At 32.4% G+C, this 57,671-nt stretch carries 58 protein-coding genes and 3 tRNA genes (2 of these 61 cut by a window edge); 29 read left to right on the top strand and 32 right to left on the bottom strand.

Annotated elements, in window-relative coordinates; all coding sequences use genetic code 11:
* On the bottom strand, positions 1 to 1,290 hold the 5' portion of the coding sequence (gene thiC, locus HYY52_02050) for a phosphomethylpyrimidine synthase ThiC (GenBank protein MBI2995476.1). It extends 66 nt beyond the left edge of the window; the window shows 1,290 of its 1,356 coding nt (coding positions 1–1,290); its start codon is at positions 1,288 to 1,290; the stop codon falls past the left edge of the window.
* 14 nt (positions 1,291 to 1,304) lie between these two features.
* Positions 1,305 to 2,138: a thiazole synthase gene (locus HYY52_02045; protein ID MBI2995475.1), complete on the bottom strand. Its 834-nt coding sequence runs from the start codon at positions 2,136 to 2,138 to the stop codon at positions 1,305 to 1,307.
* Positions 2,139 to 2,288: 150 nt separating this feature from the next.
* On the opposite strand from HYY52_02045, the gene HYY52_02040 reads away from it, so the two are divergent.
* A complete protein-coding gene (locus HYY52_02040; protein MBI2995474.1) occupies positions 2,289 to 3,113 on the top strand; it encodes a hypothetical protein in 825 nt (274 codons plus the stop codon).
* A 13-nt stretch (positions 3,114 to 3,126) separates the two neighbouring features.
* Here the strand turns inward: HYY52_02040 and HYY52_02035 are convergent, their stop codons facing one another.
* Both HYY52_02035 and trpD read right to left on the bottom strand, forming a co-directional pair.
* Positions 3,127 to 3,642, bottom strand: a complete 516-nt coding sequence (locus tag HYY52_02035) for a hypothetical protein (GenBank protein MBI2995473.1) — start codon at positions 3,640 to 3,642, stop codon at positions 3,127 to 3,129.
* Positions 3,643 to 3,680: 38 nt separating this feature from the next.
* Positions 3,681 to 4,715 (bottom strand): anthranilate phosphoribosyltransferase, encoded by a 1,035-nt coding sequence (gene trpD, locus HYY52_02030; protein ID MBI2995472.1) that lies wholly within the window; start codon positions 4,713 to 4,715, stop codon positions 3,681 to 3,683.
* Between trpD and HYY52_02025 the strand changes: the two genes are divergently transcribed.
* Entirely contained in the window at positions 4,714 to 5,301 is a 588-nt protein-coding gene (locus HYY52_02025; GenBank protein ID MBI2995471.1) for a non-canonical purine NTP pyrophosphatase, read from the top strand. The genes trpD and HYY52_02025 overlap by 2 nt on opposite strands.
* Positions 5,302 to 5,405: 104 nt before the next feature.
* A complete protein-coding gene (locus HYY52_02020; protein MBI2995470.1) occupies positions 5,406 to 5,891 on the top strand; it encodes a hypothetical protein in 486 nt (161 codons plus the stop codon).
* Here HYY52_02020 and HYY52_02015 read toward each other — a convergent pair.
* The 13 genes from HYY52_02015 to HYY52_01955 all read right to left on the bottom strand — a co-directional run bounded on the left by HYY52_02015 (position 5,871) and on the right by HYY52_01955 (position 19,856).
* Positions 5,871 to 6,335 (bottom strand): transcriptional repressor, encoded by a 465-nt coding sequence (locus HYY52_02015; protein MBI2995469.1) that lies wholly within the window; start codon positions 6,333 to 6,335, stop codon positions 5,871 to 5,873. The genes HYY52_02020 and HYY52_02015 overlap by 21 nt on opposite strands.
* Positions 6,336 to 6,408: 73 nt before the next feature.
* Positions 6,409 to 6,481, bottom strand: a tRNA-Thr gene (locus HYY52_02010).
* Position 6,482: 1 nt separating this feature from the next.
* A tRNA-Tyr gene (locus tag HYY52_02005) sits at positions 6,483 to 6,565 on the bottom strand.
* A 66-nt stretch (positions 6,566 to 6,631) separates the two neighbouring features.
* A tRNA-Leu gene (locus tag HYY52_02000) sits at positions 6,632 to 6,715 on the bottom strand.
* Between the two features lie 59 nt (positions 6,716 to 6,774).
* Positions 6,775 to 8,388, bottom strand: coding sequence for a Ppx/GppA family phosphatase (locus HYY52_01995; protein ID MBI2995468.1), 1,614 nt, complete (start codon positions 8,386 to 8,388; stop codon positions 6,775 to 6,777).
* Positions 8,372 to 9,229, bottom strand: a complete 858-nt coding sequence (locus HYY52_01990) for a thiamine-monophosphate kinase (protein ID MBI2995467.1) — start codon at positions 9,227 to 9,229, stop codon at positions 8,372 to 8,374. Before HYY52_01990 ends, HYY52_01995 begins: the two co-directional genes overlap by 17 nt.
* Complete coding sequence (gene polA, locus HYY52_01985) at positions 9,226 to 12,033, bottom strand: DNA polymerase I (GenBank protein ID MBI2995466.1); 2,808 nt, start codon at positions 12,031 to 12,033, stop codon at positions 9,226 to 9,228. Before polA ends, HYY52_01990 begins: the two co-directional genes overlap by 4 nt.
* A gap of 28 nt (positions 12,034 to 12,061) precedes the next feature.
* Complete coding sequence (locus tag HYY52_01980) at positions 12,062 to 13,057, bottom strand: hypothetical protein (protein MBI2995465.1); 996 nt, start codon at positions 13,055 to 13,057, stop codon at positions 12,062 to 12,064.
* Positions 13,058 to 13,139: 82 nt separating this feature from the next.
* Entirely contained in the window at positions 13,140 to 14,954 is a 1,815-nt protein-coding gene (gene ilvB, locus HYY52_01975) for a biosynthetic-type acetolactate synthase large subunit (GenBank protein ID MBI2995464.1), read from the bottom strand.
* Positions 14,955 to 15,171: 217 nt separating this feature from the next.
* Complete coding sequence (locus HYY52_01970; GenBank protein ID MBI2995463.1) at positions 15,172 to 17,937, bottom strand: ATP-binding protein; 2,766 nt, start codon at positions 17,935 to 17,937, stop codon at positions 15,172 to 15,174.
* Positions 17,934 to 18,212 carry a hypothetical protein gene (locus HYY52_01965; GenBank protein ID MBI2995462.1) on the bottom strand — a complete coding sequence of 93 codons (279 nt, stop codon included), beginning with the start codon at positions 18,210 to 18,212 and terminating at the stop codon, positions 17,934 to 17,936. Before HYY52_01965 ends, HYY52_01970 begins: the two co-directional genes overlap by 4 nt.
* Positions 18,178 to 18,855, bottom strand: coding sequence for a hypothetical protein (locus HYY52_01960; protein MBI2995461.1), 678 nt, complete (start codon positions 18,853 to 18,855; stop codon positions 18,178 to 18,180). Before HYY52_01960 ends, HYY52_01965 begins: the two co-directional genes overlap by 35 nt.
* An 8-nt stretch (positions 18,856 to 18,863) precedes the next feature.
* Positions 18,864 to 19,856, bottom strand: coding sequence for a hypothetical protein (locus HYY52_01955; protein ID MBI2995460.1), 993 nt, complete (start codon positions 19,854 to 19,856; stop codon positions 18,864 to 18,866).
* Between the two features lie 266 nt (positions 19,857 to 20,122).
* Here HYY52_01955 and HYY52_01950 point away from each other — a divergent pair, with 266 nt between their 5' ends.
* Positions 20,123 to 22,876, top strand: coding sequence for an AAA family ATPase (locus HYY52_01950; protein ID MBI2995459.1), 2,754 nt, complete (start codon positions 20,123 to 20,125; stop codon positions 22,874 to 22,876).
* Between the two features lie 80 nt (positions 22,877 to 22,956).
* Here the strand turns inward: HYY52_01950 and HYY52_01945 are convergent, their stop codons facing one another.
* The gene (locus HYY52_01945) at positions 22,957 to 24,168 is read right to left on the bottom strand and encodes a nucleotide sugar dehydrogenase (GenBank protein ID MBI2995458.1); all 1,212 of its coding nucleotides are present in this window, start codon (positions 24,166 to 24,168) and stop codon (positions 22,957 to 22,959) included.
* A 220-nt stretch (positions 24,169 to 24,388) separates the two neighbouring features.
* Between HYY52_01945 and HYY52_01940 the strand changes: the two genes are divergently transcribed.
* Positions 24,389 to 25,867: a hypothetical protein gene (locus tag HYY52_01940; protein ID MBI2995457.1), complete on the top strand. Its 1,479-nt coding sequence runs from the start codon at positions 24,389 to 24,391 to the stop codon at positions 25,865 to 25,867.
* Between the two features lie 83 nt (positions 25,868 to 25,950).
* Positions 25,951 to 26,139 (top strand): hypothetical protein, encoded by a 189-nt coding sequence (locus HYY52_01935; protein MBI2995456.1) that lies wholly within the window; start codon positions 25,951 to 25,953, stop codon positions 26,137 to 26,139.
* On the opposite strand, the gene HYY52_01930 is transcribed toward HYY52_01935, so the two are convergent.
* The 3 genes from HYY52_01930 to pstB form a co-directional block, all read right to left on the bottom strand.
* Positions 26,136 to 26,351 (bottom strand): hypothetical protein, encoded by a 216-nt coding sequence (locus tag HYY52_01930; GenBank protein MBI2995455.1) that lies wholly within the window; start codon positions 26,349 to 26,351, stop codon positions 26,136 to 26,138. The two genes, HYY52_01935 and HYY52_01930, sit on opposite strands and share 4 nt — an antisense overlap.
* A gap of 122 nt (positions 26,352 to 26,473) precedes the next feature.
* Positions 26,474 to 26,950, bottom strand: a complete 477-nt coding sequence (rfaE2, locus tag HYY52_01925) for a D-glycero-beta-D-manno-heptose 1-phosphate adenylyltransferase (protein ID MBI2995454.1) — start codon at positions 26,948 to 26,950, stop codon at positions 26,474 to 26,476.
* Positions 26,950 to 27,756: a phosphate ABC transporter ATP-binding protein gene (gene pstB / locus HYY52_01920; protein ID MBI2995453.1), complete on the bottom strand. Its 807-nt coding sequence runs from the start codon at positions 27,754 to 27,756 to the stop codon at positions 26,950 to 26,952. The genes rfaE2 and pstB overlap by 1 nt, the downstream gene beginning before the upstream one ends.
* Positions 27,757 to 27,770: 14 nt before the next feature.
* Here pstB and HYY52_01915 point away from each other — a divergent pair, with 14 nt between their 5' ends.
* Complete coding sequence (locus HYY52_01915) at positions 27,771 to 29,072, top strand: hypothetical protein (GenBank protein ID MBI2995452.1); 1,302 nt, start codon at positions 27,771 to 27,773, stop codon at positions 29,070 to 29,072.
* Position 29,073: 1 nt separating this feature from the next.
* On the opposite strand, the gene HYY52_01910 is transcribed toward HYY52_01915, so the two are convergent.
* Positions 29,074 to 30,180 (bottom strand): histidinol-phosphate transaminase, encoded by a 1,107-nt coding sequence (locus tag HYY52_01910; GenBank protein ID MBI2995451.1) that lies wholly within the window; start codon positions 30,178 to 30,180, stop codon positions 29,074 to 29,076.
* An 8-nt stretch (positions 30,181 to 30,188) separates the two neighbouring features.
* Here HYY52_01910 and HYY52_01905 point away from each other — a divergent pair, with 8 nt between their 5' ends.
* A complete protein-coding gene (locus HYY52_01905; GenBank protein MBI2995450.1) occupies positions 30,189 to 30,755 on the top strand; it encodes a DedA family protein in 567 nt (188 codons plus the stop codon).
* Here the strand turns inward: HYY52_01905 and HYY52_01900 are convergent.
* From HYY52_01900 to HYY52_01890, 3 genes are all read right to left on the bottom strand, one after another.
* Positions 30,748 to 30,969 carry a hypothetical protein gene (locus tag HYY52_01900; GenBank protein ID MBI2995449.1) on the bottom strand — a complete coding sequence of 74 codons (222 nt, stop codon included), beginning with the start codon at positions 30,967 to 30,969 and terminating at the stop codon, positions 30,748 to 30,750. The genes HYY52_01905 and HYY52_01900 overlap by 8 nt on opposite strands.
* Before the next feature lie 23 nt (positions 30,970 to 30,992).
* The gene (locus HYY52_01895; GenBank protein MBI2995448.1) at positions 30,993 to 31,193 is read right to left on the bottom strand and encodes a hypothetical protein; all 201 of its coding nucleotides are present in this window, start codon (positions 31,191 to 31,193) and stop codon (positions 30,993 to 30,995) included.
* Positions 31,194 to 31,300: 107 nt separating this feature from the next.
* On the bottom strand, positions 31,301 to 32,266 hold the full coding sequence (locus tag HYY52_01890; GenBank protein ID MBI2995447.1) for a GNAT family N-acetyltransferase: 966 nt from the start codon (positions 32,264 to 32,266) through the stop codon (positions 31,301 to 31,303).
* Positions 32,267 to 32,391: 125 nt separating this feature from the next.
* Between HYY52_01890 and glnA the strand changes: the two genes are divergently transcribed.
* The gene (gene glnA / locus HYY52_01885) at positions 32,392 to 33,735 is read left to right on the top strand and encodes a type I glutamate--ammonia ligase (protein ID MBI2995446.1); all 1,344 of its coding nucleotides are present in this window, start codon (positions 32,392 to 32,394) and stop codon (positions 33,733 to 33,735) included.
* On the opposite strand, the gene HYY52_01880 is transcribed toward glnA, so the two are convergent.
* Positions 33,732 to 34,493 (bottom strand): hypothetical protein, encoded by a 762-nt coding sequence (locus HYY52_01880; protein ID MBI2995445.1) that lies wholly within the window; start codon positions 34,491 to 34,493, stop codon positions 33,732 to 33,734. The two genes, glnA and HYY52_01880, sit on opposite strands and share 4 nt — an antisense overlap.
* 86 nt (positions 34,494 to 34,579) lie before the next feature.
* On the opposite strand from HYY52_01880, the gene HYY52_01875 reads away from it, so the two are divergent.
* The gene (locus HYY52_01875) at positions 34,580 to 35,737 is read left to right on the top strand and encodes a hypothetical protein (GenBank protein ID MBI2995444.1); all 1,158 of its coding nucleotides are present in this window, start codon (positions 34,580 to 34,582) and stop codon (positions 35,735 to 35,737) included.
* Positions 35,738 to 35,763: 26 nt separating this feature from the next.
* Positions 35,764 to 36,192 carry an ATP synthase F1 subunit epsilon gene (atpC, locus tag HYY52_01870; GenBank protein MBI2995443.1) on the top strand — a complete coding sequence of 143 codons (429 nt, stop codon included), beginning with the start codon at positions 35,764 to 35,766 and terminating at the stop codon, positions 36,190 to 36,192.
* Here the strand turns inward: atpC and rsmG are convergent.
* Positions 36,182 to 36,814, bottom strand: coding sequence for a 16S rRNA (guanine(527)-N(7))-methyltransferase RsmG (gene rsmG / locus HYY52_01865; protein MBI2995442.1), 633 nt, complete (start codon positions 36,812 to 36,814; stop codon positions 36,182 to 36,184). The two genes, atpC and rsmG, sit on opposite strands and share 11 nt — an antisense overlap.
* Between rsmG and acs the strand changes: the two genes are divergently transcribed.
* Complete coding sequence (gene acs / locus HYY52_01860) at positions 36,813 to 38,840, top strand: acetate--CoA ligase (GenBank protein ID MBI2995441.1); 2,028 nt, start codon at positions 36,813 to 36,815, stop codon at positions 38,838 to 38,840. The two genes, rsmG and acs, sit on opposite strands and share 2 nt — an antisense overlap.
* Before the next feature lie 4 nt (positions 38,841 to 38,844).
* Here the strand turns inward: acs and HYY52_01855 are convergent, their stop codons facing one another.
* Entirely contained in the window at positions 38,845 to 40,122 is a 1,278-nt protein-coding gene (locus HYY52_01855) for a site-specific DNA-methyltransferase (GenBank protein MBI2995440.1), read from the bottom strand.
* Positions 40,123 to 40,343: 221 nt separating this feature from the next.
* Between HYY52_01855 and HYY52_01850 the strand changes: the two genes are divergently transcribed.
* From HYY52_01850 to HYY52_01800, 11 genes are all read left to right on the top strand, one after another.
* On the top strand, positions 40,344 to 41,723 hold the full coding sequence (locus HYY52_01850) for a cbb3-type cytochrome c oxidase subunit I (GenBank protein ID MBI2995439.1): 1,380 nt from the start codon (positions 40,344 to 40,346) through the stop codon (positions 41,721 to 41,723).
* Between the two features lie 64 nt (positions 41,724 to 41,787).
* Positions 41,788 to 42,717: a cbb3-type cytochrome c oxidase subunit II gene (locus tag HYY52_01845; protein MBI2995438.1), complete on the top strand. Its 930-nt coding sequence runs from the start codon at positions 41,788 to 41,790 to the stop codon at positions 42,715 to 42,717.
* Positions 42,718 to 42,735: 18 nt separating this feature from the next.
* A complete protein-coding gene (gene ccoS / locus HYY52_01840) occupies positions 42,736 to 42,933 on the top strand; it encodes a cbb3-type cytochrome oxidase assembly protein CcoS (protein MBI2995437.1) in 198 nt (65 codons plus the stop codon).
* On the top strand, positions 42,926 to 43,093 hold the full coding sequence (locus tag HYY52_01835; GenBank protein ID MBI2995436.1) for a hypothetical protein: 168 nt from the start codon (positions 42,926 to 42,928) through the stop codon (positions 43,091 to 43,093). The genes ccoS and HYY52_01835 overlap by 8 nt, the downstream gene beginning before the upstream one ends.
* Before the next feature lie 48 nt (positions 43,094 to 43,141).
* Positions 43,142 to 43,912 carry a c-type cytochrome gene (locus HYY52_01830; GenBank protein ID MBI2995435.1) on the top strand — a complete coding sequence of 257 codons (771 nt, stop codon included), beginning with the start codon at positions 43,142 to 43,144 and terminating at the stop codon, positions 43,910 to 43,912.
* Between the two features lie 6 nt (positions 43,913 to 43,918).
* On the top strand, positions 43,919 to 44,485 hold the full coding sequence (locus HYY52_01825; protein MBI2995434.1) for a ubiquinol-cytochrome c reductase iron-sulfur subunit: 567 nt from the start codon (positions 43,919 to 43,921) through the stop codon (positions 44,483 to 44,485).
* 34 nt (positions 44,486 to 44,519) lie between these two features.
* The gene (locus HYY52_01820) at positions 44,520 to 45,848 is read left to right on the top strand and encodes a cytochrome b N-terminal domain-containing protein (GenBank protein ID MBI2995433.1); all 1,329 of its coding nucleotides are present in this window, start codon (positions 44,520 to 44,522) and stop codon (positions 45,846 to 45,848) included.
* On the top strand, positions 45,845 to 46,054 hold the full coding sequence (locus HYY52_01815; GenBank protein MBI2995432.1) for a hypothetical protein: 210 nt from the start codon (positions 45,845 to 45,847) through the stop codon (positions 46,052 to 46,054). The genes HYY52_01820 and HYY52_01815 overlap by 4 nt, the downstream gene beginning before the upstream one ends.
* Positions 46,036 to 47,154, top strand: a complete 1,119-nt coding sequence (locus tag HYY52_01810; protein MBI2995431.1) for a cytochrome b N-terminal domain-containing protein — start codon at positions 46,036 to 46,038, stop codon at positions 47,152 to 47,154. The genes HYY52_01815 and HYY52_01810 overlap by 19 nt, the downstream gene beginning before the upstream one ends.
* Positions 47,147 to 47,536: a hydrogenase iron-sulfur subunit gene (locus HYY52_01805; GenBank protein ID MBI2995430.1), complete on the top strand. Its 390-nt coding sequence runs from the start codon at positions 47,147 to 47,149 to the stop codon at positions 47,534 to 47,536. The genes HYY52_01810 and HYY52_01805 overlap by 8 nt, the downstream gene beginning before the upstream one ends.
* A 7-nt stretch (positions 47,537 to 47,543) precedes the next feature.
* Entirely contained in the window at positions 47,544 to 47,690 is a 147-nt protein-coding gene (locus HYY52_01800; GenBank protein ID MBI2995429.1) for a hypothetical protein, read from the top strand.
* Between the two features lie 2 nt (positions 47,691 to 47,692).
* Here HYY52_01800 and HYY52_01795 read toward each other — a convergent pair whose 3' ends face one another.
* The 4 genes from HYY52_01795 to HYY52_01780 all read right to left on the bottom strand — a co-directional run bounded on the left by HYY52_01795 (position 47,693) and on the right by HYY52_01780 (position 51,505).
* Positions 47,693 to 48,211, bottom strand: a complete 519-nt coding sequence (locus HYY52_01795; GenBank protein MBI2995428.1) for an ORF6N domain-containing protein — start codon at positions 48,209 to 48,211, stop codon at positions 47,693 to 47,695.
* A 107-nt stretch (positions 48,212 to 48,318) separates the two neighbouring features.
* Entirely contained in the window at positions 48,319 to 49,344 is a 1,026-nt protein-coding gene (locus HYY52_01790) for a transporter (protein MBI2995427.1), read from the bottom strand.
* A complete protein-coding gene (locus tag HYY52_01785) occupies positions 49,344 to 49,772 on the bottom strand; it encodes an adenylylsulfate reductase (protein MBI2995426.1) in 429 nt (142 codons plus the stop codon). Before HYY52_01785 ends, HYY52_01790 begins: the two co-directional genes overlap by 1 nt.
* Entirely contained in the window at positions 49,772 to 51,505 is a 1,734-nt protein-coding gene (locus HYY52_01780) for an adenylyl-sulfate reductase subunit alpha (GenBank protein ID MBI2995425.1), read from the bottom strand. The genes HYY52_01785 and HYY52_01780 overlap by 1 nt, the downstream gene beginning before the upstream one ends.
* Positions 51,506 to 51,574: 69 nt before the next feature.
* Between HYY52_01780 and HYY52_01775 the strand changes: the two genes are divergently transcribed.
* From HYY52_01775 to clpB, 6 genes are all read left to right on the top strand, one after another.
* The gene (locus HYY52_01775) at positions 51,575 to 53,272 is read left to right on the top strand and encodes a hypothetical protein (protein MBI2995424.1); all 1,698 of its coding nucleotides are present in this window, start codon (positions 51,575 to 51,577) and stop codon (positions 53,270 to 53,272) included.
* A 91-nt stretch (positions 53,273 to 53,363) separates the two neighbouring features.
* Positions 53,364 to 54,839, top strand: coding sequence for a hypothetical protein (locus HYY52_01770; GenBank protein MBI2995423.1), 1,476 nt, complete (start codon positions 53,364 to 53,366; stop codon positions 54,837 to 54,839).
* A 151-nt stretch (positions 54,840 to 54,990) separates the two neighbouring features.
* A complete protein-coding gene (locus HYY52_01765) occupies positions 54,991 to 56,280 on the top strand; it encodes an ATP-binding protein (GenBank protein ID MBI2995422.1) in 1,290 nt (429 codons plus the stop codon).
* A gap of 158 nt (positions 56,281 to 56,438) precedes the next feature.
* Complete coding sequence (locus HYY52_01760) at positions 56,439 to 56,822, top strand: HEPN domain-containing protein (GenBank protein MBI2995421.1); 384 nt, start codon at positions 56,439 to 56,441, stop codon at positions 56,820 to 56,822.
* Positions 56,801 to 57,133, top strand: a complete 333-nt coding sequence (locus HYY52_01755) for a nucleotidyltransferase domain-containing protein (protein MBI2995420.1) — start codon at positions 56,801 to 56,803, stop codon at positions 57,131 to 57,133. The genes HYY52_01760 and HYY52_01755 overlap by 22 nt, the downstream gene beginning before the upstream one ends.
* Positions 57,120 to 57,671: the beginning of an ATP-dependent chaperone ClpB gene (gene clpB, locus HYY52_01750; protein ID MBI2995419.1), read on the top strand. It continues 2,097 nt past the right edge of the window; only the first 552 of its 2,649 coding nucleotides appear in the window; the start codon lies at positions 57,120 to 57,122; the stop codon falls past the right edge of the window. Before HYY52_01755 ends, clpB begins: the two co-directional genes overlap by 14 nt.

Here is a 57,671-nt window from a genome sequence, read left to right as displayed (position 1 = left end):
TGAGCAAAATTTTGGACCACACATAGAACAAAATTCTGCAGACTTAAAGAATTCACTTGGAAGTGTTTCATCATGATATTCTCTAGCACGATCTGGATCTAAAGATAGTTCAAATTGTTTTTTCCAATCAAATGCATAACGAGCTTTTGAAAGTTCATTATCTCTGTTGATTGCATTTCTTCTATGCCGTGCAATATCTGCTGCATGAGCTGCAATTTTATATGCAATAATTCCTTCTCTTACATCATTAGGGTTTGGCAATCCTAAATGTTCTTTGGGAGTTACATAACATAACATTGCTGCTCCTGACCATCCTGCAAGTGCTGCTCCAATTGCTGATGTAATGTGATCATAGCCTGGCCCTATATCAGTAACCAAAGGACCAAGAACATAAAATGGTGCTTCATGACACATCTCCATTTGTATTTTTACATTCATGTCAATTTGATTCATTGGTACATGTCCTGGACCTTCTATCATTACCTGGACATCTTGTTCCCATGCTTTAAGTGTTAATTCACCTAAAGTTTTTAGCTCTGCAAATTGTGCATTGTCACTTGCATCATGAATACAACCAGGTCTCAGCCCATCACCAAGCGAAATAGTAACATCATACTTTTTACAAATTTCTAAAACCTTGTCATAGTGCGTATAGAGTGGATTTTGTTTCCCATTTTTTATCATCCACTCTGCCATAATAGCTCCACCACGACTAACTATTCCTGTTATTCTTCCTGAAACAAGTGGCAAATATTCTTGTAAAACCCCACAGTGAAGTGTCATGTAATCTACACCTTGTTTTGCTTGAAGTTCAATCACATTGAAAATATCATAGGCAGTTAAATCACCAACATCTTTTACTTTTTGAACAGCTTGATAAATAGGAACTGTACCAATAGGGATTGAACTCTTATTAATAATTTCACACCTAATCTCATCTAGGTTTCCACCTGTTGAAAGATCCATTGCAGTGTCAGCACCATATTTTATAGACATTTCAAGTTTTTTAAGTTCTTCTTCTATATTTGAAGTTACTGCTGAATTACCAATATTTGCATTGATTTTGCATTTAGAATTTATTCCTATGCACATTGGCACAAGATTTATATGATTTATATTTGCTGGAATTATCATTCTTCCACGAGCTACTTCAGATCTAACAAACTCAGCTTCAAGATCTTCAACCTTAGCTACATATTCCATTTCTTCGGTAGCAATCCCATTTTTTGCATAATGCATTTGAGTTTTATTTAGATCGTTTTTTCTTTTTTCTACCCAGTTTGCTCGCATTTTTCTTCTCCTTTTTATCCTTTCGCCGTTTCACTAGTTCGCCGATACACCGGTATGATCCCTTCAATAGGACTACTAGCACTAGCATATTCTTTAACGGGTATGCGTCCTGCAAGATATGCTTTTCGTCCAGCTTCTACACCAAGTTTAAAAGCTTCTGCCATTTGAGATGGATCACAAGCACATGCAATTCCTGTATTAATAAGAACTGCATCTGCGCCCATTTCCATAACTTCACTAGCTTCAGATGGTACTCCAATTCCAGCATCAACAATCACAGGAACTTTTGACTCTTTAATAATAATTTCAATATTTGCCTTTGTTTTAATTCCTTGACCTGTACCAATTGGGGAGCCAAGCGGCATAACAGTAGCACAGCCAATTTCTTCTAACTTTTTAGCTAGCACTGGATCTGCATTTATATAAGGAAGAACAACAAAGCCTTCTTCTATAAGTTCTTTTGCTGCTTCTAAAGTAGCAATTGGATCTGGTAAAAGATATTTTGGATCTGGAATTACTTCAAGTTTTACCCAATTATTTATACCCATTGCTCTTCCAAGCCTTGCAATTCTTATTGCTTCTTCTTTTGTTTGGCATCCAGCAGTGTTTGGTAAAATCAAATATTTTTTTGTATCAATTTCATCAAGCAATCCAACATGTCCTTGTGCATTTAAATCTATTCTTCTTATAGCTACAGTAATAATTTCAGCACCAGACTTTTCATGTGCTAGTTTCATTGTATTAAAATCAGAAAATTTTCCAGTACCTACTAATAGCCTTGACTTAAAAGTTTTTTTAGCTATTACAAGCTCATCTTTTTTAACTTGTGGATCTAAAACTGTTTTCAAAGAAATACCCTCTTACAGCACAAAAAATACTAGCATAAATAGGGATAACCCAAAAAAATGGACATAATTATTTGGCATAACAATAATACATATACTACTTTTTTACTTTTTCTTAATACTTCTAACAAACAATAATAGGTGGGAAAACTTATGTTTATTTTAAATCCTGGAAACATCAGAAGAATAATGCCACAAGCACCAAGACCTGCTCCTCTTCGCCCTGGCCAAGCCTTACCTCAAGCAGGACAACCAGTTGTATCACCTCAAGTAATAAGAGGAGATAGTTTTTCCCCTTTTCTATTTAATAACCCATTATTTGGCCCAAACCCATATTATAGATTCGGTAACCAAGCGGGAAATCAGTTCGGTAATCAGTTTGGTCAGTTTGGTCAGTTTGGTGATCCTTATTTAAGTCCTTATAGTAACAGCGTTAATCAATTTGGTAATCCCTTTGGCAGCTATGGTTACGATGGTTATGGTGGTTACGGTGGTTATGGTGGTTATGGTGGTTACGGTGGTTATGGTGGTTATGGTGGTTATGGTGGTGGCTATGGTGGTTACGGTGGTTACGGTGGTGGCTATGGTGGTTATGGTGGTTATGGTGGTTATGGTGGTTATGGTGGCTTAAATCCTTTTGGTGGTTATGGTGGTTATGGTGGTTATGGTGGCTTAAATCCTTTTGGTGGTTACGGTGGTTATGGTGGTTATGGTGGCTTAAATCCTTTTGGTGGTTACGGTGGTTATGGTGGTTTCAACCCTCAATTAGCTCATATGTTGTCATCTACTGCTTTTATGCAACAGGCACAGCCAAGTGCTAGATCACCTTCATCATTTCCTTACTATCAATCAATGTCTACACCTGACGGGAGACTACAGTATGCAGTTGTCAATGGAAAGCCTGTAGGATTTCCAATAAATTATCCAATTCCAAATGCAAATCTACTTTCATTTGGGTCAGGACAAAATTTCTTTTAGCTAAAACATCTAATTAGTAATTATCAAGCAAAGGTGGAGTAAGAGTCCCATCACCTGAATCCATAATATAAGAAACTTCTTCACCTCTTGGAATTGCTACATTAATTGGTTGGCCTGGAACTGGTGGAGAAACAGGAGATGATACAACCTGACTAGTAACCTCAGGAGGAGGTGGAGACATTACTGGTGTAAGCGGATTTGTAATATATAAACCTCGACTTAATGCTGCTAAGTTTGCTTTGTTTACTAAGACATCAGCCTTATTTTGCAAACGTTCTGCTTTTGCTCTGAGTTTTGAAGCTTTTAAAGATAGTCTTGTTGCCTTTCTCATATTTTCAATTGCATTTTCCTGCATTCTTATAGTCTTGTAATTTACTTTTGCATGTAGTAATTTTTCTTGAGCTTCTGCATATCTATCAATTATCTCAGCACTTAACGACTTTGGCTCTTCTGAACGTACTGACTTAGTTAACAAACACAATGAAATTAAAACTAATAAAAACAATAAACTAAACTTGAAATATCGCATATAAACTTCCTCTTCTAATTTTTTAAACCAGCTAAAACTTACGTTTCTCTTATACAGTTTGTGAAATTTTGGAAATGTTCCCAGACTTTCCCAGATTGTAAATGTTGTAATGCAATCCTATAACCATCACTAAAAGATGAGGCTTTCTTACTTAAATATAAAGCTGCTCCTGTATTAATTGCTACAAATTTAGCCTTATTCATTATTTTTTCCTTAAAATAATTTCCTTTTAAAATATTAAAAAAGACACTTACACCCTCATCTGAATTTTTAATAATTAAATCATCCACTTGCATTATAGATTCATTTAAATCCTTAGCTTCAAGTATTTCTTTTTTTATTTCACCATTTTTAACTAACCAAATATAATTTGTTCCACACAATGAAAACTCATCTAAGTACATATTTTCATTTATTTTAGAACATACAACAAGTACTTCTTTTTTTTCTTGCAAACTTAACGCACTGGACATTAATTCTCCCCATTCAATCTTTGAAACACCTAAAAGGTGAAATGATGTTTTATATGGATTTGTCAGAGGACCTAATAAATTTACAAAGCAAGAAATTTTATTTTTTTTACAAACTCTTTTTACATCACTAAATAACTCTCTTAATATTTTTGAGCTGACAAACATTAAATTATATTTTCTAAAACACTCTTCATTATATTTAGAATCTAAATTTATTTCGATTTTATTTAAGATATCCACACTTCCAAGAACACTAGTAGTACTTCTTCCAGAATGCTTAATTACTTTTATCCCACAAGAAGATGCAACAATTGCAGCTAAGGTAGATACATTAAACGTATTTAACATATCTCCACCAGTTCCACAAATATCAATTGCTTCAGTATCAAGCTCAATTTGTTTTGAAAAAGAAAATAAAATATTTGCTAATTTAATTAGTTCAGAAGGTGTTTCTTTTTTTTGTCTCCACAAGATTGCAAGTTTTTTAATATCTTCATCATTCAGCAATCTTTCTTTAAAATTATGCACAATAATATTAAGATCTTTTTCATTTAGATCTTTTTTTGATTCAAGTTTACTTAAAACATTTTTAAAATCCATGAAAAAATCCAAATACATTTACTTTGCTTCTTCAAATAAGGATAAACTAAATGAAATTAAAAACATATGGCCTTTAAAAAAGATTAGCATCAAACCAACACCAAGAGATTTTTTAGTTAATGAAAATGGAAAATCATTTGTAGAAAATGCATATAAAAAAGCTAAATCGTTATCAAAAAAGTTAAAATGCATTGCATTTTCTGATGACTCAGGAATAGAAGTGTTTGTCTTAAACAAAAAGCCAGGGGTAAAATCCTCAAGATTTTTTAGAAATGGTAAAGGGATGTATGAAATTATTCAAAAACTAAAAAATAAAAAAAATAAGAAATGTTGCTTTACTTGTGCCATAGTAGCTACTGACATGAATGGAAAAATTATTTTTAAAACAAAAAAATCTTGGTTCGGAAGGATTGCAGAAAAACCAATTGGGGAAAATGGTTTTGGTTATGATCCGATTTTTATTGTTCCCGGCTTAAACAAAACCTCTGCTCAAATAAGTCCAAACTTAAAAAACAAGCTTAGTCACAGAGCCATGGCTGTTAAGGCTTTTGCAAAGTGGTTACAAAGAGCTTACAAATCTAATTAAGGCGTTATATTAAAATATTTCTTATTTACAAGCTTTAACCCCTTTGATACGATAGTGTTAATTGATTAGTTAGATAATAATTTACATTTGAAGGAGAATATTTCATGAGCATAGTAGTTAGTAGTACCACAAGTTTTAAACAAAAAGCTATAGAGCCTGCAGGATTGATCTCAAGAGGTATCGCAGGAGCAAGCGAAATAGTAGAAAAAGCAACTTTTTTAAGAGCTAAAGGAAATGTAGAACTTGCAAGGACTATTTTAAAACGTGCAGCTGCAGAATATATAAAACATGGTCCAGATTTTGCAGCTAGCGCTAGTTGTGCAAGTGCACTTTATAGAACACATAACAACGATCTGGAAAAAGCTACTGCTGCAAGAGACATACTTAGTTCTGTGGGGCCGACTTTTAATTATCGTGGTGAGATAGTAAATACTGAAGTATTAATTGGAATTGCAGGTAGCAGAAAAGATCATCCGGATAAAATATACATGCAAACAATTTTAGAACCTATTAGACTTGCAAGACCAAAGGAAGAAGGACTTAGAAATAAGATTCGAGAAAAAGCACGATCACGATCTATGAGTCTTTAATTCATCATCATGCTCTCCACAACAAACTGCATAGATTTTAAATTGAATATCAACTACTTCTACACCTTTTTCCTGTGCAATCCTATAGCCTACTTCATTTACTAAGTCATCTTCAAATTCCATTGTCTTATTACAGTTTAAGCAAATAATATGATGATGAGGCCTTTTATCTTTGTTTAGTTCATAATGCTTATGACCTTCTGCAAAGTCAAGTTCTCTTAAATACCCAAACTGAGAAAGTAATTTTAAAGTTCTATATGTAGTAGCTAAACTAATATTGTCATGTTTTTTACTAAGAGTGTTAAAAAGATCTTCTGCACTTAAATGAGTTCCATCTGGAAGATCCATAAAGATCTGTAAAATTTTTTCTCTTTGAGTCGTTACACGAAGACCCTTACTTCTTAAGTTTTGGAAAACATTGTCTCTTGTAGTATCAAATGTCATGCCTATATTATAAGGCTTATAAATTAAGGACTTTTTTCTTACCACTTACCTCTTATCACTTATCACTTAAATTAGCCCCCCACCGGGATTGAACCGGCGACCTCGTCCTTACCAAGGACGTGCTCTACCAACTGAGCTAGAGGGGCATGGGCGGCGCTGGGGTCGAACCAGCGAAGACTTACGTCAGCAGATTTACAGTCTGCCCCCTTTGGCCACTCGGGCAGCCGCCCGTACTAGAGGATCAGAGTAGAACATTAATTTTTAATCCTTCCTTTCTGATTCTCTGATCTCTGATTTGCCGAAGGTGGGAGTTGAACCCACAAGGGCTTTCGCCCGCTACGACCTGAACGTAGTGTGTTTGCCAATTTCACCACTTCGGCAAATTGTAAACCCATCATCATTAAACAATTAATTTTTTTAAATCTGTGTTTGTAATCATCTAAGATTTATTACTCACAAGTTGCTTCCCCATCTTTTGTAAAACAAAATCAATGTCAACCCCAAACTCTTTTTTAAATTCTCTACTTTTACCAATTGCTGACCAAATTTCAAGTGCACAATCATATCCTCTTTTACCACTTACTATTTTACATTTTAACTTTTTTTTAGTGGAATTAGGATTAATATCAATATCTTTTATAGCACACCTATGTCCTTTATCTAGTCCCTCAGCTATCCTTAAGAAGGAACTTAGCTCTTTTACAAGCTTTTTATGATCTCTTGGCAGATTCTGAAAGTTTGGGTGGCTATCTTTAGGGTTGCTTTGTCTATGGTACCTAGCTATATTAGCTATAAGTTCTACTTCTTCATCATTAAATCCTAATAATCCACTATTTCTTATGAGGTAATAAGAGTGCTTATGATGATCGTTTTGTGTTACTAGTGCACCTATGTCATGAAGCGTTGCAGCGGCTTCTAAAAGTTCTTTTTCTTTAGCTCCATAATTGTGGAGCATACTTTTAGTTTTATCAAATATTATTGAACTTAACTTTCTAACTTGGAGGGCATGATTTTCTTGAAAGTGATACTTGTTAGCAAGTTCTATTACACTTCTTTCCCTAATAGTTTTTTGATATTGTAATCGGTCTTTAATTATTCCTTTTTGAAGCAACTTGTCTACAATAAGCCCTTCTCTTAAAGCTCTATCACAATAAAAAATTTCTTTTACGTTTAAATTTTTCATTATTGCTTTTAAAATAATTGCACCAGCTAGTATTATTTCAGCCCTGTTTTTGCTTATGTCAAAAGCATCTGCACGTTTTTCTTTAGGAGTTTGAATCATCTTTTCTAAAATTGAACATAATGATTCATAAGTTATTTTGTATTGGTTTAAGTTTGGTATATTTTCAGAGTCAGCAAAGTTATGTATTCGATAATCAATATTTGCAATTGTTTGAACAGTTCCGGACGTTCCTACTAAAAAGTCAAATCCACCAGCTTGTTCGATTTGTTGAACTTTAGTTAATATCAAGCCTTCAATAGATTTTTCAACACACTCAACTTTTTCTAAAATGTTAGATTCATCTTTTAAATCTCTTTCAGTAAGTCTTACTGCACCTGATTTTATACTTGATAAGTGGTAAATAAACTCTTCGTCTCCTACTATAAATTCTGTGCTTCCTCCTCCAATATCAACTATTCCAATTTTTCTTCCTTTCAGTTCTAATGATGATAAAACTCCTAGATAAATAAGCCTAGCTTCTTCAATTCCTGAGATAGGATGGGCATCAATATCCAATTCATTTCTAATTTTTAACAACCACTCTTTGCCATTTCTAGCTTCTCTAACTGCACTTGTTGCACTTGCAAAAATTTCTGTAACATGATGTCCTTCTGCAAGTTTTTTAAATCTTTTAAGAGTTTCAAATCCTCTTTTCATATCATTTTCTGTTAGTTCATGATTAGGTTCATGAAATGTACCAAACCTAACTGTTTCTCTAAGTCTGTCTAATACTTTAAATGACTGTGACTCTGGATTAATTTCAGCAACAATAATATGAAAGGAGTTTGAACCAATATCTATAGCTGCAATTCGTTCATTTGAAGTGTTCATAGGTTCTCTTCCTGTCAAGTTTAACAAGCTTATTGTTTTTTTGCTTTAAAAATGCACCGGAGACGCCACATCGTGGCGTCTCTACTTCTCCAATTATTTTAATTTCTTTTATTTTTTTTAATTTCCTGCAATCTTCCTTACTAGCTGTACCTACTAATTGGTAGTCCTCGCCACTATACAAAATTTTTTTTGAAATTGGGATTTTATCTTCATCAATTATAATCTTTACCTTGCTTTCATTTGATATTTGAATTAAACAATCTGCAAGGCCGTCACTTGAGTCCATTAGTGCACATCTTTTTGTAAGCTTTATAATTTTTTGTCCTAATTTTATTTGTGGTATTGGTTTTTTTGCTGCATAGCCAAATGTTCCTGTGACGAAAACAAGATCACCTGGTTTTGCGTTTGATCGTTTTCCCGTAGAGACGCCCCAATGAGGCGTCTCTACAGTTTTTCCAATTAATGTAATCGTAATATTTATTTCTTTTGATCTTGCAAGATTACCACCTATAATTTGTGTTTTATATTTTTTTGCACAAGATAGGATTCCTTTATATAATTTTTTTATCCACAGCAATGGAGGAGCAGGTAGTGATAGTGAAACCAAGGCGTAAAGAGGTTTTCCACCCATTGCAGCAATATCACTTAAATTTACTGCTAGCGCTTTCCATCCAATTTCCTCCGGGGTATAAGTTTTAGTTGTAAAATGCGTGTTCTCTACAAGCGTATCTGTGGTTACTATTAAATCTTTTTCTATAATTGCTGCGTCGTCAAATAAAAATTTTTTTGAGTTTGGAACAATTGCTCTAATTACTTTTAATATTTCTTGTTCTGTTGTCACTCTAATTCACACCAATCTTTTCCCCAGCTCATATTTACTACAAGTGGAACTTTAAGTGGTTGATTTAATTCCATTGCTTCTTTTACAACTTTTTCAATTTTTTCTTTTTCTTCTGGATAAACATCTAAAACAAGTTCGTCATGTACTTGAAGTATAAGTTTTGATTTATATTCTTTTTCTTTAAGTTCCTTATAAACTTTTATCATTGCAAGTTTCATAATATCTGCTGCAGTTCCCTGCAAAGGTGCATTACAAGCTGCTCTTTCATCTTCTCTTTGAAGAGCTTTGTTTTTTACGTTTAAGTTTTTGAAATATCTTCTTCTTCCATACATTGTTTCAACATAACTTTTTTTCTTGGCATGTTTTAAAAGGTTTTCAAAAAATGGTTTTACTTTTTTAAAGGTTTGAAAATATTTATCTATAAAATCTTGTGCTTCTTTTTGACTTATAGCTAACTGTCTTGCAGTTGCAAATGCACCTTGTTGATAAATTAATGCAAAGTTTAAAGTTTTACCATGTGATCGCGCCTCAGGAGTAACTTTGTCTTCGCTTACATCATAAATTTCCATTGCAGTTCTTTTATGTATATCTTCTCCAGCTTTAAATGCTTTTATTAAAACTGGATCTTCTGACATGTGTGCAAGTATTCTAAGTTCAATTTGTGAATAATCAGCACTTAGTATTAATCCATGGTCAAAACTTGAAACAAATGCTTTTCTAATCTTTCTGCCAAGCTCTGATCTTATAGGAATATTTTGTAGATTTGGATTGCTTGAACTTAATCTTCCTGTAGTTGTAATTGTTTGATTAAAATCACAATGAATGTTTCCAGTCTTTTTATCTATTTGTTCTGGCAGTGAATCAGTATAAGTAGAGATTAATTTTGTTAATTGTCTGTATTCAAGAATGTTTTCTACAATTTTTGTTTTATCGTGATGAGCTAATGCTTCAAGTGTTCTTGCATCTGTAGAATATTGACCAGTTTTAGTAATTTTTCCTTCGTGTTCAAGTTTAAGTTTGTCAAAAAGAATTTTTCCAAGTTGTTGAGGGGAATTAATGTTAAAAGGTTCACCTGCTGCTTTAAAAATTTTTTCTTCTAGTTCGCAGGCTTTTTTTGTAATTTCATTTGAAAGTTCTTTTAAAAATTTGGTATCAATTCTTACCCCATCTAATTCCATATTAGCTAAAACAGGAATTAACGGGTTTTCAATTCCTTCAAGTACACTTGTTAAAGATTTTTCTAAGTTAGCTTTATAATATTTAGCCAGCTCAAGTGTAAATGTTGCATCTGCAATTGCATAAGGTGCAACTCTATCTATATCAATGTCTGCCATGGATAATTGTTTCTTCCCACTTCCAATTAATTCATCAATTTTTGTCATTCTAAAGCCTAAAATCCTTGCTGTTTGATCCTTTAATCCATGCTTTTCATCAGGGTTTGAGACATAGCTAGCTAGCATTGTGTCATAAATATTTTCATTAAGATCTATTCCATACCTTTTTAAAATCTCATATTCAAACTTACAATTTTGTGCAATTTTAAGTTTCTTGGGATTTTCTAAAATTGGTTTTAATTCTTTTAAAACTTGTTCTGATTTTAACTGCTTGCCAGAATTGTGTCCTATTGGTATGTAACAAGCACTTATATCTTCTGATTTTTCAAGATCTGGTTTTTCTTTTTTAAAACATGCAAGGCTTATACCAACAATTTCACATGTCATTGAATCAATTGAATTAGTTTCCAGATCAATGCAAATATAATTTTTGTTACTTAATTCATTAATGAATTTATCTAGATCTTCTTCTGTATCAGTTATATTTGTCTTTAAGGATGGGGTTTTAAGTTTTTCTATAGGATCTTCTAATTTCAATTGTTGTGAACCTTGGTCTTTTATTTCAAATGGTTTACCTTCATTAAAAGGAGCAAGGACATTAGGTAATCTTTTTACAAAGCTATTAAATTCAAGTTTTTGTAAAAATCTTGTTAGTTTATTTGTGTCTGGTATATTTAAATGAGTATCTTTTAAATTAATGTCTATTGGTACACTGGTATGAATTGTTGCTAATTTTTTTGAAAGGAGAGCACTTTTTTCACCTTTTATTATTTTCTCTTGAAGTCCTTTTTGTTCTACTTTAGTTACATTTTTAAAAATGTTGTCAAGTGTTCCATATTCAGCTAAAAGCTTTGCAGCTGTTTTTTCACCTATTCCTTCTACACCAGGAATATTGTCTGATGAGTCACCACAAAGGCTTTTAAAATCTATTACTTGTTCAGGCCATATTCCCCAATAATCAAAAACTTCTTGCCTGCCATATTCTTTTAATTCACCTTTAGAGGGGACAAGAACTTTTATTTTGTCATTAATTAATTGAAAAGCATCACGATCTCCTGTAAGGATTAAAACGTTTTGCCCGCTGGCACTAGCTTTTTTTGCAAGTGTTCCAATAACATCGTCTGCTTCATATCCAGGGAGTTCATAAATTGGAATTTCAAAACTCTCAAGTCCTTCTCTAATATAAGGCCATTGAGTAGACAATTCTTCTGGCATTTCTTCAGGTCTATTTGCTTTATACTCTTCATATGCTTTATGCCTAAACGTTGGTTCCTTACAGTCATATGCTGCTGCAATTGCTTTTGGTTTTGTTTTATCAAGAAGATCAAAAAGTGCTTTTAAAAAACCATATGTTGCCCAAGTAGGAATACCTCCTAAGGTTCGCATGTTTGTACGCTCCATTGCAAAAAACATTCTAAAAGCTAGGTTAGGTGCATCGATGAGAATTATAGTGTTGTTTTCACTTAGCATTTAAAATAATTTTACAATAATTAGTTGATTAGTTTGGATTTACTTTCATTCCTTCGTCATACAGGCTTAACTTTTTATTTTCTGAATGTGTTTCCAGAATTCCTAGAGTATAAAACACACTTGCACCTCTATCGAAAAAGTAAGAGAGGAAATTTAATCCTTGTACTTTCTCTGCAATAAATGGAACTCGTTTTAATTCATCTGCAAATGCTGCACTTACCCACACTAATCCTGATTGAACAAAGCGTGAGTTTAAGTTTAATCCTCTTTTCTTACCTTCACTAAAGGAACCATCAGAAGTAATTTTTTTGTTTTCATCTGTAATAAGAGAAAAATCACAACTTATTCCACCAATATTCCTTATTAAAGCTCCAAGAGGCTGAAAAACAAAAGCTATAATGGCACCAGTAGTCTGTAAAATTGAAGCTAGAGTTAGTCCATGTGTTAATTTACTAATATTTTGGGGTTTTTCTATAAGCTCTTTAACTATTTTAGGAATTTCTTTTAAAAATTCTTCAAGACTTTTCAGCCAACCTCTTTCCATAAAGTTGCCACCAATAATTTCTTTTTTCCCATTTTCATCACTAACTCTTTCTCTTTGGTCTATAATTCTAAAAAATTGTCCTAACCCTTGTGAAATTCCCCTGAATAACCATAAATTAAATCCACTGCTAAATATTGCAATTGGGATTTCTAAGATATTTCCAAAAAAGGGAACCAAATTTTTCTTTTCCCAAAGATCAATTCCTCCAACAAGCCCTTGTGTTCCTGTAGCAAACTTTGTCCAAATCCCGCTAATTTTTTCTAGCCAATCTTGAAGTGATTCTAAAAATGTCCAGTTACTATTTATAAAAGTTATTAGATTAATTAAAGATGCACCACCATTACCAATATAGTTAATTGTAGTTTTATTATTATCAAGAAATGATCTTGCATTCCTTTGAATATTTCCAAAATTATTCCAAGGTAAGTACCTTCTAGTACTAAGAGCTCTTGTTTCTTGTAGATAAGTTGCACCAGCCATTTATGATATTTTCCTAAAATAAAATTATATTTATTGTATTTATTAACAACCGTTATTATATATTGTAAGGACATGCCATGGTTTATCTCTTAATCTTCTTTTCAAGTTCAGCTTTATTAACTGGCATTGCAGGTAATGTATTTGAGCTTATTCCCATCATTTCATTACTCGAGGAGCCAGGTGGTACCATTGGCCAGACATTTGCTTCATAATGGAGTTTGAAATCCAGCAATAGGGGTTTACCACGGCAGGGCGTACCATGGTACGCCCCTACTGCTTCTTTAATGGCACTCTCTACATCATTTGGATCTTCAATTCTTATTCCTTTTACTCCAAATGCTTCAGCTAGTTTTACGTAATCTGGACTTCCTATACCTAAGTCAATATAGCTGTAACGTTTGTCAAAGAAAAGTTCTTGCCATTGTCTTACCATACCAAGATTGCTGTTATTAAATAAAACAATTATTACTGGAAGATCACTAGCTATCATTGTTCCTAATTCTTGAAAGTTCATTTGGAAACCACCATCTCCAGTTATAGAAATCACTGGCGTGTCAAGTCCTAACTCTTTTGCTGCTGCTTTTGCTCCAAGTGCTGCAGGGAAACCATATCCCATTGAACCAAGTCCGCTTGAACTACACCAGTGTCTTGGTTTATTTATTTCAAGATATTGAGCTGCCCACATTTGATGTTGACCAACATCTACTGTATAAATTGCATCCTTAAAATATTTATTTAAGGTTAAAAGAATTTGCTGTGGTGAAATTTGATTTTTATCTTTTGGGATATCCAAAGGATATTGTTTTTTCCATTCTTCAATTTGTGAAATCCACTCTGTAGTATCACATTTTTTACCATTAATTTTTTCATTTAAGTCAGTTAAAACATTTTTTGCATCACCTACAATTGGGATATCAATTACATCTCTCATGACTCTGTTTTTCCCAATTTCAGCAGGATCAATGTCTATGTGGATAACATTTGCACCAGGTGCAAATGTTTCTACTTTTCCAGTAACACGATCATCAAAACGAACACCAACAGCAATTAATAAGTCACATTCATGAATTGCATAATTTGCATAAGCAGTTCCATGCATTCCAAGCATTCCATAGTTTAAAAAGTGATTATCTGGGAAGGCACCTTTCCCCATGATAGTATAAGTCACTGGTATAGAGCATGTTTCAGCTAGTTTAAGTATTTCTTCTGATGCATTACTTCCAATTACACCCCCTCCAATATATAAAACAGGCTTTTTAGATTCTAGAATTAATTTTGCTGCAGTATGAATTTGCCTAGCATTTCCTTTTATAGTTGGTTTGTAACCTGGTAAAGTAAATTTATTTTCCATTCCTTCAAAATAATCAAAGGAGGTTTTTAAAACATCTCTTGGCAAGTCAATTAAAACAGGGCCAGGTCTTCCAGTTGAAGAAATTAAAAAAGCTTTTCTAATTGTTTTTGGAATTTGATTTGGTGTAAGAACAAGATAACTATGTTTTACTACTGGCATTGTAATGCCAGTAATATCTGCTTCTTGAAAAAAATCTTTTCCAATTGCTCCTGTAGAAACTTGTCCAGTTAAAGCAATTACTGGGATTGAGTCCATGTGAGAGCTGCATAAGCCAGTAACTATATTTGTTGCTCCAGGACCACTTGTAGCAAGAACAATTCCTGGCTTGCCAGAAATTCTTGCATAACCATCGGCCATAAAAGCTGCACATTGTTCATGGCGAACAAGTATATGATTTACGTCATTCCTTTTATATAGCTCATCATAAAGTCCAAGAACAGCACCTCCTGGATAACCAAAAATTGTTTTTACACCTTCTTTTACTAAACAATTTAAAAGTGCTTCTGAACCTCTTAATTTTATTTTGTGCCCTTTTTCTTCTGACATAATTGTAGGAACTAATTATATCAGTGTTTAGAAGTTTTGAAGTGTTAAAGTTAATCCCACATTCCGCACATCTCCGTGAAAGGTAAAAAATATTAAATAAAAGGAGTAAAGCTACTGGCCAAAATAAAGGTTTTATGAGAATAGTTATGTAGTGAAAGTAACAACAAAGATATTAGACCATCATGGAATAGTAGCTGCAATAATCTTATTTCACCCATTACTTAAACCAAGACCACAAGTCTTTTAGTCTTTTAACTACGATGCCCATCCCTCCTTTTTGAGGAATTATTTGTCTTCTGTCATAGTTTCTAAAAAGTTCAAGCAAAGAAGTTTGTGTTAACGGAGTAGGTACACTTTTTAAAATCTTAGCTATTGATTTAGTAGGAATATCTTCAGCTGCAAGAGCTAACTCAGAAAGATCTAATTTGCCATCAATAGAAAGTTTAAGTATGTTAATTGTACCTGCTATTAAGTTTTGTAGTTGCTTAATTTCATTAGTGTCTAGTTTTAACTTTCTCAGCTCACTTTTAATAGCTTGAGAAGGAAACGGGTGCTCTGGAATTTCTGAAATTGTATTTATTATTTGCAGTGGTCTTAGTCCTTTTGCAAGATCTCCGACAGCTTCAAAATCTATATCACCAGTGATTTCCCCTTTCTGAGTTAAATGCTTTAAGTAACCTTTTGTAAATCCATAGCCTACTAATTTCTTATGAAATAAATAACATGGTTCAAAGAAACCAAATACATCCGGGTGGACAAACTCTTTTAAAAGCTTGTCAAGCTTCCTTGAGCAACCCTTTTCATCTATAGGGAATTCATTCACGTTATCTAGGATTGGGAAGTTAGTTGTTGCAATTAATATTGGATGTAGATTAGCTTGTTGTAATTTTTGAAATAAAACTAAAAATCTACTTGCTCTAACTTGATTACCGGGGTTTGCCATCTTGTTAATTTCATCAACTAATACAACACATCTGCCATGCCTTGCAAGTTTTTCAATGTACTGATCAAGGGTGTACTTCCTTTCAGCACTTTCTACTATTAAGAGCTGTTCTTCCTCAGTTTCCGTAATCATTCCATCGGATAATAGTTCATAAGGTAACGCTAATTCATTAGCAAGAACTTCGCCGAAATGTGATTTACCAGTACCTGGGGCACCTGAAAACAAAAGGCCTTTTGAAAATCTATTGCTATTTATAGAACTTAATGCTATTCCCAAAGCTCTTTCTTTTAAATCAACCATTCCAAAGTAGTCCTTAAATGATGGTGCCATCTCTCTATAGACAAGTAAAGCTTTGCCTTGAGCAGTTGTTGCTGGTGGGCTTGCAACTATTTCTCCGCTCATTTCTGATGAGTAAATAAGTGACTTTAAAGTATCTTTTAGCTTAAGTCTATTTGAATCATCAAGGGCTTTATGAAGTAGAAACCTTCCACCACCACTTAGCTCTAACCCATTTTTTCTTAAGTCATCAATTAAGTTTAAAACCGCAAGCTTGCAAAAATTTTCGGATGTTCCCAAAAGTTCAAAAAGATCACCTGCTGCTAAATTAAATTCTGTATAATCGCCCCACTTTATCTCCTCTGACTTAGTTTTAGTTAAGGACCACTCAATAGCATCATTTATCTTGCTTGAGGCTTTGTTAAATACTTCCACTGCATGAGAATCTGAGGCATTCTCCTTTTTTTCAGAAAGTTTTCTTTTCAACCTAAAGTAATCTACCATAGGTTTTTTAGTAGATTCACTTCTTCTTAATAACATCCAATAAAAAACAGGTGAAACATTCTCCCACAATCCTATATCTTCTCCGCTATCATCTTTAAATTTGTGCTTAGCAGCGACTTGTACCAAATTAAATAAATCAAGTTGGGCAATCCTATTTTTTAACCTTACATATTCTTCAAGCACATGACCTTCTATGATACTTTCATCTCCTATTCCTTTTAGTAAAGGAGCAATAACACCAAAAGAATTGTTTAATATCATAGCTTCATCTTCACTAAGAGGTCTCTTATCGATAAACTCTTCAACACATCTTGCAGAATATCTAAAACACTCAGCTCTATCTGTAGGAGTTAGCTCTGGAACTTCTGAAAAGTTTTTAAAATATCTGCCTGCTTTATTTTCTGCTTCTGTCAAGTCTCTTAGTCCGGCTAAAAGAGTAGCTCTTACTTCTAGGTTAGGATCTGATAAAACAAGTTCTATTAGTCTGGAGAAATCGTTATTATTGTAGAGTTTAGTCAAAATACATTTTGGATCTGCCAAAGCTATTGCTCCAGCCATAATAATCCGTGAAAGATCATCTTTCTCTTTTTCTAGAACACTTGCTAAATGACAAGGGTACCAAAAATATCTCTTACCAAGCCTGTAAGTCTTAAGAGCAGCATAAGCTCCTTGCCGCCGAACTAACAAATATGGTGATTCTAATAATGAACCAATTTCTCTATTTATATCACTTAGTGCGCCGCCCATCCACTCCAGAAATCTTACAAAAACTTTTGCAGCGATCTCTCGGGTTTCAATAGTTGGAGAGACATTGAAGGCACCCATCGTATAAGAGCTATCACATGCAATTTTCAAAATAGAATTCTTGAGCCAATTTTTGACAATCTGAGCATCTCTTCCAAAGTTCCGCAGTTTTTTACATTCTTCATCACTAATGGGTTTTTCTTTGTCTAATTCAAGTAACAGATTATTAAGTATTGAAGCTAATGATGAGTTCCTTCCAAAAACAGCGGAGTTATGATTATTCAGGCGCTGCATATAGTACCCTATGTTGCTAGCTGCTAAAGGTTCAAGACCAAGATTTAGCTTGGCTCTTTGGATTAATAAAATTTGATTCCTTAATGATGGCTCTTTGGGAGCATCAACAACATCATTAGAGTTTTTGAGGGTATCAGAGTTTTGAGATTTTTTAATCTCGCTGCCAAGTGGAGAACTGAAAATCTTTAATTGATGAGGGTTGGGTGCTTTTTCAATTCTCATTTTTCTTGCTCCACCAGTTTCTCAGTTTTACAAACCTCTTTGACTGCAAATACAGGCTCATGCTTAATATCTGACATTATAAACAACTTATGCTCTTTATTGGAAACTAATATCTTAACCAATCTTTCTTTGCTTTGTAAATTAGACTGACTAATAAGCTTTTTTCTCTTTTCTGAGAGCTGCAAGAGCTGCTTAGCAAGCTTTTCTTCATCTGCCCATTTTAATTTATTGAATTCTTTCTTACATATCTTTTTCTTGACTAAAAATTGTAGCATGCTCAATGCCAGACATTACAAATAAATTAGGTTGGGCATTTTCATTTAGTATTCCAACTAACTTAGTTTTACTTAAAGAGTTTGATTCATCTATTAGTTTCCTTCTTTTTTCTGAAAGATTAAGAATTTGTTCACCAAGTAAATGTTCATTATTCCACTTGAGCTTATCAAACTCTTTTCTTAATCTTTTTGGACTTACCTCAAAAGTCTTGGCTACTGCATTAACATTCAGATCAAAAAATGCTTCAAGCTGTTCATCTCTCATTTGTTCTATATCGCTATCTGCCATAAAATCTAAATAGTCCATAACTAAAATTGAAAGTGCAGCAAGCAGTTTTTCAATTGAAGCTGACTCAGCAACATTTGCGGTAAATGGAGGTTCAATTGGATCTTCGGCTCTAATTTCAAAGTGCTCTATTAAACTATCTAAAAACACGTTCTCAGCACAAGAATATTTTTTGTGTCCTTCAACAAGAAATAACCAATTTTTTGCGGTTGGTCTAGTAACTTGTTGTGTCTCAGTTTCAACAACATCTTGATTAATTTGTAAATTGTGTTTTGTAATAAAGATAGCCTTTGAACACCTTCCTCTTAAAAGCCCACTTGATGGCAGTACTGTGATTTTTGGGATAGCTAACTTCATTAAAGCAATTAACTTTTATTCGAATCTCTCTTTTTTTCCTCTATCCTTTCATTTACACTTTCTGCAAAATCTTTAACTTCTTGGTCATTGCTATTAACCAGACTATTGCACCTATTAATAACTTCTGTATTGTCTCTTTCTATAAGATTCCGCAAGAGAGTTGCTGCCATATGACGAATCCCCTGATCATCATTTGGGTCTGTAAGTACATCAAACAATAAATTAACATGACTTTCTTCAGGCAAGGCCATTAATGCTTCTGATCTAATGTCTGGATCGTCACTTTTGTCCTTTGCACATTCAGCTAATGCTTTCATTGCTTTCTGATCTTTTTGTTCATATAAAGCTTTTTTCAAAATGTCTCTTGCTTTCAATCTAAGTTCCTTATTAACATCTTTATCTTTCAAACGAGTAATTGCATCATTGATTTCTTTTTCTAGTTCAGAAATAATATTGAGACAGCACTCGGCTTCCTTACGTAACCCTTCATCATCATTCCCAGTCTTTAACTTTTCAAATAGAGCTTTAAGTTTATCTCTTTCTTTCATGTGCTCGCCAATTAATTTTCTTCTAAGTTCATCTCTATTAGTTTCATCTTCTTTTGATATTTTTTTCAAAGAATTTGTAATAGGTGTTTCAAAGAAAAACTTTTCATGTACTTCTTCTGATTTCTTTTCCGTTTTGGCAGTTTGGCAAAGTCTTGCAAGATATACCCCAAACCCGCTGCTTGCAATTCCAACTATTCCCAAGATTCCACCAAGCCATTTACAAAGTCTGCTATCCTTTTTGATACCTACAAAGCCTATTAATGCACTAGCTATTGTTCCTACAGCTGTCCAAACAGCAAAATGAGGTAGGCATTGAATGATACCACGATCTTCTTTTCTTGCCCAATCTTTGATATCATCTGTGGTAACTTGTTTACCTTGCTGAGGCTTGAAGCCAACTGGCCTAAATGGAAAGCTCACTACTTTTGTTACATCATTTACTGGTGGTGGCATTGTTTATCTACAATATTAATTTACTTAAATAGAAATGTTAAATTATCTAATTTGATACTAAACGACTTAGGTTAAGAAGCCAGCTTACTCTTAACCGGACTAAATATTTATTTTAATCTGGGTTAAAAAACTAAATTATCAGCAAGCTTTAGTGTTTTTGAAATTCTTTTGGGTACTTGACAGTCCTTAACCAAAAAGGCAAATTAAAGAAACTTGAGGATACCTAGAAAAGACTGTATACTTTTTCTAAAAAATAAAAGATGACTATGACTACAGTAAACAGTATTACACAAACACCACCGACCTGGCCCGGAAACATAATTGTAAAAGAAGCAAAGCTTATAGTTATTCCTGAAGAAGAAAGTTCAAGTGCACATTCAATAGGAGTTGCAGAAAATCAAGATCAAGTGGCTTATGAACCTCATCTTAGGCAAAAAATAGAATTAATCCAAAAGCTAAAAAGTGAAGCTGATATAAAAAATCTGGCTGCAGCTTGGCAGTATGTTTTTGCTTTAATACCTCCTGCTTGGGCAGGTGCAAAATGGCTTATAAAGAATATTGCAGCTAGACAAGCAAGATCTGAGATTGATGGGTGTATTGCAAAAGCTGTTAAATCTTTAGGAGGGGAAGAATACTTTAATGATGATCTCCTGTCAGTGAACTTAAGAACTCCACGGCGTGTAGCAAAAGCTATACTTGAGGCTGACTTTAATAAACCAAAAAATGTTATGAATGATGTACAAAGGGCAGTTATTCAGTTGCTTGGCAGTACACAACATTCTCAGGCAAGCCTTGATGAGTTCCTAGAACATAAGCGCACAGCTAGAGGATTATTATTAGCATTAGAGGCTCTTTATCTAAGAAGTGATACTGTAGTTGATCCTAATGATGTAAAAGATATTTTTATTCCGTATCTTGAAAAACCTCATGAAGTTCCCCTTATATATGGTGAAAAATCTTCACTTGACTGTATTAGAAGAATAATAACTTTAAACTGGAAATTACCTATAAGAGGATTCAAGATTCCAGTACCAGATTTAAAGACACCAACATACAGGATGGAAATCTACTCTGTAATGAAAGAGTTTCTTGAAAGAGCAAAAAAAGTAGAAGAAGGAACAATTGAAGAGCAAGAAACAAAAGAAGGATTGTATGGAATTGATCCGCTTTATCTAAGGACGCCATTGGTTTCAGTTCCACGCAGGTTCAGAGATGAAGTTGAGAAGTTTAGAGAAAAGCTTGTAGAAGCATTTAAAAACGAAAATGAATTAGGCGAAACTTCACCTAATTACCATATAATGGTGCCTACTACAATAAGCGGTGTGCTTGAGCTTTCTTCTGAAATCCCAAAAGCACAATGGAACGAGGAAGCTGAAAAGTTAGAAGCTCAACAACGGTTAAATGAAAAGAGATTTGTAGTGTTCAAAAAATGGGCTAATGATATAACCCCAATGTCAAACGAAGAAGCAAGAAATTGCTTTTTCACTTCATTTGATAACGACCAGATGGAAGTTCTAGGTGGTTTACCAGAAGATAAAAGAAAAAACTTGCTAAAAGTAGTATCTGAGTTTGATAGCTACAAAACAAAAGAAGACCTTAATGAAGCACTCTTGAGTTTATTAGATCTTTTAAAACTTGATACTGAAGTACTAGGACAGAAATTAACTCAAAATAATTCAGAGAAAGGGCTACTGTTCTTTAAATATTTAAATCAACTGATGGAAAAAAGGATTGCAATTGGTAATGATCCACCACGTCCATATAGGGAGTTTGTAAACCAAGAAAATAAGAACCGTGTTTTACAATCATGTAGAAAAATTGTCCAGGACACTATTTTCTTTAGAGCTACTCCAAGAGGATATGAGTTTTTTACAGAGCCACACTTAGGCCTAGATTCTGTACCAGCTCAAGCATTAGCTTTGAACCACAAATTAACCCGTTGCTTTAATGATGAAGAAGGATACGTAGATGCGCATGGTTTAAAAGGACTTGTGCTGAAACCTGCTGTAAGAAGTCTCTACGGGAATGATAGTAACAGTGCAACGCATAGAACTTTTTTACTTTCAGGACCACCTGGAACTGGTAAATCTTCTCTTGCTGAAACTATTGCAAACCAACTTGCACTTCCACTAGTTTTGCTAACTCCTGGTATGGTTACCGTTAAGAAAGGCGATGTAAAAATTAAACATGGAGAAAAGCCTCAAACTGTTAGTGAGTTTATTCATACAGTAAACAAGACTGCACCATGTGTTTTATTAATGGATGAAGTTAATAAGATTCTTCCTCCCAGAAAAGGTGCTAACCTAAATGAAATACCAACTGATGCATTCCTCTCTCAAATGGAACCAAAAGGAACTGAATCCCACTTATCAACAAAAGTTGTTCTTATTATGACAACTAATCTACCACTAACTGAAGAAATTGATGTTAGCTCAATTGATGATAAAGGATATAGTGGTTCAATTGAGGAGCAGTTGTATAAATATGTAGATTACGGTGTAATGAGGGAAGGAAGATCAGATAAAAAGATATTTATATTCCATAAACTTTTTACAGAAGAGCAAGGCACATTATTTGCAAAACGCTTCTTAGAGCCATATGTAAAATCTAGAAGAATTAAAGGTCAAGTAAATTATGCTGAGGCGGGCAAAACAGTAATGAACTATACACCTGCAACTGTTGAAAAGGTATTTGAAGACTATGTAAAATCCACTCAAGGACAAGTTACTCAAGAGGACATGTTAAGTGAATTAAAAAAACGTCCTGGTGTAATTAGATATCACTTTGATCCTAGGGTAAGTGGTTTAATGGAAGGAACGATTAATTCTCTTGTTTATGGACTTAAGGTAAAAAAAATAGGTACCCCAGCACCAGATGCAAAAAAATTAGCAATTCGTGTCCAAGAGTTAAACTTAACTGATGAACAATTTACAGATGCAATTGTGCAACTTGCTCCACAAGTCCTAACCCAAGAAAACATATTAACCGCATTTGAGAAAGTTAGGAAGCTAGGAAGTTAAATTTAATAGAACAAAGATCCGTACAACAATTAAAACATGGCTCGCTATTATCAATATATTTAAGAAAATATAAAATGTTTTTATTTTGCATGATGAGATTTAGTCTTTAATCCCTTCCAAAATCCATTTACATCTAAGTAAACACACTTAGGATTGTTTATTAATTTATTAATTTTTTCAAGATCTTTAAATTCATCATGTGGAGTCATTAAAATAACTACATCTGAATGTAATAAAACTGATGAATCTGAATATTCAGGTAGATAAGGATCGTAGCAAGCAACATTATAGTCTTTATAGTAAAGTGCTTTTCTTAGTTTGTAACTAAGTGATGATCTTACATCATCAGAATTGGGTTTATTTGTCATCCCAAGAATTGCTACCTTATTTACTTTATAGTTCTCAAGTTTTTGTACAAGATAATTTGGAAGTGATTCATTGATTTTAAATGCCGTTGTAACCAGCTCAGCAAATGGGATTTTATCTACTAAAAACCATCCTTCTTTATGTGGTCCTGGGCCACTGGCGTTTGCATTTGGGAGAGGAATATTATTTTCTTTGTTATTTATTGATTCAAGAATTTTGTGAATATTTGCTTTGTAAGCTTCAGCTATTAAATAAAACTCATTTGCACAAGCATTTTGAATGTAGGTGTACATGTTTTTCATAAGTTTTGCAAGTAAAACTTCTTCTGGATTTAACTGAGTAATTTTCCCTTTTGTAATTGTTTTAAAAAACTTTTCAGCTAGTTTAAAACTTTCATTGTCGTAAGTTCCAATTGGTTGTGGGGATTTTAAAATATCATTTATGTTTGCATTTTCATTAGCTATTTCAGGTGCAAATGCTAGATAAATATCCTGGCCTACCGTTAGTCCTGTCTTATCTTCAATCAAGGTTTTAATTCTATCTACAATTTGCGGTGATAAAGTATTTCTAAAAATTATTAACTGACCTTTTTTCAAATAATTAGAAAGATCAAAAATTATTCCAGCAACTGGTTCTAAGCTTGGATTTAAATTTGAATCAACAGGTGTACCAATTGTAATTATTATGATTTCTGCTTTTGAAACAATGTCATGTTCTAAATTTAAAGTTAAAGTTTTCTTTTTTAGTGCTTCTTCTAAATATATTTCAGCTCCTTTTTCTACAAAAGGTAAGCAACCACCTTTAATTTCATTTATTTTTTCTTCATCAATATCAATAATTGAAACAGTATGTCCTTTACATGCAAGAACAAGTGATAATTTAAATCCTAATCTTCCACATCCACCTATTACTGCAACTTTGCTCATAAGGTTCTTATTCCCTTATTTAGGTTAAGAAGAGTAAGTTAAATGGTTTATTTTTACCGAAGATTAAGAAAAGGTTCCCTTTTAAGGTTAAGAATTGATAAAATCAGCTTAAAAGCTAGGTCTTTAAAGAGACTTGGTTTTTATTTTAGAAAATAATTATAGACAACTATAAGATAAAAATTAACTTAGGCCAAATGCTGAAAGCTGAACGCTATTTCTTATGATAACAACAAATCCAATTACTGTTTTAGAAGGTGGAAGAGAAACTCTCCTTAAGTACTTAAAAGAGAAAGTACAGTTGTCTAATGAACAACTTGATAAATTAAAAAGAGTAAAGGTAGCTAGTGGTGAAGTTAATAAAAATGGCTGGAAGTTTGAAGAAGATTCCAATGGTAAAACCAATGAGGAAATTTTAATAATAAAAAAAGAGGTTGGAGATTTAGATGAAATAAAAAAAGAATTAGATAATGGCCAAGATAGTTATGTACCACAAGAAGGTGAAATACAAGAAGGGGCTTTACATTTTCTTTCTCAAATAATGGAAAGAGCTTTTCATAGAAGAACTACATTAGTTGGATGGCTTGAATATTTTTTTCTTAGATCATTTGGTTTTAAGGATGATGATGATTTTGAACAAGTAAAAAATAAATTAACAAGTGAAAATTTTGTCTCGAATCTTACTGCATATAGGAAAGCAAAAGAAGATGATGAGTTAAAAGCTAAAGAGTCTTTAAATACAGCATTTGGAGATGATAAGGCAGGTATAAAACTTGCTAAGTTAGCTTCTTTTTTATTAGATACTTATAATAGACTGCCAATAGGTTTTGCTAAATTTTTCCCGTTTGTTTTTTCTATACAGAATATTGCTATGCCGTGGTTAAAATCGTTATTCCCTAAAGTTAAATTATTTGATTTTATGGTTTTAATAAATCCTTGGGGTTATGAAATTAGTGAGTGTATGGGAAATTATGTAAAAGAAATCCAGGGCATTCATAAATCTCTTAAACCTAATAACAAAGAAGATGAAAAAGTTATTGGAGAAATTGAAATTACATCGTTGGATCTAAATGAGCATAAATTACAAAGAATAATTAAAAAAGTAGATGAAGGATTTGATAGGTTAGTAGGAAAAGGTACTACTGTTGCTTCTTGGTGTTTAACAGGTATTTTAAAACAACTAGGTGATTATAAAGGATACCAACAATTTGCAAAACAATTTACTGATGATACTGGTGAAGGTGGCTTTATAAAAAAACTTTATGCTTCTTTAACCAATAGTAGCGATCTGGAAAAAGTATTTGATAAAGAACCAGAAAAGTACTATGTAGCAAAAATAGTTTCATGGGCTACAAGAATTGCACATTCAGTAACTTCTGAAGAACTTAAATACTATACAAATTTGTTTGGTGCAATTTTTACACCATTAAATTTAAGTATGCCTATACTTGCTAAGTTCTTCCATAAAGGTGTACTTGGATTTTTAGTTCATACAGCACTAAAGTTCTTCCCGCTAGCAAACGAATTGATTTTTGATCATACAGGGAATTTCAGGAAAGAAATTCTAGATGTTCAAAAAGAATTAGAAGATGAATCAGTTGCACAGATGTTTCCTTCAATTGATATTAAGTCTGGAGTTACAAATTTAATTACTTCTTTCCGTGATTTTGCAAAAAAACGTGTAGTAGGTGAAGCTGCATAGGGATAACACCATTTACCCTTTTGTTTGCTTTGTAGCTGCCGATGTTTTTATTAGATATTGATTGAAATAAACAGAGGGCAGCTATGGCAACAGTTACCGAAGAATTTAGAAATTTAGCAAAAGAGCTCAGTGAGCTGTATCAAAAAAGAAAAGATATTGCAAAAGATATTATTTGTAAGGAAGACAGGTTAAGAAGACTAGGCATGTTGCTGGAAGTTGCAGATGCTTTAGAAGAAAAGTTTGATAATTCGAAAGAAATTTTAGAAAGCTAATTTATTATTTCAAGAAAAACCTCTCTAGAGTTTGGAATATTAATTGTTTTAGATGTTATGGGATTTGAGCTACTAAAAGAACCAAGCTGTTCAAGAACTATTGGTGTTTCACTTTCTAAACAGCTTAAGGTAACTTTTTTCTTATGTCTTAATTCCCTTGCTATATAGGCTATTTCCCAGCTTAGTTCTTTGTTTTTATATAGATTAAACATATATTACTCCTTTAATACCAAGCACATTTTTTATAAGTTTGCAAAACCAGGCATTTGGTTCCTTAATGTTTTATTAACTTTATATTAGCAAAAATGTTCCTAAAAAAGATAGAGTAGGATTCTTAAATTTTTTTAAGACTTTGAATAATACTTGTAGTAGAGATACCAGGAATCATTGGTATTTGGACTATTTTGCCACCTAACTTTTTTACTACTTTTACTTCAGGTAACTTGTCTAAAGTATATTCACTGCCTTTAACATAGATATCTGGCCTAACTTTTTCAAGGAAATTTTCTGCAGTTTCTTCAAAAAACAGTGTTATATAATCAATGCAACTTAATGCTGCAAGAACTTCAGCTCTTTCATTTTCATTAATTATTGGTCTATTATTGCCTTTTAATTTTTTTACAGAATTATCACTATTAATTCCAACAACTAAAATGTCACCTAAAGTTTTTGCTTTTTGAAGAGATCTTATATGACCAACATGTAAGATATCAAAACATCCATTTGTTGCTACTATTACTAAGTTTTTATTTTTAGACTTTAAGAAATCAATCTTATGTTGGAGTTGATCTAGTGAAACAATTTCTGCCATTATCCAAATCTTCCAGTAATATAGTCTTCTGTTCTTTTATCCACTGGGCTGCTAAATATTTGTGCTGTAGCATTGTATTCTACTAAAAAACCAGTTCTTTCTTCTGTTGTCCAGAAAAATGCAGTGTTGTCAGATATTCTGCTTGCTTGTTGCATGTTGTGAGTAACAATTATTATTGTTAATTGTTTTTTTAATTCATTTAGTAAATCTTCAATTTTTAAAGTAGCAATAGGATCTAATGCGGAACAAGGTTCATCTAAAAGTAAAATTTCTGGTTCAACTGCAAGTGCTCTTGCTATGCACAGTCTTTGTTGCTGACCACCAGAAAGTTCATATGCATGTTGTTCAAGTTTGTCATAAATCTCTTCCCAAAGTGCTGCTTGTTTCAGACTATTTTCAATAATTTCGTCTAAGACTTTTTTTTGATTAATCCCGTGCATTCTTGGTCCATAAGCAACATTGTCATAAATGCTCATAGGGAAAGGAGTTGGTCTTTGAAAGACCATTCCAATTCTTCTTCTAAGTTCTATTAGATCTACACCATTACTATAAATATTTTCATTGTGAATAAATATTGAACCTTCTATTTTTGCACCTGGAACTGCATCATTCATCCTGTTTAAACTTCTAAGTACAGTTGATTTACCACACCCTGAAGGGCCTATTAAGGCAGTAATTTTATTTGCTTCTATATCTAAAGACACGTCCTGTACTGCCAGGAAATTATTGTAGTAACAGTTAACATTTTCAAGTCTTATAACTATTTGCTTTGCTGTTTCTGTAAGCATACTCCGTGATTTTAACATATTATAATAATCTTATGAAAAGCCAAATATTACGAAAAAATTCTACCAATCTGCTTTCTTCAAATGAAATTGAAAGAAGACAGATAAGACATAAAATATATTTTTCAATTAATGGCGAAGGTTATGGTCACTCAAGCAGAGCTTTAGCAATTGCAAATCAATTTAATCCAAATGAGGTTATCTTAAGTAGTTATGGTTATGTTTTAAAAAGACTTGAAAATACTTCTTATCAAACAGTTGAAGTAGATCCTGAAATTAAGTTTGTAGGGAGAGATGGCGAGTTTGATATTGGTTTAACTATCTTAAAAAACAGTTCATGGCCTGTTGCTATAAATCAAATTATTAGAGAAGAAAAAAAAATAATGCAAAATTATTGTGTGACTTGTGTTGTTTCTGATTCTAGAAGTGCACCAATATTTGCTGCTAAGAAACTTGGGCTTCCATGTATTTTATTAACAAATCAAACTACCTTTGCACCTTTTTTTGAAGCTGAAATAAATGACTTGGAAGATAGCTTAATTGAAAAGTCTTTTAAGGAATGGCTTAGAGTTGGAACTAAAGCTGTTCTAACTAATGCAACTGAACCTTTTTTTCTAAAGGTTGTAAAAAACTGGCTTGAAGCATGTGATGAGATATTTATTCCAGATCTCCCTCCACCATATTCATTGTCATTGCCACTTTTATGTAATGAATCTTTTGTAAAGAAAAAACAACGTTTCATTGGACCATTGTTGCCATGGAGTTGGAAATCAATTGTAAGCTCAAATGATAAAAACTCTTTGTTATTAAGTCATCATGCTTATAAGAAAAAAATAGTTTGTACTTTAGGGGGACACAAATACAGAAAACCTTTATTTGATGTAATATTGTCTTTAGCTAAACAACTGCCTGAATATTTAATTATAGTCTTAAGTGATTTTACTTCTGATTTAAAGCTGCCTAATTTACTCCTTGTAGGTTTTGTAGATAATCCTGCAGTATATTACTCAAATGCTGATTTAATTATTACTCAAGCAGGACATAGCACAGCAATGGAATTAATTACTTTAGGTGTGCCTGCTTTAGTAGTGCCAGATTCAGCTCAAGTAGAACAAGAATCAAATGCTAAGAGGCTTTGTGAGCTAGGCTTAGCTGCAAGGCTGTCTTATAAAGATCTAAGTACAAGTTCTCTAAAGAATCAAATTCAATACATGTTAAATGAACCTGCTTTTTTAAGTAGTGGGAAAAAAATAAGTACAATTGCAAGAAGTTTTTTAGCAAATGAAGAAGCAGCTAGAATTATTAGAGATTATTCTACAAGAGTACAAGCGTATTAGGTTACAAGGTTTCAAGGTTGCAAGGTTTTATTTCTTCTACAACTCTCTTGTTTTGCTCTCTTGTCCCAATTGTAATTCTTAAAAGATATTCACTGCCTTGTCCGAAACTAGAACATTCTCTAGCTATAATTCCTTTTTTTAGTAACTTGTCTGCTAATTCTTTTGATTTTTTCTTTGTCTTAATTGTAATAAAATTAGCATCTGAAGGAATATATTCTATTCCTAATTTTTTAAATTCTTTGTAGTAAAATCTTTTTCCATTTTTTACCATCTTAATGGTTTTTTTAACAAAGTTTTTATCATCCAAGGCAGCTAAAGCAGCAGCTTGAGCTGGTCTTGAGACTACAAATGGAGTAATAGAATTTAAATAATAACGAACTAAACTTTTATGTATAAATGCATAACCAACTCTAAAACCAGCAAGCCCGTATATTTTTGAAAATGTTCTTCCTATAATTAAATTAGGATATTTTTCAATCCATTTAACAAGGGATTTACCACCGAATTCAATATATGCTTCATCCAGGAAAACAATTTTACCAGTCTTTAAAATTGTTTTAATATCTTCTTTGTTCATTAAATTTCCAGTTGGATTATTTGGTGAGCAAATAAAAATTATTTTTGTTTTTTTGTTAATTAGTTTTAGTATTTTATTTACATTTAACTGGAAATTATTTTTTAACAGTGGAATTATTCTAGATTTTGCACCAGCCCATAAGGTATTTAGTTCGTAACATGAAAATGTAGGATTTGAAATAATAGTTTCATCTCCATTATTTAAAAACAATCTTGCAAGCATTTCAAAAACATGATCCATGCCATTTCCTACTACTACTTCTACGTTTTTTAATCCAAACAAACTTTTTATCTTAGCTGCTAACTTGCTTGATGCAACTTCTGGATACAGGTTTACTTTTTCTAATGCTAGAGTTGCTGCTTTTATTGCTTTTTTTGATGAACCTAGAACATTTTCATTACTTCCAAGCTTGAGGATATTTTTAGGATCAAGTTTATATTTATCTCTTATTTCTTCAATTGACTTCCCTGCTGTATACTGATGCAAGTAAAGAATTGTTCGTCTGAGATTCTTTTTAATATTTTTATTCATTTTATTTTATGTTAGTAGCAGTCAAAGAATTCTTTAAACAATATGGTAGCATTGGATTATTTTTAAATGCTTTTTTTGATGGCTTTATTTTACCTTTGCCTCCAGATTTTTTATTGTCTACACTTGCCTTACAAAAAATCAAAGATCCTACAATTCTTGCAATGATTTGTAGCCTTGGTTCAGTTATTGGAGGATGTATTGGGTATGCAGTAGGAAGATTTGGTGGAAGAACTATTGTAGATAAAATCTTTCCAAATAGTATTTTTATTGAAAAAGCAGAAAGATTATTTACAAAATTTGGAGTCTGGGCAATTGTAATTGATGCATTTACTCCTATTCCATACAAAGCGTTAACATTAGGTAGTGGACTAATGAAGTTTAACCCAATCATATTTGCACTAGTAAGTTTTCCAGTAAGAAGTATAAGATATATTTTAGTAGCAAACACAGCTAGTTTTATTGGGGATCAACTAAGGATAGAATTTGAAAGGACATTTTTATTGATTGTAATTTTAGTAGTTGTTCTTGTAATATTAATTTTTCAAGTGAAGAGAAAGTTTGCTAAGGTTAGCTAGCTTTTTTTACTTGTCTCATTTCTCGTCTTTTTCTAAAGTGTTCTTCCAATTCCTCAGGTTTAATTGGTGGACCAAATTTTATTCTTCCCTCATAGCAACGTTTATCATATTCATGTAATAAATCTCTATGTAGCCATTCATGCGCAGACAATTCTTTTTCTAATTCCTTATTAGACATTTTTTTCAATTCATCATTACTGTAGTTTTTCATCATGGTACACCTCTGTCCTTATATTTTTAGTATATTTTACCATCAAACGATATTTTATATCTATCAAGATCTTCTAGACAAAGGACTTCAATTTCGCAATTTTTTATATCACTTTTATCACCCCAGTTAATAAATCTAATTAGCCTGACTTCAATCCTTTCTCTTTTCATTTGTTTTAAAAGAGAATATAAACTATTTATTTGTTCTTCTGTTGGTATAAATGGCATTAAATAAACTTATCAGAAAAGTGTAAGTAAAATTCTTAAGACTTTATATTTGTGTAACTAGAGGTTACATGAAATGATTAAATTTTTTTAATGTTGGTAAACCTCTTTTACGTAGGTGCTATAGAAGGAGCTCCAACATTTGCAAGTTTGCTTTTTCTTTCCTTTACTTTTTGCCAAATAGTTTTGACTAACAATTCTTTTACCTCAGTTCTAACAAAACCTAATTTATTTAATAGTTCACAAAGTTCAGTTATATAGTCATTTGCTTTTATTGTAAGTTGTAGAGGTGTATTGCAATACGCCCCTTTAGCACCAATGAAGTCACAAACTATTACACTTAAAAACTGATGATACAAATGATTCCATCCTGGACTAACTAATAATTCTATACAATGACAATTGTTGTTTATTTTTTGAACATGCGTCCAGCCTATAATGAGATTTCTTTTCTTATCAATTAAGACTAAAGCTTCTTTTTTATTTTTAAAATATTCTTTAGAATGTCCCAATGCTGGTCTTAAGTCTGGTGGTATTGAAGAAAGTTCTAACTTTTCAAGTTCTGTAAGATCATTATTTGTCTGAGGCTGAATTATAAAATCATTATCAAGCAAAGGTACATTAGAAAATTCTTTTACATTAATTTCTTTTTCATAAAATCCAACCTTTGTATATCTCCTAAAACCACACTCATGAAATAATGACAATGCTGGAAAGTTTTGTGAATCAATTTCTGCAAGAAAATGTTCAACTCCATGACCACCATATAAAGAAAGTACATACCTTAAAAGCTCTTCACCAATACCTTTGTTTCTTACTTCATCTTGAACAAAAACCTCATTAATCTGCCAGCAGTTGTTTGGCTTTGATAAAGATTGTAAAATTATGTACCCAAGAATATTTTTTTCTTCTATTGCAACATGTATGCTTGGTAAATAACGAAAGTTGTATGGAATAAAGTCTTGCATTGAATAAACTAATTTGTTAATAAAATCAGGTTTTAGTACAGAATTATCTTTAAATAATTCTTTTAGCTTTTCATAATCAGCTGGTTGTGGCGATCTAATTTTGAACATGTATTTTATTATAGAACTTGAGTTATAGTTGTAGAAGCATCTAAAAACATTTATTATAAGAGCATGTTAAAAATTATATATAGAAAGGTAAAAAAATGAGTACAACAACTATGAATACATCAAGAATGAATACATCAAAAAATCCAACAAACGAAGAAATCATGAAATTAGCAAGAGCAAATGATATTAAGTTTGTCCGCCTCCAATTTATTGATATTTTTGGCATTGTAAAAAATCTTGCTATTCCTGTAGAGCAGCTAGATAAAGCTTTAAACAATGAAGTAATGCTTGATGGAAGTTCTATAAAAGGTTTTCAAAGAATTGAAAGATCTGATCTTTATTTTTATCCGGATAAAAGTACTTTTAGAATTTTGCCCTGGAGGCCGTCTGAAGGCAAAGTCGCAAGACTTGTTTGTGATATTTATGATCCAGATGGCAAGCCATTTCCAGGATGTCCTAGAAATAATTTAAAAAGAATTTTAGCACAAGTTGAAAAAGAACTTGGCTATACCATGAACGTAGGACCAGAGTGTGAGTTCTTTTTATTTAATAAAGATCAAAGTGGTAATCCGACAATTGATCCAAGTGATGTAGCTGCATATTTTGATGTAGAACCACTTGATATAGGTCAATCAGTAAGAAGAGAAATAATTTATACACTTGAAGAAATGGGTTTTGAAATAGAAGCATCTCACCATGAAGTTGCAATTGGGCAACATGAGATTGACTTTAAATATGAGGACGCACTAAGTACTGCAGACAACATTGCAACATTTAGGTGGGTTACAAAGGCAGTTGCATCAAAGCATGGAATGCATGCTACTTTTATGCCAAAACCAATATTTGGACAAAATGGATCTGGAATGCACTGTAACCAATCTCTCTCAAAAGATGGTAAGAATATTTTCTTTGATGCAAGTACACCAGACAAATTAAGCAAGGAAATGAAATGGTATATTGGAGGGCTTTTAAAAAATATTCGTGGTATTTGTGCAGTAACAAATCCTCTTGTAAACAGTTATAAGAGATTAGTGCCTGGCTATGAAGCACCTGTTTATATTGCATGGTCACCAGGAAACAGATCAGCACTTTGTAGAGTACCTGATAAAAGAGGAAGCTCCACGCGGGTAGAACTTAGATCGCCAGATCCATCAGCAAATCCATATCTAGTAATAGCTTGTATGCTTATAGCTGGACTGGATGGTATGAAAAATAAAATTGAACCGCCGCCGCCAATAAATAGAAATATTTATCGCTTGGATCCAAAAGAAAAGGAAGAGCTCGGTGTTGACAGTCTACCAGGCACTCTTGAAGAAGCTTTGAGAGAATTTGAAAAAAGCAAGATTGCAAAAATTGCTCTTGGAGATCATATTTATGATCAATTTAAAGCCTTAAAATGGTCTGAGTGGGATGAATATAGAATTCAAGTAACAGGCTGGGAAGAAAATAGATACTTGAGAGTATATTAAGCAGCAGGACTTGGTATGTTTAAATCCAAGTCTCTTATTGCAGCTATATCAGTGTTTTCTAAGTGACCTTTTCTATCTAATATCTCTAATGCAAGTCTAACTTTAGCTATTCCACTGTGAAATTTTCCATTTACTGTTCCGCCTTTTGTCTTACCACGTAGAGCAGCTATTTCTTTTTGGTTGTACATTTTGTCTTCTTTATTTAAACCAAAGGCTAGTCTAACTACTTGATATTCAAGTGTGCCAAGTTGAAAAATTTTATCTATAATACCTTCTCTGTCTAATTCTTTTAAATCTTCTCTTGAAATTTCTTCAAATGTTTTTATATTTGATTTAGTTACATCTTCTGTCATTAAAGTCATTTGTTTTGAAGAGTTTGCCTTTCTTTGTTCACAAATCATCTTGTTTTTAATGGAATGTTGAATATAAGCAATTGGACTTTCAACATTATCTAAATCATGATCCCTTACTAATTCCCAGATTGCTATGCAACCATTGCTTATAAGTTCTTCTTCATAAGCTTCTGACTTACAGCCAATTTTATAACAAACTTTTCTCGCAGTTGCTTTAATATCATTTTCTAGGAATTGCAACAATTCATTAAATGGCTCCTCGTTGCCAATCATCAATCCTTCTTTAGCTTTCTCAAATAAGATTCTTACTGCTTTGCTTCTGCTTCCTTTTTGCACAGATAGATTTAAGCAAGTAAAAGGATGATATATTTCTAGCTGTCCAACAGTAACTGGCAGTGTATTCATGAAAATTTGTTTTCTTAAAAGGTTATTATAACTTAGTCATGAGAATAATATCAAGAAGATATGTATGGTGATGGTAAATTATTAGTATGAAATTTAATTTCTATAAAAAAATACTTAATCTAGAAATTCCAAAAGCTATTGAACCAATTATCCAAGAAAATGTTGAAAAAATTCTTTTAAGAGCAATAAATGGATTAGAAGTTGTTATAAAAAGAGATATCAGGCCACCAGAAATTACTCCTAAAAAACTCCTTTACCAGGAGAAATATATTACTCTTTATCACTTTATTCCAAGAACAGAATCATTGTACGAAGTACCTGTAATTCTTGTACCACCACTTATGACTACAACAGATATTCTTGACCTTGTATCTGGACATAGTTTAGCTGAAATGCTTGTAGAAAATGGTTCCAATGTTTATTTGGTTGATTTTGGAAAGCCTGAAAAATATGACTCACATTTAAGAATTGATGACTACATTTTAAATTTTCTTTACCGTGCAGTTCACATGACAAAAAAACATTCTAATTCAAAACAAGTTTCTTTAGTAGGTTATTGTCTTGGTGGTTCATTTAGCATTATATATTCAAGTACTTCAACTGATATAAAAAATGACATTAAAAATGTAATTAACATTGCAGGACCAATTGATTTTAAAAACCTTCCGTTTTTTAAATTACTTTTTAAGCCATTTAAAAAGGAATGGTTTGCAGTGATAGATAAATTTGGGTGTGTGCCAAAGGAACTCTTAACTTTTATTTTCAAAGTTTCAAACCCCCTTTCATATATTTATGGGCCTTTACATGTAATCAATAAATCATGGGATAGAGATTTCTTGGTTAAACAACAAGCTTTAACTAATTTTTTTTCAAATTTCCAGAATCTTCCTGCAGTTACTTTTAAACAATTTTTTGAGATTATTGAGTCTAATAGTCTTATATCTAGGAAACTAAAACTTTTAGATCAAACTGTTAACTTAGCTAATTTTCAAGCAAGTCTTTTAGCTTTTGGTGGATCAAGAGATACATTTATTCCTCCTGATTCTGTTAGAACAGTTCAAAAATATATTTCAAGTAAAGATTTTCAATACAATGAATTGCCATTTGGACATATTTCTATAATGGGAAGTGAAAGAGCAAGGACTGCAGTGTGGAAAACATGTGTAGATTGGCTCAGTACACGAAGTGGGGAATTAATACAAGGTAGAGACGTGATTAATCACGTCTCTACGACATCGACATAATTTGTTTTATTATTTAAAATAAGAATATGCCAAAGACAATTCATTTAAAAGTTATTACTCCAAATGCAATAGTTCTTGATACTGATGTAGAACAAATAATTGCAAGAACTGTTGATGGAGAAATTGGGATTTTGCCAGATCATATTCCTCTTTTTACTCCACTAACCACAGCACCTTTTCAATATTGGGCAGGCAGTGAAAGAAAAGTTGCAGCAGTCCTAGGTGGAATGATAGAAGTCTCAAAACAAGGAGTAACTGTTTTATCAGATCATGCTGCACTAGCAGAAGATATTGATATCTTAGTAGCAGAAAAAGAAAAAGAACTAGCAGAAGCAAGAATTGCTCAGAAAAAAGATAAATTAGATGTACAAAAAGCTGAGTTAGATTTAAACAGATTGCTTGTAATGCTTGAAGCAGCTGAATTAGCAAAAAGGTTAAAAAATATTAGAAGCTAATAACAACAAGTTTTCTAATAATCCCATTTATTTCTTTTGTGAATATTTGTTTTTTTACATTTTTTATTTCTTCTAGATTTTTTGATTTGTATGCAATTAGATAACCACCTTTTTTTAAAAGAGGTAATGAATATTTAATTAATTTATCTAGTTTTGCAACTGCACGTGCAGTAATCAAATCAAATTTGTGTAGAGACGTTGCGTGCAACGTCTCTATACGATCATTTACAATCTCCACATTCTTAAGACCTAATTCTTTTACAAGATGTGTTAAAAAAATTGTTTTCTTCCTTATTGATTCACATAATGTAAAATGCCAATCTACTTTCATTATGGCAAGAGGAATTGCTGGAAAACCTCCGCCAGAACCAATATCCAACACTGTAGGGGCGTATTGCAATACGCCCCTACACAAATCTTCGCTCTCTGGCAAAAAAATTATTGAATCTAGAAAATGTTTTTCAAGAATGAAGTCTTCTTGCTTACGGGATATTAAATTAATCTTTTTATTCCATTCAATTAATATCTCATAGTACTTTTTAAAAAGATCTAGTTGATTATTATTGATTTCAATGCCAAAATTATTACAAGCGTTTTTAAAATCTCCAAAAGTTTCTATCATGGTACAAGAAAATATTACATCAATTCTTTTAGAAAATAGGATTTTTAGTCCACCAGAGAATTTTGTAAACCAAGCAAATCTTACCAAGAAAGAATATGACAGGCTAGTCTTAAAAGCACAAACTGACTTTGAAGGCTTTTGGGCAGAACTTGCAGAAAAAAATATATTTTGGTTTAAAAGGTGGGAAAAAGTTTTAGAGTGGAATGAACCATTTGCTAAGTGGTTTACAGGTGGTAAGACCAATGTTTCATATAACTGTTTAGATAGACATTTAAAAGATAGAGCAAATAAAGTTGCATTAATTTGGATTAGTGAAAATGGTGAGAAAAGAAAATTAACTTATAAAGAACTTTTTAATGAGGTTTGTAAATTTAGTAATGTACTTTTAGATCTTGGAACTAAAGAATTAGATCGAGTGGTTATTTACATGCCACTAATTCCTGAAACAATTATTGCTATGCTAGCTTGTACAAGAATAGGAGCAATTCATAGTGTTGTTTTTGGAGGATTTAGTATTGAAGCACTAAAAGATAGAATTAATGATGCAAAAGCAAAGCTAGTAATTACTGCAGATGGTGGATATAGAAGAGGTCAAATTGTTCCACTAAAAGCAAATGTAGATGAAGCATTAAAAAAATGTCCAACTGTTGAAAAAACAATTGTTGTTAATAGGCTACAGACCAAAGACCAGAGACCAAAGACCAAAGACCAGGAAAAGGTCTCTAGTCCATGGTCTATAGTCCCTGGTCCAACATATTATTGGTATCACGATCTAATTAAAAACATTTCAAATAAAAACAAACCAAAAGAATTAGATTCTGAACACCCTCTTTTTATTCTTTATACATCAGGTACAACTGGAAAACCAAAAGGGATATTGCATACTACTGGAGGTTATTTACTATGGGCAAATGTAACTATGAAATGGGTTTTTGATATTAAAGACAATGATATTTTTTGGTGTACTGCTGATATTGGTTGGATTACTGGACACAGTTATGTAGTTTATGGTCCATTAAGTTGTGGTAGTACAGTCCTTATCTATGAAGGTGCACCAAATTATCCTGACTGGGGAAGATTTTGGAAAATTATTGATGAAAATAAAGTAAGTATTTTTTACACTGCACCAACTGCAATTCGTTCATTTATGAAGGCAGGAAATGAATGGGTAGAAAAATATAATCTTTCAAGTCTAAGACTACTTGGCACTGTAGGAGAACCAATAAATCCTGAAGCATGGATGTGGTACTACAAAAATATAGGGAAAGAAAAATGTCCAGTAGTAGATACCTGGTGGCAGACTGAAACAGGAGGAATATTAATCTCACCAATTCCAGGAGTTACAAATACAAAACCAGGTTCAGCGACCTTCCCTCTCCCAGGGGTTTTTGCAGATGTAGTTGATGAAAATGGAAATCAAGCTCCATATAATCAAAGCGGACTTCTTGTAATAAAAAAACCATGGCCTTCAATGCTAAGAACAATTTATGGTAATGATGAGCGGTATAAGCAAACGTATTGGAGTAGGGGCGTTGCGTGCAACGCCCTTACCAAAGGTTCGTTATATTATCTCACTGGTGATGGTGCTTGCAAAGGTACTAATAATTATTTCTGGCTTCTTGGTCGAGTAGATGATGTAATAAAAGTTTCAGGACATCTTTTAAGTACAATGGAAGTTGAGTCATCGCTTGTTAGTCATCCCGCTGTAGCTGAAGCTGCAGTAGTTGGCTATCCACATGAAATAAAAGGAGAAGCATTGTGTGCATTTGTTGTATTAAAGCAATCAGCAATCAGCAATCAGCAATCAGCTCTCAACTCTCAACTCAAAGATCACGTAGCTCAGCAAATTGGTCCAGTTGCAAAACCAGATCAAATCAGATTTACAGACTCTCTTCCAAAAACAAGGTCAGGGAAAATTATGCGGAGACTGCTCAGAGATATTGCAAGTGGAAAAAAAACAGTTGGAGATACAACTACATTGGAGGATGTAAGTATATTGGAAAAATTAAGAGTAGAAGAAGAATAAAAACTTAATTCTTCCTTAAACAAACAATTCTATCTATTTGTAATCCTTGATTCGTTTTTAAAAAGGATGAATTATATCTGCTTGTAGGTGGAATGTCATCGTTAATAATTAAATCCACTTCAAAACCAACTCTTTTTGCTTCATGAGCAATTATATTACTTGTCTTAATAATAAATTTCCCACTAGTGGATTTTTTAGTCACATCGCCTACTACTACAAATGCTCTTTGGCCTCTTTTAAGAACTCTATAAGCTTCTCTTAAAAACTGATACATTGCAAGAGAATATTTCTCATAGCTTGCAGTTTGAGTTACTTGTTTTCTTACTTCTTTAAAGTCAAAACCTAAAAGCCACTCACGAAGCCAGTTATCCCATGGATAACTTTGAGCTGTAAAATATGGAGGAGAAGTAACAATAAGATCAAACTTTTCTTCCCAGCTATCCGGGAGTTCCTGAGCTTTTCCAAGGAATGCTTTCCCTGAAACACAAGCAATACCTGCACTCTGAAGATAAAAAGATCTTTCAATCATACAATGAATTACATTTTTATCAGGTTTTTTTAAATTATGTTTTCTTGCATAGTTTTTTGTGTAAGTAGGTGCCATTGAAAATGAATGAGAACAAGGCAAGCTTAAACTATAACTTGATGAACCATGTAAAATACCAATTAATACTCCAAGCCAATATTGTGCACATTGTTCTTTTTTTGTTTTAGCTTCATGAAAGACAACACCATTTGAATAGTCAATCTTACTTGTATCAAGATTGAAATCTTCTAAAAGTTTTTCTTTTATTACAAGAATTTGAGCAAGTGTTTTAGTTGAAAAGAAAACTTTTACATCTTGAGGTATATCTCTAATGTTTGTTTCAGACACACCAAATCTTATTGATTTTAAATAATCTACTGCTTCTTCATGTTTTATAAGATTTATTTTTGCTCCTGTTAAAACATATGCTTCAGGTGTTACATCTACTCCAAATCCAGCACGATCTAACAAACATGCTTGGTATGGAGCAGTACCTTTGCCTGAATAAGGATCTAAAACTAAATCACCAACATTTGAAAAATTACTTATAAAATAATCTGCCAATGCCGGTGGAAAAGAACCAGACCTAGATGCCATGCCATGCATTGGATGTCCCCAATTACGAGGGGTGTTTCGCCAAGTTTCTCTTAGGTAGTAACTGCTAGTGCTTAGATAAGAATCTTCAATGTTTGTAAATTTAGGATTAATGATTTTTAAAAGATCTTCTGCTTGTACAGGTGCTTTTGTTTTATTCATACCTCTACGATGTCGATAAAAAATAATTTACAGTTCCTTCTAAAACCTGCTCTCTGTGTGGGTTATCAAAAGGTATGAGTGATAATAAAATTGTTCCTGTTAAGTTCCGGACTTGCAATATAGAATTAAATTTACATATTTATTTTCTTCTGTAAAGAAAATCCTATTTTATGATTGATTTGTTTTATTTTTTTATACAATTATCTTGTTATAGATAAAAAATGTTTTTCTCAGATAAAGAAAATTCAGCAAGTAGAAATTTTATTGTTAGTGCAGTCTTTTGGTTAGTTGTTGGAATGACAATGGGCTTAATTGGGGCTATAGAATTTACTGCTCCAGATATAAGTTCTGGAATTCCACAAATTACTTTTTCAAGACTAAGACCAGCACATGTAAACACTGTTGCATTTGGTTGGCTAAGTATGGCAAACATTGGAATTATTCTTTATATAGTTCCGACTCTTACAAGATCAAAATTATTTAGTGAAAAACTTGCAAATTTTATTTGTCTTGTTTGGAACCTTGCGATTTGGGGTGGCATTATTTGTATAACTAATGGATACACTGAAGGGCGTGAATATGCTGAGTTTCCAGTTCCCATTGATGTAATAGTTTTAGTTGGTTTGCTTACACTTTCATATATTGTTTATATGACTACAATGACACGAACTGTAAAAAAATTGTATGTAAGTATGTGGTACATCTTAGGTACATTTTTTTGGATGCCGCTTGTTTATTTTATTGGAAATAGAACATTTATAAGGCTTGAAGGATTAAATGATGGAATTGTAAATTGGTTTTACGGCCATAATATTCTTGGAATGTGGTTTACAACACTTGGAGTTGGAATTGCTTATTATATGATTCCAAAACTTAGTGGCTGTCCACTTTGGAGTCATAGCCTTTCAATGCTTGGATTTTGGACTATTGCTTTTTTCTATGCACCTACAGGGACACATCACATTTTGCAAGCCCCAGTTCCAGAATGGTTAAAAGCACTTGCAGTAGTTTTTAGCATAGCGCTTGTTATTCCTGTTGTTACTGTCCTTACAAATTTCTTTATGACAATGAAAGGAAACTGGTGGCAGCTTGCAAATAATTTGCCATTAAGATTTGTTTTAACTGGTGCATTCTTTTACCTTGTTACTTGTATTCAAGGGCCATTTCAAGCAACTAGATCTATTAACTGGTACCTTCATTTTTCACAGTGGGTTCCAGGACATGCTCATGTTGCACTTCTTGGGACATTTTCATTTTTTAATTTTGGTGCAATTTATTACATATTACCAAGAGTATTAAATAAACAAATGTATAGTGTTAGTTTAGCAAGAGCACATTACTGGTTTACATTAATTGGATTTTTTATTTTCTTTAGTGCATTTACAATTGGTGGATTAGTTCAAGCAGCAGGATGGCATGCACAAATGCCAATTAGTACATGGGGACTTGAAATGGTTCCATATTGGATATTTAGAGCAATTGGTGGAAGCTTAATGTGGTTTGGAAATATTTTGCTTTTGTTAAATGTTATTCAAACTGTAAGAGAAGTAAAACCACTTGATGCCGAGGATGTAGAGCCTGCAATGGTGCCAGCAAAATAGAACAGAAACGGCGAAACGGCGAAACGGAGAGACGGAGAAACTGGGAGACGGTGACAGAAAGAAAATGAACAAAAATTACGTACTTCCAGCAATTGTTCTCTTGCTTTCATTCAGTGGAATTATTTTTGCTACTGTTTTATTGCCAAATTTTATTTTTAGACCAGCACCTTCTGAGTTTGCATTTGTTAGGACTTCATTAGAAGAACAAGGTAGAAAAATTTATATAAGAGAAGGTTGTGTAAATTGTCATAGTCAATTTGTAAGACCTCAAGATAGAGACTTTGGACCTTTAGTTTTAGCTGGCGATTATGTTTATGACACTCCCAATCTTTTAGGTACAATTCGAACTGGTCCTGATTTATCCAACGAAGGTGGAAAACATCCTGATGCATGGCATATTGCACATTTTAAAGGTCCAAGAAGTACTACACCTGGTTCTGTTATGCCACCGTTTAATTACTTGAAAGATGATGAGATGAAAGCTCTTGTTGCTTATATCCAATCTTTAGGAAAAAAAAGGATTGTAAAATACAAAAGAATTTATCATCCTGATGAGCTGGAAAAAGTTTTAGAAAAAAGAAAGATGGATGTTAATAGTTCTGCAGCTAGTAATGCAGGGAGAGGAATTTTTCAACAAAATTGCGCGACTTGTCATGGTACTCATGGTTTAGGTAATGGTCCAAATGCAATTGCACTTTCAAAGAAACCAGCAAATTTCTCAAGACCATTTTACAAGGATTATGACGACATAACTTGGTTTTGGAGAATTACTGAAGGTGTGCCAGGAACTAGAATGCCACAGTGGGGCAAGTTACTTACTGAAGAACAAAGATGGTATCTGGTTGCATTTTTAAAGATACTTCCAAGAGAAAATGAAGTATATCCAAAATCATATGAGGATTTAGATTCGGAAAAATGGGTCCGCCAAAATAAAATTTCAGAAGCAGAATTAAATTCTCAAAAACCTGCAATGATTTTAAGAGAAGGGCATTAGGAGGGAATTGACAATTATATGAATGTAACAGTACAAGAAATAATTCATGACTTAATTGCACAGCCAGGACTAGGGATGTTTGCATGGTTTTGTTTTATAACTTTTTTTATTGCATTAATATTTTTTATTTGGGCATTAACATCTGGACAGTTAAAAGATCTCGAAAAAAGTAAGTTTGATATGTTTAACGATAAGGAGACTCACAGCAATGGATGAACAAATTACAGAATATAAGCCGCTTTGTCAGGTACCAAAAATTACAAAACCAGAAGAGTACCGCATGGGCGAACATAAACCACCAGTTTTTTTAATAGTACTTTTTATTTTAGTTTTTATATGGGCATTAATTTCTTGGGTACCGTTTTTTGGTTATTAAAGTGTAGGGGCAGGTCATGACCTGCCCAAATTAAGGTAAAAAAATAAGATGGGGAGTAGAAAAAATATAAAAACAATAATACTGGTTTTATTTGTTTTTTCGATTGGATTATTTTTAACCGCTTGTCAGTCCAATTTTCAATTAAAAAACATTAGTTTACCTTCTGAGCAAAAACCATTAATTAGCAAAGAAGCAGCAAAAGAAGATTTTGCATATCCTACAAAAGATCCATCTGTAGTTGAAGGTAAAAAATTGTTTGCTCAGAATTGCTCTCAGTGTCATGGTTTTAGATACGAAAAAAGGAAACATAATTTTACTTTGAAGTATGTGAATAGTGTTACTCCATCTACATTATTTAAAGTAATAACTAGTAATAGTAAACATCCCTCATTTAAAGATAAGCTTACCAAGATAGAGAGATGGGATATTGTAATGTATTTGCGCTATGAGCTTTTTGGAATGCCAAAAGATTTTGAAGATACAAGAATAAAATTTGCTTCTAACTGTGGTGTGTGTCATGGAACACGAGGATTTGCAGATGGACCACTGCATTATTACTTAAATCCTCCACCTGCTAACTTTAATCAGTTTGACAAGTTTTATGAGAAAACTGATGAGCATTTATTTGAAAGAATATCAAATGGTATTCCATGGACTGCAATGCCACCATGGGCAAATAGAATTGATAAAGACAAACATTTTACCTTTGATGAAAAATTTAGATGGGAGCTTGTCAAGTATGTAAGACATTTTGGTTATTCTACAGAAGTAGATATTTTAAGACAAGAGAAATTATTTAATGGAAAAGAGAAAAAATAATATAAGATGAACACAGAAACAACAAGACGTGAATTATTAAAAGTGATGTTGGCAGTACCTGTTTTAGGTACTTTATTTGCAGCACTTTCTCCTTTTATGAGATTTTTAAAACCAACTATTAAACCACTTAACTATATGCAAGGGCCCGATCTACCAGAATCTTTAAAACCTGTAGTGTTTGATCTTTCATTATTTCCAAAACCTTTTGATGTACAATCTTTTAACTTTACTCAAGTAAATAAAGAGTACACAGCATTAGGTACTCAGATAAGAGATATTCCTGGATTTGCTGTAAGACTTCCAAATGGTGAGTTTGCAGTTTACAGCAGAATATGTCCACATCTTGGTTGTGTTTTTAACTATGTTCCAGATCCTGATGAGGTTGCTAAAGGATATAACTTTAGACCAGATGGGCCTGTTTTTGCATGCCCATGTCACTTAAGTGTTTTTGATATCCAAAAAGAAGGAAAAGTTGTTTCAGGTCCTGCACCAAGACCACCAAGAAAATTTACTTATAAGATTGAAAATAATCAGTTAGTTATAACTGATCTGGAAACAGGAGGAATTGCGTAGGGAATTGAAAATTGAAAATTGGGAATGAAATAGAATGTTAGAAAAAGTAAAACAATATTTTGAAATTTCAAGAAAGTGGGTTATCGATCACATTAATGGCATTGATATTTTTGATGAACACTATATTGATAAAGCAAAAACAAATCCTTGGTATACACTTGGCTCGCTTGTATGGCTTTTTTGGATGGTAACAATTGTATCTGGTTGTTTACTAATGGCAATTTATATTCCATCTATTGCTGAGGCTTATGATTCAATTGTAAAAATACAAACACAAATTCCTTTTGGTTCAATTATTAGAGGCGTACATAAATATGGAACTGATGCATTGATTATTGCAGCTACTATGAGGCTTTATCGGATGTTTATTGCTTGTGACTATAAACCAAACCGTGAATTCAATATAGCAATTGCTTTAATTACTTTGCTTTTTGGTATGTACTCAGGATTAACAGGCTACCTTTTAATTTGGAATCAAAGAGCATTTTGGGCAACAAAAGTTTTTGCAACTTTTCCAACTTATGTAGAACAGTTTTATATACTAGGACCAACTCATATTGGTGCCAACACATCACAAATTCTTTTAGGTGGCAGCTCAATTGGTCAAGCAACAATGACAAGATTTTATGCATTTCATATTGCTTTTACCTTGCTTGCTTTAATTGCTTACGAACTTTACATCTATAAAATGGGACATAAGAGATTAAATATTTCCTGGAAGCTTGCATGTCTTCCAATTGCAATGGTATGTATAACTGCTATTATTCTTCCTGCCCAAATTGGACATAGAGCTGATCCTAGTATTACACCACTCCCAATTCTTTCTGACTGGTACTTTTTAGCACTTTATCAGTTTTTAAAATATATGGAACCTGTTTGGGCAACTGCTCTTACAGTGCTTGTTCCAATTACTGTAATTATCCTTCCTTATTTTGATCTTGGACCTGAAACAAGACTTTTTAAAAGACCAATATTTTTAATGGTTACTATAATGGGTTTCTTGGAATTTTTAATATTTTCATTTTTAATTATTTTTAATGTTGCAAATATTTATAGAGACCCGCCGATTTGGAGAATAGGTACCTGGATATTAATTGCAATTGGTGTTATGTGGCAATATATTAATCATAAAATTGAAAGACCAGAAAAATTACCTGTTGCAATTTGTGACTTTATTGCATATGTTGCTTGTCCTTTGTTTGTTTTATATTGGTCATTTCCTACCTTGTTAAATGGTTGGATTACTTTAAAGCAGCAGCTTATCGGTGTAAGTATTTGTATGATTCCAACTGTTATTGCTTATACTTGGCATTTGTTTATTAGAAAGAAAATTGTTAGTGGGGAGATAAAAGTAACTAAATGACACCTGTTTTTAAACTTGTTTTTGGCTTTGTAACTATTGTTGTTACAGCTATGTTTCTTTTCTTGCTTATAAGTGCTGAGTTAAATTCTTTAGATTTAACTTTTGCAAAATATTTTGGTTTGTTTATTGCTTTTAGTGCAATTTCATTTTTGCTTTTAACTAGAGGTGAGGATAATGAAGAAACAAAATGTATAAAAAAACATTAGAAAAATTACAAATACTAACAATAAATCTTGAAAAGTGGCTAAACAAGGTTTTTAGTCAAAAGTACAATCCACTTTACTATCATGGTGCACTACCAAATTTATTTATGTGGACTTTGTTTATTACTGGACTTTTGCTTTTTGTTTATTTCCAGCCTACATTAGACAGTGCATATATTTCAGTAAACTATATTTCAGGTAAAGTACCTTTTGGAAATATTGTTCGTGGTATGCACAGATATGCTGCAGATGCAATGATAATTACAGTTATATTGCATGCACTTAGAGTTTATTTTACAGACAGGTATAGAAAATATCGCTGGATAGCATGGTATTCAGGTATTGTGCTTTTAGTTTGCATGTTAGTCATTGGCATTACTGGCTATGTTCTTGTTTGGGATGAAAGATCTTACATGATTGTTTTAGTACTAACTAATGCTTTGAAATCAATACCACTTGTTGGAATTCATCTTGCAAAGTTTTTTGTAAATGGTGAGATGGTTACACATTACACACTAGCAATGTCATTTTTCTTACATGTTGGCGTTTCATTTTTTCTTTTGTACTTGCTTTGGTTACACTATCTTAGAATTTCAAGACCAGTTACAAATGTCCCCCTAGGTCTTGGTATGTTACTTATAGCACTAATTATTATTCCAGCAGGGATGTTACAAGCTATTAGTGGAAGACCAGCAGTTTTAACACAGACTCCTAGTGAATTTCCGATAGACTGGTTTTATCTTTGGATTTTCCCTTTATTTTCAAGTATGCCAGCAATGACTGTTTGGATAATTTTATTTATAGCAATTGTAATTTTACTATTAGTTCCATTTTTAATAGTAGATAAAGAAAAATCACCAGCTCAGGTTTTACAAGATAATTGTGTTGGTTGTACTCTTTGTGCAAAAGACTGTCCATATGAAGCAATTTATATGGTGCCAAGAACAGACCATCCAAAGTTTAAACAACTGGCAATTGTAATTGATGCTCGGTGTGCAGAATGTGGGCTTTGTGTTGGAGCATGTGCTTTTAAGGCAATTGAACTGCCACAAAAACAATCTAAAGAAATTCTTGGAAAGATAGGGGATGTATTAAATGGCTGAACAAAACAAAAAGAAAAAAATATTGGGCATTGTTTGTGAACGTAGTGCAGATCTAAAAAACCACACTAAAAATAACAAATTAAAAGAAAAAGAAAACATTGCAATTCTTGAAATGATTTGTTCTGGGATGATTCAGCCACAAATGATAGAAGAAGCCTTTAAGCAAGGTGCTGAAGGAGTATTTGTAATGGGCTGTCAGATAGGGGATTGTCATTTTAGAGAAGGAAATAAATGGTGTCAAGAAAGATTACTTGGACTCCGCCCGCCAAATATTAAAAAAACAATTGATAAAAATAAAGTTCGTGGTTTCTGGCTTGCAAAGTGTGATTACAAAAAATTTATAGAGAAGGTAAATAAGTTTGAAGAAGATTTAGGAGGATAAAACATAAATGGCAACAATTAAAGACGCAAAAATAATAATGAATATTTCAAATGTTTCACCTATAAAAATATTTTTTCATAATGTATTTTTTTATTTACATCTTTTCTTTTGGCTAATTTTAATTGCTTGTTTTGGAATAATTGCAGAGTTTTAGATTTATTGTACTTGAAATCCTATTTTTCTTTTAGGTCTATCAAATGTTGGATTAATAAGTTTATGAATTGCATCAAAAATTGATTTAATTTCTTCATCCTGGTTATCAATTCTTTTTTCAAGCCGAGTAAGTTTTTGTGCAAGCTCTTTGTTTCCTGCAATAATTTCTTTTAACCTTGTAAAAGTTCTCATGATCTGGATATTTACTTGAATTGCTCTTTTACTGTTTAAAACACTTGAAAGCATAGCCACACCTTGTTCTGTAAATGCAGAAGGAGGGTACTTGATATTTTGCCCATGTTTCAAGGTCGCAATTTGCGACCTTGAAATGTAAGCTTCTTCCCTTGTTAGTTGAAACATAAAATCTTCGGGAAAACGGTCTTTGTTTCTTTTTACCTGTTCATTTAATCGTTTTGTAGAAACTCCATAAAGTTCAGCAAGATCTCTATCGAGCATTACTCTCTTCCCTTTTATGAGAAATATTTTATTTTCAATTCTTTCAGGTGGTATTAAATGTGACATATTTCTTGAATTGTTCTGAACATTAAAACATGTCAAGAATAAAATTCATGTAACCAAAGGTTACATGCGTATAATTTTTTACATTTAATTTACTGTTACCGCACATTTTAAAACACTCTTGTTAATCCAAAAATTAATCTTATATTTGGTGGTCTTCTTCTGCCATTTAAGTTTTCAATAGTTGGCAGTCCAATAGACAAATTTGCAATCCATTTTTTATCTAAGATAAGTCTAATCCCAGGCGAAAGATAAACCAGTGTTCCCCCTTCATTTTCTTCTCTTACACCTCTAACATTTGGTTTTTCTACCCAATTTCCATTTGTCTCTGCAATTAAATGCCAGTTTGCTTTTTTGCCTAGTATGTGATCAACAAAAATTTTTTTTAAAAAATCTTTCTTATGAGTTCCAATCAAATATGAAATAGCAAAATTATAACTAATGACATCGCCTAGAATTGTATTTTGAACTCCTTTTGTTGAAAACCTATACATGAAATTAGAATCCAAATGAAATATTCCAAGATGCTTACTTAAAGCAAGTCCAACTTGTGGATCAAAGGAACCTGTTCCAGCTTGATGTTCAGCTTTAAATAAATTACCTTGACGGGTTTTGTCTTGTACAACTCCAGAGGGAATTTTTAATCCGGCAAGTAAAGCAGCATGAAAGTCATATTTCTCACTATGTAAGAATTCATATAACCCAAAAAGGTTTATATCACCAACACCAATTGAATTTCCCTGACTGACTACTTGTGGGATAGCTTCTACTCTTCTTATGCCGTATCTAAATATATAAGGGAGTTGTAAGCTAAGCGAAAATCTATTTGTGATTCCTAGTCCGGCAGTTAAAGAAGGACTTAAAGTATTTTCAACTACATCATAATCTTCGCCTCTTAAACCAAGCCTGCTTAATCTAGTATTAGATGATTCATCAGCATTTGTATAGTTTGTAATTAAGCTAATAAATTTGCTGCCTTTTGGAAGTGCATAAGCAGGTATAGTAACAATAGGACCAGCAATACCAGCACCACCACCAAGCCCGCCTTCCCCTCCATGATGAGCATATGATGGGAGAACAAGAAGCAAAGAAACAAAGAAGCAGAGAAGTAAAGAAATTATGTAGTTAGTTTTCATTAAATATCAGATCCTAAATCAACAAATGTTTTTGAAATACCTTTATATGAATCAATGCAATCAGTAAATTCATCAGGTGATAGTAGAGGCGAGGTTGCCTCGCCTCTACTATTCCTAGCTGGCGTTTCAAAAATTTGTTCGCCTCCATTTTCATCTTTTGCTGTCCATATAGTTTTATCTCTGTAAGCTCTTGCTTTAAGTGAACCTTCTTTCCCAACAATTTCAAATGGAAGTTTAAGTTCAATTGCTTGTTGTGGACATATTTTTATACATGCTGCACAATCCCAGCAGTCAGCATTTGAAAAAATTTGTGCCTTGCTATTTGTTTGCATAAAAATTAAATCTCCTGGACAGGCAATATTACATGGAGTCTCTGATTCTGGATATCCACAGCCATTACATAAATTGTGATCAATAAATATCCCCATTACTTAACTCGTTCTAATGTTTTACATGGTCTCTCAAGAATTTTAATTTCATCCCTTGCTTGATCATATACAGAGTTTACAAACTTTAACCAATTTTTATCATCTCGATTTGGATAATCAGCCCGGCTTTGATAAATTGGCCATCTGGTTTCTTTTCTGTATAAGAGATGTTCAATAAGCACAGAAGCAATGTCAAGTCTATCAATAACTTCATGACATTTATTTAACTCGTGAAAAGACGGGGTGATCCCGTCTTTACTTGCATATAAATTTTTTGTTTCTTGTTTTAATTGCTTTATATATTTTTTTGCTTTTAATAATTTTTGCTCGTTTAAAATATATCCACTTGAAATACCACCAGCATATTCATCCATTATTTTTTGCATGCGTAATTCTAATTCATCTGGCTGTAGAGATGAGGTGACCTCGTCTCTACACAGAGGTGCAAACACTCTCTTGATTTCATCCTTTACATCTTTTTCATAAATTTCTTCTTGTGATATTTTATTTAATTTTGATATAACATCTCTTGCTGCAATCATTCCTTCTACTGCTGAACCTGATAAGTATTTTTTTGGTGCTCCACCTGCTACATCACCACTAGCATAAAGATTTTCAATTGTAGCCATTCTGTTTGTATTTATCCAGTAACCTGCTTGTGCATGACCACCTACAATAAATGGTTCTGTTCCAACAATTTCAGGTGGATCAGTGTCTGGTCTTGTACCACGACTAGACCAGTACAAAGTTAGTCCTGGTGTCATGTGTAAGTAGTATGCTTGTAATCTTTCTGCTTGTTCTTTTGTTAGATGAGTTGTATCTAAATAACAAGGTCCGCGACCTTCAATATTTTCTTGAAGTGTTGCTAGGAGCCGCATAGAAGTTGGCATTAATTTACCGCCAATATTTTTGTATCTTCCTTCTAAATATCTTTCACCCAGTGAATTTACCTGCTGGGCTTTTACTCCTTGTGCTACTGCTCCAGTTGGTGCCATAAGATCTTTTATTCGCATGCTTACATACCGCATTTCAAAAGTAGTCATTTCAGCGCCTGCACGAATACCAATTGCATAACCAGCACCAGTGTTAAATGGTGAGTACCAAATCTTATGCCTGGATTCCCCTTCATTATTTGGTTTATAAATGCCACTTGCTCCACCAGTAGCTACCAGCACTGCTTTTGCTTGAAGGACATAAAATTTTCCATCTCTAATTCCAAAACCAAATGCTCCACAGGTTTTATTTTTGTTTATGATTAAGTTTGTTACAACAACTCTGTTTAAAATCCTTGCTTTTGTAGCTTTAGTGGCTTGTGCAATTATTGGTTTTATTCTTTCCCCCTGAACAATAATTGATCCTCGTCCCCGGACATAAACTTCTCCATTTTCATCTTTTGGTATTGGCAAACCCCATTCTTCTAAAATTTGTGCAACATGATTAACTTCTTTTGCAATACTATAAACAAGATCTTCTCTTATAAGATCCATTGAGTCTTTTTTTACATATTCAAGAAATGTTTCTGGTGTTTGACCAGGAGTAATGTAAGCATTTATTGCATTGATACCTGCTGCAAGGCAGCCACTTCTATCTATATGAGCTTTTTCAACTATTAAAACATCAATATTTGGATTTAACCTTTTAGCTTCATAAGCTGCAAAACATCCTGCTGCACCTGCACCAATGATTAAAAAGTCTGTCTTTAATCTTTCGGTTTTAACTTTGTCTAATTGCATAATCATTAACAACATCTTACCAATTATTGCAATTTCTCCTTGAAGTAAGGTACTATATTGTTTAATTTAATGGGTAAAGTTGTAAGAAGTCTTGGCGGAGAGAGTGGTAGCTCTTATCCATATAAAAGTACAAATGCGCCTTTAAAATATAAAGGCGCTAAAGGTATAGTTGATACTGGAGCACAAACTTCTACAAATGAACAAAAAAATAATGACAAAGTAGCTTGTGCTGTTAATCCTTGTGATTTTCCTCTTCTGTTTGCTATATCAAGAGGAGCAGTTAATGGAACTGAGCTTGTAACTAGATTTATAAAGAATAAAGTCCAAGAAGTTCGCGAATCTTTAAGTGGGAACCTAGAAGAGTACATTGGTAATCTCTTAAAGAACTCGTTAAAACCTGATGAAGAGCTATCCTTAGAAGTTAACAGAGCATTAGGAAGTGTACCTTATGACTTTGGAAGTGAGTTTAAAAGCAGACTTACATCCAGTGAAGATCCCTTAGAACAAGTTGTAATTTTAAAGATGTTATTTTGTTTGGATAGAAAAGATGAGGTTCTTTCTGAACTTATGATCCCATATCTTGAAGAAAGAGAATATATAGGAACAAAACAAGTTGTTGAAAATAACAATAGATTTTATTTACAGTTTCTTCAAGCCTTGGATAAAAAAGATTTAAAAGATATTTTACTTAGTTTTGAATATAAAGATGTTATAAGAGCTGATAACCTTGCTTATAAATTGCTTGAGGTTTCAGATTCAAATCTTATTTTAGATCTCTTATTAAAAGAATATGAACCAGATGTGAATTTATCTTTAAATGATCAAATAGCAGCAAAGCAAAAAGTTCAAACAATAGCATTAACTATTTTGCAGAAAGAAAGTACGAGAGAAGAATTGTCAGAAATTGATTATGAATATTATTTAGTAACACTCTATAAGAACTCTTTAAGTAAGAAAGTTAGTGATGATGTTGCAACTTTACTTTCTAGGTACAGAAAAGAAAATGCTGAAGAAATATTTTTAGATCAATTGCTAAATAGAGAAATAGCAAGTGATTTAAGTGAGGATAACAGAAGAAGAAGAAGAAGTTATGCTGCCAGTCACTTATCTAATCATATTTGTGATAGAGATAAACTTTTAGGCTTACTACAAAGAATTGTTTTAAATGAAGAAGATCCTTATGTAACTGGAAATGTTGTTTGTAAACTTGCAAATGATTTAGGTGAAGAAGGTAAGAAAGCATTGGTTCAAGCTATTGTAGAACAAGTAAAAAATAATATTACATCATTACCGCTAGGATGTTTAAATTTACTTTATATTGCTGAAAATAAGGATCAATACTATAAAGTTTTATTAGAAATTTTGAGTACTGCATTTGATAAAACAGAAGGTTTAAGTGAGGCATTTGTAGATCTTCAAGATGTAGAACTATGCCCAGTTTCAAAAGATAAAAATGGCCCGCCATTTGATCCACAAATGGCAACAGATCCTGAACAAGTAATTGATTTAATTGAAAAAGTAGGGCTAGAAAAATTCCTTGAATGGGCAACAATAGAAAATGTTAAAAGCGAAGACAAAAAAGCCCTGAAAGCAAATTCTCAATCATTGTTAAACTTAGCATGCAGGCTAAACCCTGAAAGAATTTATGAATATTTCTCATGGTCACTAGTAAATGAACCAAATTCTAAAACAGCAATCTTTATTAAACAGTTAGCTGGCTTTGAACAAGCTAATAAACCAAATGAAGTGGTTGACACGGGGTTTTAACATATGTATGACTAATGTAAGTTTTTCATAAATATTTTTTTTGAATTGTGCTCTAAAAAGATTTGTTGGTTATAATATTTTTAATTATAAAATGAGACTTAGAGTTGAGACACATAACACTGGAGATTCTCAGTATAAAAAAAGTCATGTGCCTTTAAAAAAGGCAGGTGAGAAGCTGCCTCCTAAAAAAGCTATTTATCCTTTGGAATGTCCTAGAGATATAGGCCTTAGAAGTCAATTAATGAGTTTAGTTCCGTTAGATAATCAAGGTCCTTTGAATACATTACGAGTTGAAGAGAGAAAGCATTTAAAGCCTCTGTTAGCTAAATTGAATGCAGATGACAGTTCAATTATACAAATAACTAATGAATTAAAAAGTGAATTTCAAGAATTAGGACAAAATTTAGAAAATGTTCTAGCTAAAGAATTTAGATTATCTTCTGAAGATACAAAAAAAATAATCTTACAAATGCTATTAATTCTTGAAGGAGGCTATTCTAATTTTATTGGAAAAATTTTAGAACAAGGTTCAAAAGGTTTCAATTATGAACTTTGTATAGAATTCTTAAAATCCTTATCAGAGCCAGACTTAGAAGTATTTTTATATAACGCTACTCTTGATAATCATAAAAGAGTAGACAATTTAGGAAAGTCATTACTTGAACTAGCAGATGAAAATTATGTGCTTAGAGTTTTGAAAAGGAGTATTAGAGAAAATCCAGACTTAAATAAAAAAAAGAAAGAAAGCAGGGAAAAGAAAGAAGATAAACAACTTATACTACTTGCTTGTATGAGGTTTAAAAAGGATTTAGGATTAAATGAAGTTTTAGAACAATTTAATTATGCTGTTTCTATGGAAGTTGCTTACATATCATTAGAACTTCTAAGAACCCGCTTTAAGGAAAAAGCGCATGAAGTACTAAATTATATAGCAAATGATCTAGATGGAAATAATGTTTTGAGAGGACTTGCAATTTGCAAGTTAGCTGAGTTACCTGGGCAAGATAAAGTACAAACTGTATCTAAAATAACTGAAAATACAACTGATCCTTTTATAGCTTCAATGGGGTGTGCTGCTTTAATAAATTTCTGTGGAGAGAAAGGGAAATCTAGTGTTATTAATTTGATTCAAAAAGAAATTCAAGGAGAAAAACCACTGCTATTACTTGCTACCTTAGCTTGGTCAACTGAATGTAATTCAGCTTATTGTGATGCTTTAAAGAGAGTACTTTCTACTGAAGAAAATCTCATTGATTCTTTTTCAAGGATTCATGAGAGCAAATTGCGTGTGCTTGATTGTGTTGATAGATGGCTTGACTATGACACTATGCGTGCACATTTATCTCAAATCGTTTTAAAAATTGGGCTTGAAGAGAAATACATACCGTGGATGATACATGGAAAGTCTGAAGTATTGAGAAGAAACTTAAGAGATTTATTATATTTAGCTTTGTCAAAAGAAAGTAGCAATTTACTTCAGACTAGATTAACAGAATTTTTAGGGGGAAATGGTGAACGCTCAAAAGAATTTATAAGATGGTTAAAAGAGTTTGAGGTGGTTACTTAATAAATTAAAAGCCGGTGAGCTAAGACTTTTATCTTTAGTCCAACAGGACTGAGAGCTGCAATTTTTTAGCAATGAATTTATATCCATCTTGTCTTTTAAACAAGACAAGTATTATAATATAGTTGTCTTCTTTGAAAGACAAGGTTAAAAAATGAATAATGACTATAAAAGTACCTTTAAGCTTTTGATTAAGGAGTTTCATGACAGAAAGTTTTCAGTAGACTGCTTTGAAAGGGAATTAAAACTAGAAGAAAATCCAAAAAAAATTATAGTTCTTTATGGTTCAAGAAGAAGCGGGAAAACTTTTTGCTTATATAACCAAATAAACCTTTTGATAAAAAAAGGAATAAAAAAAGAACAGATTGTTTACCTGAACTTTGAGGATGACAGATTAATAGACTTAAAAGTAAAAGATTTAAATGAAATAATAGAAGCTTATTATGAACTGTACCCTGCTAATACAGAAAATATTTTATATTTCTTTTTTGATGAGATTCAGTTAATAACTGGCTGGGAATATTTTTTAAGAAGGATATTCGATACATTAAATGCAAAAATTTTCATTACTGGTTTATCTACAAAATTGCTCAGCAAAGAAATTGCTACTTCTTTAAGAGGAAGATGCTTAAGTTATGCAATGTATCCTCTGTCTTTCAGAGAGTTCTTGATATTTAAAGGTATAAAACTTGAAAAAGATTTTAAATATACTAAACAAAGATTTAAAGTCAAAAAATTATTAAATGAATACGTAGAATACGGGATGTTCCCAGAAGTTGCATTAACTTCTGACGAAGAAATTAAGAGAAAAATTTTAAAAGAATATTATGACTCACTGGTCTACAAAGACTTAATGGATAGATATGATCTAAAAAACACAGATCTTTTAAAGGAATTACTTAGATTCTTGTTTACTAACTTTACAAAAGAGTTTTCAGTTAACCGTTATTACAAAACTGTTAAACAAAGTCTTTCTATATCACGAGAGACAATTATTCAATATTTAAATTTTATCCATGAGACTTTTTATATATTTCTATTACCGGTATTTTCTTATTCCTTAAAAAAGCAGAGGGTAAATCCTAAAAAAGTAATTGTATTAGACAATGGTTTAAGAAACAAGATTTGTTTTAGAACATCAGATGATACAGGCAAGCTTGTTGAAAATATAGTTGGTGTAACTTTAATTAGGAAATATGAAGAGGTTTTTTTCTGGAAAGATAATGCTGAGGTGGACTTTATCATAAAAGACACAAGTGGATTTTTACATGCATTTAATGTAAGTTATACGAATTCTATTCCTGAAAGAGAGTTTAATTCTTTGATAGAGTTTAAAAAACAACACAAAAATGTTAGGAGTTTAAATATAATCAGTCATGAAATTGAAGAAAAAAGAAAAAACATAAACATCAGACCTTTTCTTAATTGGCTCTTAGAAAGTTAATTCTTAAAAAATCCAAAATCTCAATTATCTTTAACCTGCCTCTAATACTTAAGTATTTCTTTATATTTTCCTGTAAACCTAAGTAGAGACGCAGTTAACTGTGTCTCTACTGGGAATAAATAATATGTAAGATTTTTTCTTATAGTTATAATTTTCATATGAAAGAAATTACAAAATTATGGCTTGAGTATGCGGAGAAGGATTTATTACTAGCAAAAAGAAATGTTGATAGTAAAGATTTCCCAGAATTGATTGCATTTCATCTTCAACAGGCAGTAGAAAAGGTCCTCAAAGCTTACATAAAAGAATCCATAGATAAGGAGCCACCAAAAATACATAACTTAATCGGACTTTTAAGCATTTCAGGTATTGAATTAAACAAAGAAGAAAGATTATTACTTGATGATTTAAATTTCGTTTACACAGAATCAAGATATCCACAAAGTATTAATGAACTAAAGGAATTCTTAGAAAGTATAAATCTTATGGAATTATATAATAGGACAGAGAGGTTAATTGAATGGATAAAAGCAAAATTATAGAATATGTAAAAACTATAATACCAATATTCAAACAACATGTGAAATTAGAGTACTTGATTTTATTTGGTTCTCAGTTAACTGGTAAGCAACATAAGTATAGTGATATTGATCTGGCAGTTGTTGCAAAAGATTTGCCAAAAGGTATATTAGATAACAATGTGAGAGAAGCTTTATACAAAATACATAAAATTGACTGGAGATTTGAACCACACTTCTTTAGGCTAGAAAAATGGGAAAACCCTGAATACGGTTCTTTCATAGAATATATAAAAAAATATGGAGAGGTAATTTACTCTAATGGATCTAAATAAACTAACACTAAATTCCCAGCAAGCACTTGCAGCATCTAAATCGCTGCTTGATAAATATGAACATTCAGCACTTGAGCCAGAACATGTCTTAATTTCACTTATTGATCAAAGTGACGGTCTTGTTCCAAGAATCCTTGATGAAATAGGAGTAAGTAAAAAGAAAATTATACAAAGGCTTCATGATTACTTATCGAAGCAACCAAAAGGCAGGGCTTCTACTAGTAGTAATGAACAGCTTTATCTTAGTTTTAAAACTAATTCACTTCTTGAAAAAGCATTTGAAGAAGCAAAAAATATGAAAGATGACTATGTTAGTGTTGAGCATATTATATTAGCTATGCTTGATCCTCAAATTAAAAGTGAGTGTCAACAGATACTAAAAAATGAAGGAGTTACAAGAGAACAAATATTAAAAGTATTAAGTAAAATCAGGGGACACCAAAGAATTACAAGCCCTACTCCTGAAGCTACTTATGATGCACTTTCTAAATATGGCAGAGATTTAACAGATATTGCTAAAAAAGGGAAACTTGATCCT

Source organism: Candidatus Melainabacteria bacterium (assembly GCA_016193285.1).
GTDB lineage: Bacteria > Cyanobacteriota > Vampirovibrionia > 2-02-FULL-35-15 > 2-02-FULL-35-15 > JACPSL01.
Note: the sequence above shows the minus strand (reverse complement) of the source record. Positions and strands in the feature narration are given on the sequence as shown.

Bases quoted from the DNA above. Each gene is read 5' to 3' on its own strand.
- ccoS (MBI2995437.1), top strand. From the start codon at position 42,736: ATGAATGTAACAGTACAAGAAATAATTCATGACTTAATTGCACAGCCA.
- HYY52_01785 (MBI2995426.1), bottom strand. From the start codon at position 49,772: ATGGGGATATTTATTGATCACAATTTATGTAATGGCTGTGGATATCCA.
- trpD (MBI2995472.1), bottom strand. From the start codon at position 4,715: ATGGATTTTAAAAATGTTTTAAGTAAACTTGAATCAAAAAAAGATCTA.
- HYY52_01855 (MBI2995440.1), bottom strand. From the start codon at position 40,122: ATGAATAAAACAAAAGCACCTGTACAAGCAGAAGATCTTTTAAAAATC.
- HYY52_02025 (MBI2995471.1), top strand. From the start codon at position 4,714: ATGAAAAAATCCAAATACATTTACTTTGCTTCTTCAAATAAGGATAAA.
- HYY52_01780 (MBI2995425.1), bottom strand. From the start codon at position 51,505: ATGCAATTAGACAAAGTTAAAACCGAAAGATTAAAGACAGACTTTTTA.
- HYY52_02020 (MBI2995470.1), top strand. From the start codon at position 5,406: ATGAGCATAGTAGTTAGTAGTACCACAAGTTTTAAACAAAAAGCTATA.
- HYY52_02035 (MBI2995473.1), bottom strand. From the start codon at position 3,642: ATGCGATATTTCAAGTTTAGTTTATTGTTTTTATTAGTTTTAATTTCA.
- HYY52_01830 (MBI2995435.1), top strand. From the start codon at position 43,142: ATGGGGAGTAGAAAAAATATAAAAACAATAATACTGGTTTTATTTGTT.
- ilvB (MBI2995464.1), bottom strand. From the start codon at position 14,954: ATGTCAGAAGAAAAAGGGCACAAAATAAAATTAAGAGGTTCAGAAGCA.
- HYY52_02040 (MBI2995474.1), top strand. From the start codon at position 2,289: ATGTTTATTTTAAATCCTGGAAACATCAGAAGAATAATGCCACAAGCA.
- atpC (MBI2995443.1), top strand. From the start codon at position 35,764: ATGCCAAAGACAATTCATTTAAAAGTTATTACTCCAAATGCAATAGTT.
- HYY52_01845 (MBI2995438.1), top strand. From the start codon at position 41,788: ATGAACAAAAATTACGTACTTCCAGCAATTGTTCTCTTGCTTTCATTC.
- HYY52_01850 (MBI2995439.1), top strand. From the start codon at position 40,344: ATGTTTTTCTCAGATAAAGAAAATTCAGCAAGTAGAAATTTTATTGTT.
- HYY52_01790 (MBI2995427.1), bottom strand. From the start codon at position 49,344: ATGAAAACTAACTACATAATTTCTTTACTTCTCTGCTTCTTTGTTTCT.
- HYY52_01820 (MBI2995433.1), top strand. From the start codon at position 44,520: ATGTTAGAAAAAGTAAAACAATATTTTGAAATTTCAAGAAAGTGGGTT.
- glnA (MBI2995446.1), top strand. From the start codon at position 32,392: ATGAATACATCAAAAAATCCAACAAACGAAGAAATCATGAAATTAGCA.
- HYY52_01775 (MBI2995424.1), top strand. From the start codon at position 51,575: ATGGGTAAAGTTGTAAGAAGTCTTGGCGGAGAGAGTGGTAGCTCTTAT.
- HYY52_01795 (MBI2995428.1), bottom strand. From the start codon at position 48,211: ATGTCACATTTAATACCACCTGAAAGAATTGAAAATAAAATATTTCTC.
- HYY52_01905 (MBI2995450.1), top strand. From the start codon at position 30,189: ATGTTAGTAGCAGTCAAAGAATTCTTTAAACAATATGGTAGCATTGGA.
- pstB (MBI2995453.1), bottom strand. From the start codon at position 27,756: ATGTTAAAATCACGGAGTATGCTTACAGAAACAGCAAAGCAAATAGTT.
- HYY52_01765 (MBI2995422.1), top strand. From the start codon at position 54,991: ATGAATAATGACTATAAAAGTACCTTTAAGCTTTTGATTAAGGAGTTT.
- HYY52_01815 (MBI2995432.1), top strand. From the start codon at position 45,845: ATGACACCTGTTTTTAAACTTGTTTTTGGCTTTGTAACTATTGTTGTT.
- HYY52_01965 (MBI2995462.1), bottom strand. From the start codon at position 18,212: ATGCTACAATTTTTAGTCAAGAAAAAGATATGTAAGAAAGAATTCAAT.
- HYY52_01880 (MBI2995445.1), bottom strand. From the start codon at position 34,493: ATGAATACACTGCCAGTTACTGTTGGACAGCTAGAAATATATCATCCT.
- HYY52_01930 (MBI2995455.1), bottom strand. From the start codon at position 26,351: ATGTTTAATCTATATAAAAACAAAGAACTAAGCTGGGAAATAGCCTAT.
- HYY52_01950 (MBI2995459.1), top strand. From the start codon at position 20,123: ATGACTACAGTAAACAGTATTACACAAACACCACCGACCTGGCCCGGA.
- rfaE2 (MBI2995454.1), bottom strand. From the start codon at position 26,950: ATGGCAGAAATTGTTTCACTAGATCAACTCCAACATAAGATTGATTTC.
- HYY52_01945 (MBI2995458.1), bottom strand. From the start codon at position 24,168: ATGAGCAAAGTTGCAGTAATAGGTGGATGTGGAAGATTAGGATTTAAA.
- rsmG (MBI2995442.1), bottom strand. From the start codon at position 36,814: ATGATAGAAACTTTTGGAGATTTTAAAAACGCTTGTAATAATTTTGGC.
- HYY52_01770 (MBI2995423.1), top strand. From the start codon at position 53,364: ATGAGACTTAGAGTTGAGACACATAACACTGGAGATTCTCAGTATAAA.
- HYY52_01940 (MBI2995457.1), top strand. From the start codon at position 24,389: ATGATAACAACAAATCCAATTACTGTTTTAGAAGGTGGAAGAGAAACT.
- acs (MBI2995441.1), top strand. From the start codon at position 36,813: ATGGTACAAGAAAATATTACATCAATTCTTTTAGAAAATAGGATTTTT.
- HYY52_01895 (MBI2995448.1), bottom strand. From the start codon at position 31,193: ATGCCATTTATACCAACAGAAGAACAAATAAATAGTTTATATTCTCTT.
- HYY52_01970 (MBI2995463.1), bottom strand. From the start codon at position 17,937: ATGAGAATTGAAAAAGCACCCAACCCTCATCAATTAAAGATTTTCAGT.
- polA (MBI2995466.1), bottom strand. From the start codon at position 12,033: ATGCTAAGTGAAAACAACACTATAATTCTCATCGATGCACCTAACCTA.
- HYY52_01935 (MBI2995456.1), top strand. From the start codon at position 25,951: ATGGCAACAGTTACCGAAGAATTTAGAAATTTAGCAAAAGAGCTCAGT.
- HYY52_01800 (MBI2995429.1), top strand. From the start codon at position 47,544: ATGGCAACAATTAAAGACGCAAAAATAATAATGAATATTTCAAATGTT.
- HYY52_02015 (MBI2995469.1), bottom strand. From the start codon at position 6,335: ATGACATTTGATACTACAAGAGACAATGTTTTCCAAAACTTAAGAAGT.
- HYY52_01835 (MBI2995436.1), top strand. From the start codon at position 42,926: ATGGATGAACAAATTACAGAATATAAGCCGCTTTGTCAGGTACCAAAA.
- HYY52_01875 (MBI2995444.1), top strand. From the start codon at position 34,580: ATGAAATTTAATTTCTATAAAAAAATACTTAATCTAGAAATTCCAAAA.
- HYY52_01995 (MBI2995468.1), bottom strand. From the start codon at position 8,388: ATGAACACTTCAAATGAACGAATTGCAGCTATAGATATTGGTTCAAAC.
- HYY52_01910 (MBI2995451.1), bottom strand. From the start codon at position 30,180: ATGAATAAAAATATTAAAAAGAATCTCAGACGAACAATTCTTTACTTG.
- HYY52_01810 (MBI2995431.1), top strand. From the start codon at position 46,036: ATGTATAAAAAAACATTAGAAAAATTACAAATACTAACAATAAATCTT.
- HYY52_01955 (MBI2995460.1), bottom strand. From the start codon at position 19,856: ATGCCACCACCAGTAAATGATGTAACAAAAGTAGTGAGCTTTCCATTT.
- HYY52_01825 (MBI2995434.1), top strand. From the start codon at position 43,919: ATGAACACAGAAACAACAAGACGTGAATTATTAAAAGTGATGTTGGCA.
- HYY52_01980 (MBI2995465.1), bottom strand. From the start codon at position 13,057: ATGGCTGGTGCAACTTATCTACAAGAAACAAGAGCTCTTAGTACTAGA.
- HYY52_01960 (MBI2995461.1), bottom strand. From the start codon at position 18,855: ATGAAGTTAGCTATCCCAAAAATCACAGTACTGCCATCAAGTGGGCTT.
- HYY52_01890 (MBI2995447.1), bottom strand. From the start codon at position 32,266: ATGTTCAAAATTAGATCGCCACAACCAGCTGATTATGAAAAGCTAAAA.
- HYY52_01760 (MBI2995421.1), top strand. From the start codon at position 56,439: ATGAAAGAAATTACAAAATTATGGCTTGAGTATGCGGAGAAGGATTTA.
- HYY52_01915 (MBI2995452.1), top strand. From the start codon at position 27,771: ATGAAAAGCCAAATATTACGAAAAAATTCTACCAATCTGCTTTCTTCA.
- HYY52_01755 (MBI2995420.1), top strand. From the start codon at position 56,801: ATGGATAAAAGCAAAATTATAGAATATGTAAAAACTATAATACCAATA.
- HYY52_01805 (MBI2995430.1), top strand. From the start codon at position 47,147: ATGGCTGAACAAAACAAAAAGAAAAAAATATTGGGCATTGTTTGTGAA.
- HYY52_01900 (MBI2995449.1), bottom strand. From the start codon at position 30,969: ATGATGAAAAACTACAGTAATGATGAATTGAAAAAAATGTCTAATAAG.